Here is a 56,973-nt window from a genome sequence, read left to right as displayed (position 1 = left end):
ATATCCGGGGCATTATCACCGTGAACGCCCGAGTGCTGGGGGCGTCAATGAAGATGCTGCGGATCCGGCTACGCCGACGACCGCGGCTGCTCTCGTGACGGTCAAGGACGAGTTGTACCAAGGGCACCGGGACTACGTCGAGAACCAGCGCGGAGTCTCCTACGAGACCCTTCTCATGCCGTACCTGCGTGGTGCGACGGAGATCGAGTTGCACGACCCGTATATCCGGATGAGTCACCAGGGCCGGAACCTGGTCGAGTTGCTGGCGTTGATCGCGTCGGCGAAGGACCCTGCTGACGAGGTGTTGTTCAAGCTGTTCACCCTGCTCGACGATGATCCTGAGTATCAGAAGAAGCAGTTGCAGATGCTCCACCAGATCGTTCAGGGATCCGCCCAGCAGGGGATCAAGGTGGAAGTGGCCAAGGACCCCGGCGGTCACGACCGTTGGATCCGCACAAACAATGGATGGCGCATCAACCTCGGTCGTGGTCTAGACATTTTCCAGAAGCAAGAAGGCGGCTGGTTGGACTTCGGTAGGACACGCCAGGAGTTCCGCCAGCTTCGCGCCTTCGGAGTCACGTACATCCGAGATGACGGCTGACATCATTCCTGGTTCGTAGTTTGCAGGGTTTCCGCAGATCAGCTAATGTCAACTAATTGAATGCCGATCGGAGTCAGCGTCGACTACTACGTGCGGCTCGAGCGGGGCCGCAACAGGCATGTCTCCACCGCGGTCCTGGACGCCGTGGCCCGAGCCCTGCAACTCGACGCAACCGAGCGGGACCACTTATTCGCCCTCGCGAAACCTGTTGCGCGGCAGTCGCAGCCGACAGTTCAGCAGGCCCGGCCCGGCCTTGTTCGGGTACTGGACAACATCACCACCATCCCGGCGCTGATCCTCGGCCACCGCCTCGACGTACTCGCCATGAACCGTCTGGCGCGCACCTTCTATCCCAGCTTCGGCGACGACTCGACCGGCGCCTGGAACATGGCTCGCTTCATGTTCCTCGACCCCGCGGCCCGCGACCTCTACGTGGAATGGTCCGAGACCGCGCGCGAGAACATCGGGATGCTGCACCTCTACGCCGGTCATCACCCGAACGATCCGAAACTTGCCGCCCTGATCACGGAGCTGTCCGCCGACCCGGATTTCCGCCGGTGGTGGCCGCAGCAGGACGTATTCCGGCCGACTTTCGGCGCCAAACGCTACCGCCACCCGGACCTGGGTGAGCTCACCCTGGGATTCGAGGCATTCACTCCCACGGGCGATCTCGACCAAACCCTCGGTCTGTACACCGTCGAACCCGGATCACCGTCCGACCGCACACTGCGAACGCTGTGATCCGACGGTGGTGACCGATCGGAAACGGTCTCAGTCGCGGCCGGGTTCCGTGGGCGTGTTCCATGCCTTGTGGACGAACTCCAGGCGGTTGCCGTCGACATCGCGGACGTTGGCGGCGTAGTAACCGGGTGCGAAGTAGGTTCGGTCGGATGGCTCGCCTTCGTCGATGCCGCCGGCGCTGATGGCGGCGGCATACGCTGCGTCGACCATGGCGTTGCTGTCACAGACGATGCCCAGGTACAGGCCCGTCTCACCGGATACACGCTGCCGCAACCAAATACTCGAGCCGATCCGCGCGCCCGAGATGTAGTCGGCGTCACCGATGCCGAACAGGTCCGGCACACCCGCCGGTCCGTCGGCGGCGCGGTAGTTCCCGAACGCCCTCCAGCCCACAGGGCCGAGGGCTTCGAGGTAGAAGGCCAGTGCCCGGTCGATATCGGTGACGGAGATGTAGACGTGATCGATCACTGCGCTCTCTTTTCTCGCGGAGGAGGTCGCCGGGGCGGTTCCTTCGTAGGGGGAGGGTGGGTCGTAGGTGCCCACGAATCTGTGTGGGGTTCAAGCGGTCCGGCATGGGTGGGCGATCGATCGGGTGGCGCCCACGGTGGTGCCGGGTCGAGGGAGGACACGGTCCATCCGGTGGGGTTCAGGCTGCTGCGCTCAGCGGGTCACTCGGGTGTGCCGACAGTGGCGTTGTGGCGACGACCATCCAGTCGTACAGCGGGAGTGAACGGAACGTCGAGGTCAGGACCGGCTCGTCCGGCGCAGCCCACAGGCCCAGGGTCCGCTGTTCGCCGGTTTCGGCGGGGAGTTTCCAGAGCCGGCGCAGAATGCCGCGCGCCGCGAGTTCGCCGGCGCGAACGGCCTCACCGGCCTCCCGATCCTCGATCACGGCGCTGGTGACACCTTGCGGCACGGTGATGGTCATCGTCACGAGGAATTCGGTCGAGGGCGACGCCGAGGTCCGGTTGCCTGGGTCGTTGGAATGTGCCGCCAGCGGTATCACCGCATCGGTGCGCCAGACGCGCAGCGGCATCGACGCGAGTTCGGTCTCGAGCTGGTCCGCGGTCGCGGCGGAGAACAGCCCGAGTGTCCGCCACTGTCCCGGCGTGAAGGGCGGCCGCCACAGCCGCAGGAGGTGGCCCGTAACCGCCAGTTCGTGCGCGCGGAGTGCCTCACGGGCCCGCATGTCGTCGACGGCGGCCGGGGATGTTCGGGGCGGAACGTGTGTCGTCATGTCGACGAGGAATTCCACAGCAACCCTCTCTCTCGATCGGGACACGATCAGCGGCAGCGACCCGGGCCGTGATGTCGCTCGAATATGCTCGTGCGATGTCTCTCGGCAGGTCGCCGGGATCGTCCGGCCTCGCTGTTCCCCGAATGTTCTGGAGGACGCAATGCCTTTTGTGACCGTATCGGACGGAACCGAGATCTACTACACCGACAACGGGTCGGGCCAGCCCGTCGTCATGAGCCACGGCTGGCCGCTGTGTTCCGACGCCTGGCAGCTCGAATTGAAACTGTTCGCCGACGCGGGGTATCGCACGATAGCCCACGATCGGCGTGGCCACGGCAGGTCGTCGAAGACCTACACCGGCAACGATCTGACGACGTACGCACGGGATCTGTCCGAAGTGATCGAGCACCTCGACCTGCGGGACGTCATCCTGGTCGGTCACTCCACCGGTGGCGGTGAAGTCGTCCGGTACGCGGCTCAGTTCGGGCAGGGCCGGGTCGCGAAGGTGATCACGTGCGGCGCCATCCCACCGATCATGGTCCGCTCCGACACCAACCCGGACGGCACCCCGATCGAGGTCTTCGACGGTATCCGGGCCGGTTTGCTCGCCGACCGATCCCAGTACTACAAGGACCTCGCGCTCGCGTTCTACGGTTTCAATCGCGACGGCGCCACCGTGTCCCAGGGCGCGATCGACGACTTCTGGCGGCAGAGCATGCTGGTCAACCTCGCTGCCGCGTACGACTGCGTCAAGGCATTCAGTGAAACCGATCAAACAGAGGACCTACGCGCACTCGAGGTACCGATCCTCATCGCCCACGGCGACGACGACCAGATCGTGCCCATCGCGGATGCGGCCCGCAAGTCCATCGACCTGGTCCGCAATGGCACCCTGAAGGTGTATCCGGGTGCGCCACACGGGATCTTCGGCGAATACCAGCGGCAGCTGGACGCGGACATCCTGAACTTCATCCGGCAATAACCCGCGGCAGTCGCGCGCAGATCGGCGGCCACAGTTCGCGAGCAGTCGCACCGAACTCGACGACCACACGGAATCGAAGAGGAGTATTGCTGTGGCGAAGGTCCTGTTCATTGTCAGTGGTGCCAGTTACTGGGTGGTGAAGGACGGTTCGCGGTATGCGACCGGTTACTGGGCGGAGGAGTTCGCGAACCCGTACCGGATCCTGACCGATGCTGGTCACGAGGTGGTCGTGGCGACACCAGGCGGGGTGATCCCGACGCCGGACATGATGAGTCTGCGCCCGGCGATGAACGGCGGTATCGACGGGGCGCTGCGGATGGAGTCGATCATCCGGGAGGCGGAGGCGCTGCGGCGGCCGCTGCAACTGTCGGACATACGGCTCGAGGACTACGACGCGGTGTACCTGCCGGGTGGGCACGGGCCGATGGCGGACCTGGCCTTCGATGCCGACTGCGGGCGTCTGCTGCGCCGGCAGCTGGCGTCGGGGAATCCGCTGTTCATCGTGTGCCACGCCCCAGCGTCGATCCTGTCGACCCGGATCCACGGTGAATCTCCGTTCACCGGCTACCGCATGACCTGTTTCACCGACGAGGAGGAAGAGGCCGTCGGCGTCGCGGCGATCGCGCCGTGGCTGCTGGAGACCGATCTGAAGGCGAAGATCGGGGTGCAGTTCAGCCGTGGCCCGATCTGGGAGCCGTACATGGTCGAGGACCGCAATCTGGTCACCGGCCAGAACCCGGCCTCGGCCGCCGTGCTGGGCGGCCGGATGGTCGAACTCCTCAAAGGTGCTTGACGTGAACGCGATTCGGCGGCCGGATATGTGGCTTTGGGTGCGACCGGACCGGCGCGGGACCGAGATGTCAGCCTGAGACGACACGGAGGAGCACAGCATGCCCGAGCGCGAGACTCGACGAATGACGGTCGGCGACTTTCTGATTCGCCGTCTGGCCGAGGCGGGGATCGGTCATCTGTTCGGCGTGCCCGGTGACTACAACCTCGAGTTGCTCCACCAGCTCGAGGACCACGGCACCGTGGAGTGGGTGGGCAATTGCAGCGAGTTGAACGCCTCCTATGCGGCCGACGGCTACGCGCGGTTGAACGGTATGGGCGCGCTCCTGGTCACGAACGCGGTCGGTGCGATGAGTGCGATCAACGGCATCGCCGGCTGCTATGCCGAGCATGTTCCGGTGATCTGTATCTGCGGGTCGATTCCGCTGCGGTCCATCGATCGTGGTCTGGGGATGCACCATTCGATGGCCGACGGGACCTGGGATCGCTTCCTCGGCGCTTTCGCGCAGGTCACCGCCGCACACGCCAGGCTGACGCCACGGAATGCGGCTGCCGAGATCGACCGGCTGATCGCCACGGCGTGGCGGGAGAAGCTGCCGGTCTATCTGGAGTTGCCTTCCGACATCGCCTACCTCGAGATCGAAGTTCCGGACGGCCCGTTGATTCTCGCGCAACCGTCCAGCGACCCTGAACGGTTGGCGTCGTGCGTCACCGCGATCGCGGGCCGCTTGTCCGCTGCGAAGTCGCCGGCGATTCTGGTGGATCTGGACGCGGACCGGTTCGGGGTCGCCGACCAGATCACCGCGCTCGCCACGAAGATGCGCACTCCGGTCGCGGTTCTCAATACCGCCAAGGCGGTGATCGACGAGACCTTGCCCTGCTACGTCGGTGTCTACAACGGAAAGGCAAGCGCCCAGCACACCCTCGACGCGGTGGAGAACAGCGACTGCCTGCTCTGCATCGGGTACCGGCCGATCGAGGTGACCACGGGCGATTTCACGGCCGCGTTGCCCGCCGGGGCGATCCACCTGCGGAGCTACTCGGTCGACGTCGGCGACGACAACTATCAGGCGGTGACGCTCGCGGAGGTTCTCCGCGACGTCTGCGCGGCGGTGCCGCAGGTCACCGACCGGGTCGTGACCCGGCCGGCGGCAGCGGCGCCACCTGTCGACACCGACGGCGCGGCTGACCTGACCCAGACCGCCTACTGGCGGGCCGTGCAGGACTATCTCCGGCCCGGAGATGTGTTGCTCGTCGACAACGGCACGTCGTACGCCCTGTTCGGCCTGCAACTCCCGTCCGGCTGCACGTTCGTGGGATCGGTCAATTGGGGCTCGATCGGCTATTCGGTCGCCGCCCTGCTCGGCACGCTGACCGCGGCACCGGACCGGCGCCACCTGCTGTTCGTCGGTGACGGTTCGTTCCAGCAGACGGCGCAGGAGTTGTCGACGGTCCTGCGGCACGACCACAAGCCGGTGATCTTCCTGATCAACAACGGGGGATACACCATCGAGCGTGGGTACCTCGGAAAGACCGAGTCCTACAACGATATTGCGACCTGGGCGTACGCGGAGCTGCCGAAGATGCTCCGACCCGACACCGCGGCCCGGTCGTTCGTCGTCCGGACGGTGGCGGACCTGCGCGACGCCATGTCGGTGTCCAACGACACGTTGATCTTCGTGGAATCGATCATGGATCGCTTCGATTCCCCCGCCGCGATTGCGGCCAGCAGCAACCGGGGAGCCGAACTCGACTACGGCCCGCGTGGTCCCCAACACGAAGAAGGCGCCCAACTCAGGCCCGCCTGATCCGGGCCGGCCGGTGCCCAGGGGTCGACCGGAACATGGTCGAGGGCATGGCCGTCGGCGTTCAGCAGCCGTCCCCACGATTTGAACGCCCGCAGGACGAGCCGCTGATCGGCCACGACGACCTCCGGCGGCAATCGTTCCAGAATCCCCGCGACGTCGCGGATCCGGTGCACCTGCCCCATCACCATGAGATTCGCGGTGCCGGTCGTAGACAGGCAGATCCGGGTCTGCGGCCACGATCCGATCTCCGCGCCCAGATCGTCGAGCCGATCAAGGGGGACTGACAGCCAGAGCACATATTCGACCGGCCAGCCACCTTCGCTGCGCGCGAAATCGGTTCGGAAGGACAGCATTCCGCGATCGACGAGGGTTTCCACGCGGCGCCGGACCAGCGTCTCGGACGTACCGACCGTCCGGGCCAGATCTCGGTAGCGGGCTCGGCCGTCGCGTTGCAGTGCCACGAACAACATCCGGTCCGCCTGATCGAAGACGCGGTTGCGCTCGGAGCGGATCTGCTTCCGGCCTGCCCGGCCGGACACCGATCGTTTCTGGTCGGCGTCCATGGCGCCCAGCTGCCACTGCACTGCGCTGTACCAGACCGAGCCGACAAGGGATCGGGCCGAGGCGATTCCGGGTATCCGGGGTAGTGCGTCGAGCAGCAGCGTGGTCAGAGCAGGCATGTCTCCGGCGAACACGAGGGTGTGCAGGTCGAAGGCGCCGTCGGTGGCATACACGCTGACGACCTGCGGGACCGCGCTCAGGGCATGCGCGACCTCGGTGACGCGGCCGGGCTGGGCCCGCACCTGATACACGGCGCCGACCAACGCCAGCTGCGGGCCCGGCACGGACGACACCCAGGCCCGGCCGGAATCGCTGAGCCGCTGCCACCGACGTGCCGCGGTAACCGCCGAGATACCCAGCGCCGGGCCGAGCCGTTCGAAACTGGCCCGGGGATTCGCGTGCAGCGCATCCAGCAGCATCACATCGACCTCGTCGACGCTGTCGCCGCGCCCCTGGGCCATGCGCACTCCGTCCCGATCCCGGCCGCGTACGGCTGGTGATTACCTACATTGAACCGGCAGATTCGCCTGTATCTGACTATATACGGCAGAAAGTAGTCTCTTTCCTTCAATATCGGGCTCTCGATCGGGCGTGGCGTTCACTGAGCTCATGAGCGAACAGACAACCGCCCCGGGCGTCACTTTCCCGCTGGCGCGCTGGATCGAGCAGCTGACGCTCGACGCCGTCCCCGACCGGGTCCGGACGCGGGCCAAGCATCTGCTGCTCGACGGTGTGGCCTGTGGCCTTGTGGGTGCCCAGCTGCCGTGGTCGCGGGTCGCGACCGCTGCCGTTCTGGGTCTCGAGGGCAGCGGGGATGCGGTGGTGATCGGCACCGGCACCACCACCAGCGGCCCGGCCGCCGTGCTGCTCAACAGCACGTTCATCCAGGGATTCGAGCTCGACGACTTCCATCCGTTGGCGCCACTGCACAGCAATTCGCTGATCGTGCCGACGATCCTGGCGACCGCCCAGTCCCTCGGCGGCGTCACCGGTGCCGCGGCGCTGACCGCCGCGATCGCGGGCTTCGAGGTCGGGCCCCGGGTGGGGCTGGCGCTGCACGGGGCGCAGATGCTCGACCGCGGCTGGCACAGCGGTCCGGTCTTCGGAACCCACACGGCGGCAACGGTGGCCGGGAAGCTGCGCGGACTCGACGTTCCGCGACTCGAGGATGCGCTGGGCATGGCAGGCACGCAGTCGGCCGGACTGATGGCAGCCCAGTACGAGGCGATGTCCAAGCGCATGCAGCACGGATTCGCCGCGCGCAACGGCTATTACGCGGCCGGACTGGCCGCCGCCGGCTACACCGGCATCAAGGAGGTGTTCGACCGGCCCTACGGCGGCTACCTCGCGGTGTTCGGCGAGGGCCACGATCCCGACCCCGCGCAGGTGATCGCCGGACTCGGCCAGGGCTGGCACACCGAGCTCATCATGGTGAAATCCTATGCCGCGCAAGGAGGTTTGCACGGAACCGTGCAGGCTGCCCTCGAATTGCGCGCCGAGCACGCCATCGATCCGGCCACCGTCTCCCGCATCGAGATCCGGGTCGGCAACACGGTCTACCACCACGGCTGGTGGGAGCCGCAGCGTCCGCTGACCTCGGTCGGCGCGCAGATGAACCTCGGCTACGCGGCAGCGGTCGCGCTGCTGGACGGACAGGTGCTGCCGCCGCAGTTCACGCAGTCCCGGCTCGATGCCGACGACGTCTGGAAGCTGCTCGGCACGGTCGACGTCGAGCTGGACGAATCCATCGAGACCGGCCCGGTACAGGACAGGTTCGCCACCGATCTCACCATCCGCCTCGGCGACGGCACGGTGCTGCACAAGCGGATCACGCAGCCGCACGGCGGGCCTTCGGACCCGGTCATAGACGACGAGATCGTCGCCAAATACCGCTCGCTGGTCGGCCCGTTGCTGCCGGCGGCCCGCCTCGACGCGATTGCGGACGCCGTCCTGCGGCTCGACGAACTCACCGATGTCCGCGAGCTCGCGGACCTGCTCGCCGCGCCGGTGGCCGGCGCCCTGGACGGAAAGGACGCGCAGTGAGTGTTACGCACGCGGCTCGGCGAAAGTTGCGGCGCAGCTTGGCATCCGGCGAGCTGGTGGTCGCACCGGGTGTATTCGACGGATTATCGGCGTCGCTGGTCCGCCGGGTCGGATTCGACGCCGCGTATATGACCGGTGCCGGAGTGGCGGCGTCCGGATTCGGGCTGCCCGACATCGGACTGGTCACCCAGACCGAGATGACCGAACGCGCCCGCGTGCTCACCGGAGTCCTCGGCGACCTCCCGTTGATCGCCGACGCCGACACCGGATACGGCGCGCCACTCAACGTGATTCGCACCGTGCGCGAGTACGAGGCCGCGGGTGTGGCGGCGATCCAGTTGGAGGATCAGGCATTTCCGAAGAAGTGCGGCCACCTACCGGACAAGGAACTGGTCAGCACAGCCGAATTCGTAGTGAAGCTCCGCGCCGCGCTCGGGGCGCGCACCGATCCGGACCTGGTCGTGATCGCGCGCACCGACGCCCGAGCACCGCTGGGACTCGACGCCGCGATCGAACGGGCGAACACCTACGCCGACGCCGGTGCCGACGTCCTGTTCATCGAGGCGCCCCAGTCGATCGACGAGATCGAACGGATCGCCACGGAGGTACCGGGCCCCAAGCTGATCAATCTCGTCACCGGCGGTCTCACCCCGATCGAATCCACCCGCCGGATCGCCGATCTCGGCTACGCGATCGCCATCCAGCCGTCCCTGCCCCTCGGGGCCGCCGCCTACGCGATGCTGACCGGTCTCGCCGAGCTCGCCGGCCGCGACCCCGCACCCCTGCTGCCGACGAAACCGGCCGAATTCTTCGACCTCGTCGGCCTGGCCGAGTGGTCCGAGCTCGGCGACCGCCACCGCATCGAAGGAGTCTGACCCGCCATGGGAATGACCATGATCGAGAACCTGCTCGCCCGCAAGGCCGGGCTCGCCCGAGTCCGGCCGGGTGACCTCGTCACCGTCGAGGTCGACATGTGCGTCATGATCGACCTCCAATTCGCGACCCTGTGGATCCCGCCGGCCCGGATCCACGACCCCGACAAGGTCGCGGTCGTCCTGGACCACGCCGTCCCCGCGCCGACGCTCAAGGACGCGGAGGGCGGGCCCAAGGCGCGAAAGTTCGTCGCCGACTTCGGGATCGAGAAGTTCTTCGATGTCGGGCGGCACGGGATCTGCCACCAGGTCATCGCCGAGAACGGGCTGGCTCGCCCCGGAGAAGTCCTGGCCTGCACCGACTCGCACACCTGCGCCGGCGGCGCCTACAACACCGCCGCCCGGGGGCTGGGCCCGGCGGAGGTGTACTCCATCCTGTGCACCGGCTCGACCTGGTTCCAGGTCGCACCGACCCTGCGGTACGAGCTGGTCGGTTCGCTGCCGCCGGACGTCAGCGGCAAAGACATATTCCTCTATCTCGCTGACACTTACGGTGACGCGACGAACCGGAATCTCGAATTCGGCGGACCGGGCTTGGCCAGTGTGCCGCTCAACGACCGCCGGACCACCGCGACCCAGGCCGCTGAGATCTCCGCCGATTTCGCCACCTTCGGTGTCGACGACCGGCTGCGAGAGTTCTTCGCGGAGCAGGGCATCACCGATTTCGTGCCCGCCGACGCGGATCCCGATGCCGAGTACGCCGCCGTGCGCACCGTCGACCTGTCCGCCCTCGAACCGTATGTGGCGCGGCCGGGCACCGTGGCGCACAACGGAATCCCGGTGTCCCGCATCGAACATCGCAGCATCGACCAGGCGTTCATCGGCTCCTGCGCCAACGGGCAGCTCGAGGACCTGCGCATCGCCGCGCGGATCCTGCGCGGCCGGACCGTCGCTCCCGGCGTGCGCCTGCTGGTCACTCCCGCCTCGCAGCAGATCTACCGCGATGCGATGCGGCTGGGCTACCTGCAGGACCTCGCCGACGCGGGAGCGGTCGTCACCAACTCCACCTGCGGTGCGTGTTTCGGCTACCACATGGGCGTGGTGGGCGCCGGCGAAGTCTGCCTCACCTCGAGCACCCGCAACTTCACCGGCCGGATGGGCAGCACGGAGGCCGAGATCTACATGGCATCCCCGGCCACCGTCGCGGCCTCGGCCGTGACGGGCTACATCACCGACCCTCGGAGTGTCACCCCATGAGCACCACCACGACTATCGGCGGCAAGGTCTGGGTCTTCGGCGACTCGATCGACACCGACGCCATGTATCCGGCGTTCGCCATGAAACTCGACCTTCCCGAGGCCGCCCGGCACATCTTCTATCAGCTCCGGCCAGGCTGGACCGACCAGGTCGGCCCCGGCGATATCGTGGTGGCCGGCAAGAACTTCGGCGTCGGCTCCTCCCGCCCGGTCGCCGCGCTGTTCCGGCACCTGGGCATCGCCGCACTGATCGCCGAGGAATTCAATTCGCTGTTCTTCCGCAACGCGATCAACGCGGGGCTGCCCGCGCTCACGGTGCCCGACGCGACCCGATTCTTTCGCGACGGGGACCGGGCTGTCGTCGACATCACCACCGGCGCCTACCGCAACGAAACCACCGGCGCTGCAGCGCGAACCACTCCGCTGCCGCCACTGATCCGCGAAATCCTCGCCAGCGGAGGCGTACTCGCCCGGCTGGCCGAAAACGGTTACCTCCCTGCGGAACTTCTCGACGCGCTGCGTTCGGGTGCCGTCGGCGCCGGCGGATCAGCGGCGTGACGAGTTCCGCGACCCGAGACCAACGGAGACCCTGTGGCTGTACATCTACTCGCGCGGCTGCTGCGCCCGGTCCGAGCCGGAATCGGGCGGACAGCCTGGCACCACTCGGCGGCCGCCGCCCCCGAGACGATCACAGTGACCAGCAGTGCCTTCCGCGACGGCGGGCCGATTCCCCAACGGCACGCGGGAGCCGGTGTGGGAGAAGACATCTCACCGCAGATTGCGTGGTCCGGAGTCCCGGCGGCCGCGGTGGAACTGGTGCTGATCGTCGAAGACCCCGACGTGCCCTTGCCACGCCCCATCGTGCACGCCCTCGTCACCGGAATCGACCCTGCGGTAGGCGAACTCGGTGAGAACGCGATCAATCGCCCCGGAGCCGAGCTCGCTTCCGGGCAGATCGGCATCGGATCGTTCCACCGCCGTGGATACGCCGGGCCACGCCCGATCCCCGGCCACGGCCCGCACCGGTACGTGTTCCAGATCTTTGCCCTGGACGCAGCCAGCGGCCTGGACACCGACGCCACCCTCGCTCGAACCCTGACTGCGATCGACGGCCACGTCCTCGCTCGCGGAAGGCTGACCGGTACCTATCGGCGGGATTGAGATCTTCGGTACCACTGTTCCCCGCGGGTCACGGCAGAGGAGAAATCCGGCCCGTGAAGGCCGCATCTAACTTTAGATGGATATAGTAAGGTGCCTCGTGACAGCGACATACCGACAGAAAGGCCGATGCAGTGACGCACAGTGCGACACAGTCGAATCCGATCCTCGTCACCGGCGCGACCGGCCGTCATGGCAACACCGGCGAGCATGTGGTCAGACGCCTTCGGGATGAAGGGCACCGGGTGCGGGTGCTGGCCCGGGAAATCAGTGACCGCACCGAGCTGCTCGAGTCCCTCGGTGCGGAAGTGGTGGTGGGCGACCTGCATCAGCGCAGAACCCTCGCCGCAGCCCTCACCGACGTCGATCTGGCGTACTTCACCTACCCGGTGGCTCCGGGAGTCGTACCGGCCGCAGCCAACTTCGCCGCCGCGGTACGCGAGGCCGACAGGCAACCCCGGGTCGTGGTGATGTCCATGGGCCCAGCACATCCCGACCATCCCAGTGAACTGGGGCGAAACCAGTGGCTGGCCGAGCAGGTGCTGCAGTGGGCCGGGCTGGACGTGCTCATCTTGCGGGTGGTCGCCCTGTTCCACGAGAACCTGGAGGTGCTGCACGCTCGGTCGGTCCACGACGAGGGCGTGATACGGAATTCGTTCGGTGACAGTGCGATCGGCTGGATCAGTGGTCGAGATGCTGCCGAACTCGCCGTTGCGGCGATGCTGCACCCGCAACGATTCGACGGCCCTGTGGTGTTTCCGCCCGGCCCGGAGTCGTTCACCCATGCGCAGATCGCCGAACTGCTCGGCGACGTGCTGGGGCGGCCGGTGCGTTTCGAAGCGGTCTCGGCCGATCGATGGCGCCGCGAACTCGAGGGCCTCGGCGACGGTGTGATCAACCACGGTATGGCCCAGCACATCTCGTCGGTCGGAGAGGTCATCGCCCGCAGTGGGCAATCCATCCCGGCGGACCCGCAGAAGATCCGCGATTTGATCAAGCGTGAGCCCATTTCGTTGCGGGAGTTCCTGACCGCGCGCACTGCGGCATTCCGGGCCGTCTCCCCGTAGTCACGGGATACCCGTGACCGACCCGGCACCCGGATCGGCGGGCTTTCGTAGCAGATGACGAACAGGCAACAGGAGATTCGTGTGAACCACAGTGCAGCACTGAGCGCTGAAACCGGTGTCCGACTGCGTAGTTATGCGTGGGACGATCCGACGATCGCCGCGAACGCCGCGGCAACCATGTCCGGCCTGGAGTTTCTTAGGTCCGTCGCGGAAGGCGCCGTTCCGCCGCCGCCGCTGATGAAGACACTCGACGTGCGCCTGGAGTCGGTCGAGGCGGGCACAGTGGTATTCGGCTTCACACCCGCCGAATACCACTACAACCCGATCGGTTCGGTCCACGGAGGCGTGTCGTCGTCCCTGTTGGACTCGGCCGCCGGATGCGCAGTGCACAGCCGGCTCCCGCTGGGCACGGCCTACACCAGCATCGACCTGTCGGTCCGGTTTCTCGCCCCGATCCGCGTCGACACTGGCCCCGTGCAGTGCACGGGCACCGTTCGGCACCTGGGAAGCCGGGTCGCGTTGGCCGAAGCGGCTCTCACCAGTCGAAGCGGCAAGCTCCTCGCGACCGCGACCAGCAGCTGCCTGCTGTTCGCCGTACCCGGGAACCGCGAGCGAGCCGAGCGCGGCTGAGGCGATCCGGGCGGATCGCCGCTCTCGACAGCCGGTACAGCACCGCGGCGTTCGTTTGCGTCGCGGTTCGTGGCGTCGGTAATTAAGCTCATGAACTCGGCGTTTGCATTGCGTGTGATGAATAGCTGAAATCAGCCGATGGTGCTGGTGGTCCGATGTGGGGTGTTCAGTGCTGTTCGGTCGCAGTACCGAGATCGAGATGATCCGCTCGTTCATGACCGGCGCCCGGGGTGCCGATCGAGTGCTGGTTTTCGGTGGCGACCCGGGCGTGGGGAAGTCCGCGCTGCTCGACGTCGGCGCCGACCTCGCAACCCACGCGGGTCGGCGAGTGCTGCGGGCGGCGGGCGTGCAATTCGAGGCCGATCTGCAATTCGGCACCCTGAATCAATTGCTGCACAACGTGATCGAGCTGATCGGTGAACTGGGTGGCGAGCACCGCCGGGCGCTGGATGTCGTCCTGGGCGCGGAGTCCGGGCCGGCGCCGGCGCCGCTGATCGTCGGTGGCGCCACAGTGGCACTACTGCGGAGGGCAGCCCTGGACGCCGGTGCGGGTCTGGCACTGGTGGTCGACGACGCGCAGTGGATCGACCAGGCCAGCCGAATGGCGTTGCGGTACACGATGCGGCGGCTGGGCGATGCCGATATCCGGGGGCTGACGGCAGCGCGACTGGTGTCCGGCAACGGATTCGCCGATGACGGCTATCGGATACACGACCTGGCGCCGCTCGACGAAGACAGTTCCGACGAGCTGCTCGCCGCGGTCTACCCCGCGTTGCCGGTCACCGCCCGCCGGCGCCTGTGCGCGGACGCACGAGGTAATCCACTGGCCCTGCTCGAGCTTCCCGCCGCGCTCGACATCCACCGGGCCCCGGCCCGCGTACCGGAGTTCCCGCCGTTGACGCGAAGGTTGCAGTCGTTGTTCGGCAGCCGCGTGCAGACACTGCCCGAACGCACCAGACACGCTCTGCTGCTCGTGGTTCTGGCCGGCGATGCGAGCGGGCGGATCGCGCTCGAGGACTATCTGCCGACCCCGGAGGGACGGGCCGACCTGGCAGCGGCCGAACGGGCCCGAGTCCTGGTCCGGAACCCACGCACCCAGCGGCTCGAATTCCGGCACCCGTTGATCCGGTCGGCGGTGGTGGAGCTCTCGACCGGCGAGGAACGGCTGGCCGCGCATCGCCGGCTCGCCGACACCTTCACGCAGTGGCCGCAACGTCGCGCATGGCATCTCGGCCAAGCAGCGGACACTCCGGACGAGGAAGTGGCGAGCCTGCTGGAAGCGGTGTCGCTGCAAATGTTCCGGGACGGCTCCGACCACAGTCGGGTCGTCGCGTCGATGTTGCGCGCGGCCGAACTCAGCCCAGCGGCCACCGACCGGGCTCGGCGCTCCGTCCGCGCCGCTCATCTCGGCCAGGCGATTACCGGCGAACTCGAACAGACGATGCGCCTGCTGCGCAACAATTCCGGGATCGCCACGCAGGGCAAGTCATTGATGGCGGCACTGACCGCGTGCTATCACCTGCTGAGCAACGCCGGCGACGGCGTGGTGGGCGTACGGTTGCTGCTGGCCGCGTTCGGCCAACTCGGCGAAACCGTCGGTGCGGACCTGGAACTGGATGTGTCCGAAGCGATGTACCAGCTCCTGTTCACCGCCCACTACTGCCGCCGCGACGATCTGTGGTCCGAGGCCGAAGCCGTGCTGGGCCGACTGGCGGAACATCAGTCCGGCTTGTTCGCGCTGAATCGGACCTGTCTGGCGTCGGTGCTGCCTTTCGATCAGCAGGTGTTCGACGAGCTCGACCGGGCAGAGGGCGAGTTGCGCTGGACCAGCGATCCCAATCGCATCACCCGTGTCGCGATCGCTGGGGTGTGTCTGGACCGGGTCGACGGCGTCGGCGAACCGCTGCGGCGGGTGATCGCGGACTGCCAGGCGGACGGCGCGATCACTCGTGTCATCGACGCCCAGTGTCTGTTGGCGTTGCATACCTTCGTCGGCAGCCAGTGGGACGAGGCGAGCGAGGTCGCCGACGAAGCCCTGCGGCTGTGTGCCGAATACGGGTATGTGCTCAACGGTTTGCTGGCGGGATTCGTTCGTGGCCTGGTCGCGGCGGGCCGCGGTGAGTACGAGCTGGTCGACCGGTTCGCTGAGCAGCTGCAGTTCTCGGCGAGCCGGAATCTGGGAACGCATGCCGTCTACGCCGCACATCTGCGCTGCCTGGCCGCGCTCGGCGCGAGCGCTTTCGACGACGCCTACCGCCACGCTGCCACGGTGGCACCGCCCGGCGAGTTCCGGCCGTACAACCCGCACGCGGTGTGGCTGGTCCTCGATCTCACTGAGGCCGCAGCACGCGGTGGTCGGCTCGCTGACGCGGCGGCGCACGCGACGGCTGCCTATACATCCGGACTGCCGAATATCTCGAGCCGGCAGCGCATGCTGTGCGCGGCAGCCCTGGCGGTGGCCACTCCGCCCGAGGCGCGCGCCCTGTTCGAGGAGGCCCTCGCGGTGCCCGACACCGAGCGCTGGGTTTTCGATCGGGCCCGTGTCGAACTGCTCTACGGCGAATACCTGCGCCGGGAACGGGCCACCACCGCGGCCCGAACTCACCTGTCTGCCGCGCTGGCAGGGTTCACGGCACTGCGCGCCGCACCGTGGATCGCCCGCGTCGAGACCGAGTTGCGCGCGACCGGAGACGGCCGAAAGGCGCCGCGGACAACACCGTTGACTCCCCGCGAACAGACGATCGCCGAGCTCGCCGCCACCGGTCTGACCAACAGCCAGATCGGCGCGCAACTGTTCCTGTCCGAGCGAACGGTGTCGACACACCTGCATCACGTGTTCGGCAAGCTCGGTGTCGGCCGCCGCAGCGCCCTGCGAGATGCCCTGCGGCAGCGAACCGACCCCACCACGCGATGAGGCGGTGAAATACGTAGGTCACCTACGTCGAATGACGGGTTCGACCTGCTCGGCGCGACTCTAGATTCGGTGACATCCACACCGGATCGCCACCGAGGAGCCAGCCGATGCCCCACACCGGCACGACCGTAGTACTCGTCCACGGCGCCTTCGTGGACGGCTCGAGCTGGCGCGCGGTCTACGACGAACTCACCGCGACCGGCCACACCGTACGGATCGTGCAGCACTCCACCCGATCCCTGCACGGCGACGCCGACGCCACCTGCGCGGTCCTCGACGACCTCGACCGGCCGGCGGTGCTGGTCGGTCAGGGCTACGGCGGTGCCGTCATCACCGAGGCGGGTTTGCACGAGGCGGTGACCTCACTGGTGTATCTGGCGGCGTTCGCACCGGACACGGGCGAGTCGGTGGAAACGCTGCTGGCCGGACTCGGAGCGACAGTGCCTCGCCCGCCGATACTTCCACCGGTCGACGGTGGGCTCGTGCTGGATCGCAACGAGTTCCGCGCGGTGTTCGCCGCCGACCTTGCCGCCGCCGACGCCGCGTTCCTCGCCGACGCCCAGGTGCCGTGGGGCGTGGCTGCGTGCGGCGCGATCATCGGTGCCGCGGCGTGGCGGACGAAGCCGAGCTGGTACCTGCAGGTCACCGGCGACCGGATGATCCCGCCGTCGGCGCAGCTGGCAATGGCCCAGCGGATCGGCGCGACCGTCGCGGTGACCTCGGGCAGCCACGCCGTCCACCTGTCCCGGCCGGCGGTGGTAGCCGACCTCATCCGCGCGGCCGCCCGATGAACGGTCACGACGTGGAGCGGAAAAACATTCTCCGACAACGGAATACACACAGATCAAGGAACCGGCTGCAATGAAACTCCCTGCTCGGTCGAAGCGCGTCGCGGCTGCGGCGGCCGTCCTGGCCGTGGCCTCGGCGCTGACCCTCACCTCGTGCTCGTCGTCGCACACCCCCGCCGCGTCGAGCTCCACCTCGGTCCCGGGGATCGCGGACTGGCACGGGCCGAAACCGACAATCGTGCTGGTACACGGAGCGTGGGCGGACGCGGCCGGCTGGACACCGGTCGTGACCGAACTGCAGCAGGCGGGATTCCGGGTCGAGGCGCCGCCGAATCCATTGCGCGGCTTGACCTCCGATGCCGCCTACCTCTCGAGCGTGCTGCACCGGATCAACGGACCGGTCGTACTGGTCGGCCACTCCTACGGCGGCGCGGTGATCAGCAACGCCGCGACCGGTGACTCACAGGTCAAGGCCCTGGTCTATATCGCGGCCTTCGTACCCGATCAGGGCGAGTCGCTGGCGTCCCTCAACTCCAGCGATCAGGGCAAGAAGATCCCCGCGGTGCCGGCGAACCCGTCGCCGTACCCGCAAGACGGGACCCCACCGGGCACCGAGCTGACCATCGACCCCGCGCAGTACCCGAGCGTCTTCCTCGACGGCAAACTGCCGGCTGAGCAGCAACAGGCGCTCGCCGTCGAGCAACGGCCGCTGAGTATCGCCGCGGCGACCGAACCGTCCGGCGCACCGGCCTGGAAGACGATCCCGTCGTGGTATCTGGTCGCCCGGCAGGACCGTGCGATCGCCCCGGACCTGGAGCGGTTCATGGCTACTCGGGCCGGTGCCCACACTGTCGAGGCCGACGGTCCGCACCTGATCATGGCGACCGACCCGGACGCGGTTACAACACTCATCGAACAGGCCGCCGTGGCGACCGGCCGATAGCCGCCGGCCTTCCATGCTCATCCGCAGGCGGATCCGGAACGGCCCGGCAACTCGCACACCGATATCCACATCGATCCAGGAGTAACGATGACCGATTCGACGACACCGACGATAGTCCTGGTCCACGGGGCATTCGCCGACGCTTCCGGCTTCGCCGGCGTTATCGCTGAACTCACCGGCACCGGACACCAGGTCGTGGCGCCACCGAACCCGCTTCGTGGACTGGCCGGAGACGCGGCCGCCGTGCGCGCGGTCGCCGCCGCGATCGAGGGACCGGTGGTGCTCGTCGGGCACTCCTACGGCGGTGCCGTGATCACGCAGGCATCGGACGGTCTCGACAATGTCGTGGGTTTGGTCTATCTGGCGGCGTTCAGCCCGGACATGGGCGAGAGTTGCGCATCGGTGCAGGCCCCGTTCCCGCCCTCCATGCTCGCCGACACCGTGCGACCCACGTCCTACGACGCGCCCGGCGCGGTCGGTGGTCCTGATCTGTACATCGACCGCGCCGGATTTCACCAGACATTCTGCGCCGACCTGCCGGATGACCTCGCCCGGCTCATGAACCTCACACACCGGCCGCTGGCGGCCGCCGCCTTCACTGAGGAAGCCACCGCGGCCGGCTGGAGGGCGCGACCGTGCTGGTATCAGATCGCACGGCAGGACAACGCCATTGCGCCGCAAGCCCAGCGCTTCATGGCTGAACGGATGGGCGCCACGACCGAAGAGATCGATGGCTCCCACACCGCGTTCATCGCTCAGCCCGCTCGCGCCGCTCAGTTCATCCGGGATGCGCTCGAAAAGCTCTGACACACAACAGCTCCCGGCCCAAAAGAAGGCTCTGGGACACCGCTGGGGCTGCGCAATCGCGTGGCCCCAGCCCATGTCGTGACATCACCGGCCGAACGACCGGGACGTCATGGCCGCTGGTCATCGGTGACCGGCGGAGTCGGCAAGGCACCACACACGCAGGAGAGCACCATGAAATACCCCAAGCTGGTCGCCACAGCGGTCGGCGCGGCGATGGCAGCGGCCACGCTGGCCACGGCCACGCTGACCGGCACCGCGCAGGCCACCTCCCCGCACGCCGGGGTGGCCCAGCAGCAGGCGCCGGCGAGCGCCAAGCCCACCGTGGTGCTGGTGCACGGCGCCTGGGCCGACGCGGCCGGCTGGACACCGGTGGTCGAGAAGTTGCAGGCCGCCGGATACCCGGTGGTCGCCCCGCCGAATCCGTTGCGCGGGTTGACCTCCGATGCCGCCTACATCCATTCGGTGGTGCAGCAGATCAAGGGCCCGGTCATCCTGGTCGGCCACTCCTACGGTGGCGCGGTCATCACCGACGCCGCCGTGGACGCACCGAACGTCAAGGCCCTGGTCTATATTGCGGCGTTCGCCCCCGACCAGGGCGATTCGCTGGCGACGCTCAACGGCCGGCCCGAGGCGTCGCAGATCCCGCCGGTCCCCGCGAACCCGTCCAGCTATCCGCTGCCGGACGGCACCACCGGCACCGAATTGACCATCGATCCGGTTCAGTACCCCACGGTGTTCCTGAACAACCTCCTGAAGCCGGCACAGGCACAGGCCCTGGCCGTGGAGCAGCGTCCGCTGAGCGTGGCCTCGGCCACCCAGCCCTCCGGCACACCGGCCTGGAAGACCGTCAAATCGTGGTACATGGTGGCAAAGCAGGACGACGCCATCGCACCGAATTTGGAGCGATTCATGGCATCTCGCGCCGGAGCGCAGACCGTCGAGGTGGACGGCCCGCACCTCATCATGCTCATCAAGCCCGAAGCTGTCACCGACCTCATCGAGAAGGCCGACGCCGGCACCGCCAACTGAGTCGTCGCCGGGGTTCTCCGGAACCCCGGCGTCCTCCCCGCACTCGGCGTGATCGCAGGTCGCGCGGACCGGCGGCCGAGACCTCCCAGTGGCATCGGCCGAGGATGTCCTCGCGGTGGGCGGCGGTTTCGCCATCGCCGCCCTGGCCATGAATCTGTAGGGGCCACATATGTCGAGCGACACAATGACCTTCGACGGGGGCAGCTACATCGGGCTGGAGTTCGCCCAGATGTACCGCCGGTTCGGCGCCGAGGTCACTGTGATCGAACGCGGACCATGGCCGAGAGTACCCGGGTCCACAGTTCGGTCATTCGGTGACGAATTTCCTGATCGCTTCGGCGATCTCGCCCGCATGTGTCTCGAGCGCGAAATGCCCGGTGTCGAAGAAGCGGACCTGTGCGTCGGGGATGTCGCGTCGGAAGGCTTCGGCTCCGGCCGGCAGGAAGAAGGGATCGTTCTTGCCCCATACGGCAAGGAGCCGGGGAGTGCGGCGGCGGAAATACTCCTGGAATTCCGGATAGCGGGCGACATTGGTGCGGTAGTCCAGGAACAGGTCGAGCTGGACCTCGTGCGCGCCCGCACGGGCCAGGTAGTGATTGTCGAGGGCGATGCCGTCGGGTGAGACCGCGGACTCGTCTGGGACGCCGTGGGTGTATTGCCAGTGGGTGGTTTCCGGGGTCAGGAGCGTCCGCAGCGCGTCGCGGTTGGCCGATGTCGGGGATTCCCAGTACGCCCGGATGGGGTTCCAGCTGTCGCTGAGGCCTTCGGTGTAGGCGTTGCCGTTTTGCGACACGATGGCGGTGATTCGTTCGGGGTGTGCGACGGCGAGCCGGAATCCGGTGGGGGCGCCGTAGTCGAAGACGTAGATCGCGTAGCGGTCGAATTCGGCGATCTCGGTGAAGCGGTCGATGATCGCTGCGATGTGGTCGAAGGTGTAGTCGAACCGGTCGCGCTCGGGCATGTCGGAGCGGCCGAACCCGGGCAGATCGGGTGCCACGATGTGGAAGTCGTCGGCCAGGTGCGGAATCAGGTCCCGGAACATGTGGCTGGAGGTCGGAAAGCCGTGCAGCAGAAGCAGTTTGGGCTTTCCGGGCGTTCCGGCCTCACGGTAGAAGATGCGGAAGCCGTCGACGTCGGCGGTCGAGTAACGGATAGTGCTCATGGCTTGTTCTCCTCGGGGTGTGAAGCGGGGATCGGCCCGGCCGCTCAGGCGACAGGGTGGGCGTCGCAGATCAGGTCGGCGACCGTGTGCGGGGCCGTGACCCTGGGGATGTGGTCGACCGGGTGTCTGCTGATTCGCGCGTTCATCAGCTCGGCCATGAAGAGCTGGGTTTTTCCGGGATCATGCGGTCGTCTCGGCGACCAGATACCAGGCGGGCACGTCGTGCCACAGCGGCCGACCGACCGGGACCGCGATGCACGCCGGTGCGATGGGCCGCTGGGCCGCGGCCAGTGCCCGCTGCTGGGTGGGCGTCGAATGCTGGGCGAAGGCGGTGCGGAATACGTTCTCGGGCAGCCAGATCCAGCCCTCGGCGTCGGGCGCTGGTTGCGGGGTGGCCGCGTCGTGGGCCGTAGGGGTCGAACTGAGTCCTGGCCCGGAAGACGCGAGTTCTGTTGCCGCATGAGCCTGTGCCGGTGCTCGCATTATGACGGCCCGCGGGTGCGCTCCACGAGGAAGTGATCTCGCTCCGCTCGGCAGGCAGCCGCGGGCTTCATTCGAAGACGATCACTTGGCGTCCGAACATGCGTGCTGCTCGCATCTGCATCACGTGTGCCTCGCTTTCGCTGCGGTGAGACGAGACCGTAACGGTGATTGCGTGTCATATTAGGCCGCCGTACCGTTAACCAATGGCTATCGCAACGACGAGCCCTGTCACTGGTGAAGTCCTCAGGAAGTTCGACGAACTGACTCCCGAGGAACTGGAGGACAAGCTCGCCCGGGCGGCGGCCGCGGCTGCCTCGTACCGGCTCACGAGCGTCGAGCAGCGGGCGGGATGGCTGCGGCACGCGGCCGAACGTCTGGAGCAGGAGGCCCAGAGCGTCAGCCGGATGATCACCACGGAAATGGGCAAGACCCTGCGGGCGGCGGAGCAGGAAGTAGCCAAGTGTGTGCACGGGCTGCGCTTCTACGCCGACCAGGGTCCCGCGTTCTTGCGGGATGTGAACGGTGACGCCGGGCGCGTGGGTGCGAAGCAGACGTTCGTGACGTACCAGCCGATCGGTGTGGTGCTCGCGGTGATGCCGTGGAATCTGCCGTTGTGGCAGGTCATGCGGTTCGCCGCGCCTGCCCTGACGGCGGGGAACGTGGGACTGTTGAAGCACGCCTCGAACGTGCCGCAGTGCGCCCTGTATCTGGAAGAACTCTTCCGTGGCGCAGGATTCCCGGACGACGTGTTCCAGACTCTGCTGATCTCCTCGAGGAGGGTGGAGCAGGTGCTGCGCGACCCGCGGGTGGCGGCCGCGACGCTGACGGGCAGTGAACCGGCGGGGCGGTCGGTGGGTGCCATCGCCGGCGACGTGACCAAGAAGGTGGTCCTCGAGCTCGGAGGCTCCGACCCCTTCATCGTCATGCCCTCCGCGAACCTGGAGCGGGCCACCGACAACGCGGTCAAGGCGCGATGTCTGAACAACGGGCAGTCCTGCATCAACGGCAAGCGGTTCTTCGTACACCAGGACATCGGGGACGCGTTCCTCGAGATGTTCGTGGCGAAGATGGGCGCGCTGGTTGTGGGCGACCCGACGGCTGAGGGCACCGATGTCGGTCCGCTGGCCACCGAATCCGGCCGGCGAGATGTGGAGTCCTATGTCGAGGACGCCGTCGGCAAGGGCGCGACGGTACTGGTGGGCGGCGAACGTCCGGACGGGCCCGGCTGGTACTACCCACCCACCGTGGTGACCGGCGTGACCCCGGCGATGCGGATGTACCACGAGGAAGTCTTCGGTCCCGTCGCGCAGGTGTGGACGGTGTCTTCCCTGGAGGCGGCCTTGCGGGAGGCCAACGGGCACCCCTACGGCCTGGGATCGAACCTGTGGAGCGAGGACGAGGCCGAACGCGAACTGTTCGTCCGCGACGTGCAGTCGGGCATGGCCTTCATCAACGGCAACACCACCAGCTACCCCGAGATCCCCTTCGGTGGCATCAAAGGCAGCGGCTACGGACGCGAGCTGTCCGACCTCGGCATGCGAGAGTTCATGAATGCCAAGACCGTCTGGATCGGCGCGGACGGATAGGGCTTACCCACTCGACCGCCCGGGCCAGATCGCGGTGACTGCACGCGACCGACCGGACCATCCGCGTCGGCGGGACCATCGCGAACGCTGAGGCCCAGCTCATCGGCACCGAGGACGGCAAGCTCTACGCCGACGCCACCACCTGCGTGGTCTTCGACGCATGTAAACGCCATGAAAACAGTCCACAGATCATTTGCTGAAGGATTGCTGATTGACATAGTGTCGTGGCACGTCGATCGCGGTACCGGCACTGAGACTGCAGGACCGCCGCCATTGAGCTCCGTGACACTGCGGATTCGACGGTCGGGGACCTGCCTGCGAAGGATCTATCATGAGCCAATTGCCGCGCTCTGCAACAAAATTCACGCTCCAGCGGACCGCTGCGGTTCGGTCCCGCAAGGTTCTCGTTGTCGAGAGCAACCCGGCGATGGCGGAGATCGAGGTACTCGTGCTGGCCACCGCCGGCCACGAGGTGATTTCTGCCCCCACCGCGGAGCATGCTTTGACCCTGGCTCGGCGATGGAACCCGGACTTGGTGCTGCTGGAGCTGGACCTGCCGGACCTGCCGGGCGTGCATCTGTGCCGGCAGCTGAGGCAGCGTTCACCGATTCCGATCATCGCGGTCTCCCTCGACGGCAATCCCGATACCATCGGTGACGCTTACGCGGCCGGTGCGTGTGACTACATACCTAAACCGCTCAGATCCGGTGAACTGCTCGACCATATCCGTGTCCATCTCACGGCACCGCAGGCGGCCTGAAACCACAACCAATTCGGCCGTATCGTCAGCCGGCCTGGTCTGAATCCCGTCTCATCGCTGGAAACCGTCGGGATGTCTGCTCCAGTCCGGGGAATCGCAGACGGAGGTTGTGGACCTGCGCGAGTTCGGCCTCGACGGCCTGGTTGGGTTTGTCGTCTCGCCACTGGCTGCGCCGGAGAACGAGGCGTTCGGCGTGGTGCCCGAGTTCCGCGAGGAACATGAGCGCCTGGGCGGTTTCGGGATCCTCACTCACCGACGGCTCGGATCGGCCGGTTGTCGAAAGCGTCCGCGGTGCGCATCAAGTAGTTCACGGTGGTGGCGGGGGACGTGCTTCGGTGCGCGGCCTGGTATCGGAGCCACAGCGCGAGCATCGTCGCGCTGACCGGCATGTTGAAGCCGTAGAGCGCCCATGCGGGTCCGTCGGGCAGGCTGAGCACGTAGACGGCGTATGCCGAACGGCAGTGAGACGAACCCCGCAGGCTCGCCGCCTCGGCACCCGTGTCGGTCCATCCCGCGTCGCGCGCCGTCAGACCCGCATCGTCCGAAGGTTGCCCGGCGCCTCCCACCACCGATCGCCGGTGTTGTCAGGCTCGTATCTCACGTGGGCGGACCGGCTGGCGTCTTCCTCCCGAACTTCGATTTCGGGAAGGAGCGATCCGATGACGACACCGAGGGCGTGTCGAGCACGGTGCTGCGCGATCGGCTGCGCCGGCACATAGCCGGCTGCGCCTCGAACACAGTGCAAACCGACCGATGCCACCGCCGACCGTCAAAGGCCAGGAAGCGCAGATGAACCCCACCGAGAACAATTCACGATCCACGCCCGCCACGAGTACCGCGCCGCTGGCGCTGTTCGTTCCGGAGTCCGGCGAACGGAGCCGGCGTGATCTTGCCTCCGGCGCCACTTGGATTCCCGACTGGCTGACTCTGCAGCAGCAAGCATGGATCGTCACACAGTTCAGGGAATGGATCGCAGGACCTGTCCCGATCCGGGCCGCGAAGGTCCGCGGCCATGAAATGAGTGTGCGCACAGTCTGTTTGGGCTGGCACTGGCAGCCCTACACGTACACGCGCGAGGCCGGTGACGTGAACGGTGCCCGCGTCCTGGACTTCCCGGAGTGGATGGTCCGCCTCGGGCGCTGCGCACTCCGCGAGACCGGCTACGCCCCGGCCGTGGTCGCCGCGTACACCCCGGACACCGCGCTGGTGAACTACTACGACGCGACTGCCCGGCTCGGAATGCATCAGGACAAAGACGAATCCAGCCTCGCGCCGGTGGTGTCGCTGTCGGTCGGCGACAGCTGCACCTTCCGGTTCGGCAACACCGAGACCCGCTCCAAGCCCTACACCGACCTGCTGCTCGCCTCGGGTGACCTGTTCGTGTTCGGCGGCCCCAGCAGGCTGGCCTACCACGGCGTCACCAAGATTCACGAGTACACCGCACCCGAAGGATGCGGTCTCGACCACGGCCGCATCAACATCACGATGCGCGTGACCGGACTCGAGGGATGACCGAATGACCAACGACCACAACGATATCGGTGTCGTCGTCGGGGACGACGGGCTCGCCCGGCCCGCGTGGGCCGCCGGCGACCCGCTACTGCGTGACTACTACGACACCGAATGGGGTATGCCGGTCACCGACGAACACGGCGTGTACGAACGCATCTGCCTGGAAGGGTTCCAGGCCGGGTTGTCGTGGGCGACGATCCTGCGCAAACGCGCCGCCTTCCGAGCCGCGTTCGCTGGCTTCGACCCCGATACCGTCGCCGGCTACGCCGACGCCGACGTCGAACGCCTCGTGGCCGACACGGGGATCGTACGGAACCGGCGCAAGATCCTCGCGACCATCACCAACGCCCGCGCCACTGTCGCGCTGCGCGCCGATATCGGTGTGGCCGAACTGGTCTGGTCGTTCCGGCCCGACCGCACACCCCGGCCCCGGACCTTCACCGAGATCCCGACCACCTCGGCCGAGTCGATCGCGCTGTCGAAAGAGCTGCGGCGCCGCGGATTTGCGTTCGTCGGTCCGACCACGATGTATGCGCTCATGGAGGCGATCGGCATCGTCGACACTCACCTTCTGGGCTCCCACCGGCGGGGCAGCTCCGGCATCTGGCCGGCGTGAACCCGACGAGCCACACAGAGCCCGTCCCGGTCGCGCACCGTAAGCAATCCACGGCGGGTGACCGGCCGGAGAGCGTGCGGAATCAGGTCGGGAAGGTGAACTGTAGCAAGGGAACACCTTCGGCGTGCCGGCCGCGACGTCGTGGCGGCTGGGGGCGTCGACGGGCGTAACCACATCCGTTCTCACGTTCGGCGCCCGGTGTGCGTCTACCTGGTGAGAACGAGAGAAAAGGGGACGCAGATGAATACTCGGCACACGGTGATCGACACCGCGACGCTCGGCCCGGTCACGATCGTGGCGACCGGCGAGGCTGTGACCGGGGTGTATTTCCGGCATCACATCCGGCGCCCGACCCAAGAGTTGTTCGGGCTGTCGGTGTCCTTCGTCGACGACACGATCCTGGGCGAAGCCGCCGGCCGGGCGGTGGGCGCGAACCCGCTGTGTATCTTCGTCCCGTGCCATCGGGTGATCGGGGCGAACTGGTCGCTGACCGGGTACGCGAGCGGGCTGAAGCGCAAGCGGGCACTGCTCGAGCTCGAGGAGCCGGCCGCGGTCGCCGCCGGAAGGTCGTTCTGACCGTGAAGCCACCCTTCGAGTCGATCGTGACTGAGCACGGGCCCACCGTGCTGCGGGTCTGCCGGGCCGTTGTCGGCGTCCACGATGCCGAAGACGCCTGGTCGGAAACGTTCCTGGCCGCGATGCGCGCCTACCCGGACCTGCCGCAGACCGCGAATGTGGAGGCGTGGCTGGTGACCATCGCCCACCGCAAAGCGATCGACGTCGTCCGCGCGGCCAAACGCAACCCGCTGCCGGTCGAGCGGATGCCCGAGGAACCGTCCGGCAACGGTGTCATCGGCTCCGACGACGCCGGAGTCTGGGCGGCTGTCGCGGCCTTGCCCGACAAGCAACGCCGATCCATCGCCTACCACTATGTGGCGGGCCTGTCCTACGCCGAGATCGCGCAGATCTTCGGCGGCACCACCGACGCGGCGCGCCGCGCCGCCGCCGATGGTGTGAAGAATCTGCGCAGAACCTACCCGGGCGCGCCACTGAAAGGAGACACACGATGAACGAGATGCACCGCGACGACGAACTGGTCGCCGCTCTGTCGGCGCCCGTGGACGAGACCACCATGGCTCGGCTGCACCAACTGCTGGAACGAAAAGCCGAGCAGGCCGACTTGCTCGACGTCGCCTACACCACTATGGACACCCCGGTAGGTCGGCTGCTGCTGGCCGCCACACCGAAGGGCCTGGTCCGGGTGGCGTATGCCCGTGAGGACCACGCCCAGGTCCTCGAAATCCTCGCCGTCAAGGTCAGTCCCAGGATTCTGCGGGCGCCGGCGCGCCTCGACGAGGTGCGTCGTGAGCTCGACGAGTACTTCGCGCACCGGCGTACGTCCTTCGACGTGCCGCTGGACCTGTCGTTGTCCCGCGGATTCCGGCAGATCGTGCAGAAGCGCCTGCCCGAGATCGGGTACGGGCAGACCCGCAGTTACGCCGAGGTCGCGGCGCTGGTCGGGAATCCGAAGGCGGTGCGGGCGGTCGGCACCGCGTGTGCGACCAACCCGCTGCCGGTGATCGTGCCGTGCCACCGGGTGCTCCGTACGGACGGCAGCCTCGGTGGCTACGTCGGCGGCGCGGACGCCAAGCACCTGCTGCTGGATCTGGAGGCCGCCGCATGACTGCCGTCACGGCCACGCGCTCGCAACGATGGTCCGAGCGCGTCGGCCGGGTGGACTGGTCAGCCGTCGCCAGCGGCCTCGACGAGTGCGGGGGCGCGCCGTTGCCCGGCCTGCTCACCGGCGAGGAAGCCGCCACGATCGCGGACCTCTACGACCAGCGGGCCTTGTTCCGCAGCACTGTCGACATGAACCGGCACCGGTTCGGCTCCGGCGAATACCGGTATTTCGCCGCGCCCTATCCCGAGCCGGTCGAACGGCTCAAACAAGCCCTGTACCCGCGGCTGCTCCCGATCGCCCGCGACTGGTGGGCCCGGCTGGGCCGGCCTGCGCCGTGGCCGGACACCCTCGACGAATGGCTTGCCCTGTGCCACAAGGCCGGACAAGCCAAGTCCACGGCCATCCTGCTGCGCTACGCCCCCGGCGACTGGAACGCGCTGCACCGAGACCTATACGGGGAGTTGGTGTTTCCGCTGCAGGTCGTGATCGGCCTCGACCGGCCGGGCATCGACCACACCGGTGGCGAGTTCCTGCTCGTCGAGCAGCGTGCCCGCGCCCAATCACGCGGCACCGCAACTCAACTCGAGCAGGGCGACGGGTTCGTGTTCACCACCCGGGACCGGCCGGTACGGACCGCTCGGGGCTGGTCGGCAGCTCCGGTTCGCCACGGTGTCTCCGCAGTCCGCTCGGGCCACCGCCGCACTCTGGCGCTGGTGTTCCACGATGCCGCCTGAGCCTTCGGGCCGCACCTACCTGCTGCTCGACGCGACGGGGCGCCCCTACCGATCCGGGACACCGGGCTGGTGGGGCGGGCACCGTCGCAGCAAGATCTATGGCCGCCTGGACTGCCGCTCGGCGCTGCGCGCGATCGCGGCCGGCCACTACGTGACATACCGGGTGTTCTTCGCCGACGAAGCCACCGCCGTCGCCGCCGGTTACCGGCCCTGCGCGGTGTGCTGCCCCGACCGCTATCGCACCTGGAAGGAAACCACCCGGTGACCGCCCTGCCCGAAACCCCGCTCCTGCACAGCGCGATCAGCCCCGACGACGACCTTCCCGTCGCTACCGATGCCGAGATCGCCGCGATCGTCGCGGCGGCCCACGCTCGCGGCGCCCGCACCCTCACTTTGGGTTCGGGCCGCGTCCCGGCCGCGATCGCGACCATGAACGCGGTCGCGGCCGAGTGGGAGCGCGGCGGTGGGCGGATCGCCGACCGTGTCACCTGGCCCGAGACCGCGGCGTCGTGGCTGCGGCAGGCCCGCCGGTTCACCACCGCCGCAACCGATCTGTGGGTCATGACCGGACCGCCGCTGGGCTGGGCTCAGATGACCCGGCGGCTGTTGTGGTCGACCCCGTGGACGGCGGCCGACACCCTCCTCACCGCCGCGATCACCGACCCGGCCGCCCTCGCGCTGGTCGGAACGGTCTACCTGGAGGGATCGACCGGCATCGACGCCGACGGATCGGTCTGGACCGTCGGCGCCGACGGCCTGCTCCGGCCCGGGGCGGCGCGCTGAACCGGTCGCCGTTGCGCCGACGGAACGGGCCACGAGCCCCCTTCGACGTCGAAATACCCTGGCCGATATCACGTTTCGACGGCGGTCCACGTCTACAGGGTGTCGGGGCCCACCACCTCGATGCGCGCCCGCGGACACGAGCGCCCGGTTGTCCGCGGGCACACCCCGACATCGTCAGGCCGTAGTTCAGTGTGCGGGGTCGGTGGCGTGCTCGATTCGAGCGGCCAGTTGCCCCGTTGCGTGCGGCGTAGTCGTCGGCGTGGACCGACGACGTCGCGGCTGGCAACGGGTGCGGTTTCGGCGCACGGACCCTTCCGGACGATAGCCCGGCTGCACAGGCCGGCCGAGGCAGCTCCCCGGTCGACGACGCCCAGTAGTGCGGCATCGCCCGCACTGGTCAGGCGCTCGCCGGGGCCCGAACCGGCCGACGCCGATACGACCGAGCCCGCCCCGACCACACCTAGAATTTGCTGATCAGTAGCGGGCGCGAGAGGGAGCGGAGGTGTCGTCTGATGATCGGACAGGAGACCACAGGTTGGCAGACGGTGACAGCCTGGTGGCGCGACCGCCTGGACTACCGGTGGCTGACCCGGACACTCGACGCTCGCGGCGCGCTGGCCGTGATGAAAGGGGGTGTCGCGGTCGGCGGAGCTGCACTCTTGGTGTTCAGCGCCTTGAACCTGGAGTCCGCCGACGGGCCGGTCGGCGCCTGGCGCCTGGTGACCATGTTCAATATTGCCGCCACGCTCACATGGGTATTCTACTGGTCGCTCGCACCCTGGCCGGGCGAGCGAACCTCACTGATTCTGATGGCGTTCGCGGACGTGATGATCACCGGCGTCTGCCTGGTCGAGAGCAATCGGCTGTTCGGCGCTTTCGGGTTGCTGCAGCTGGTTATCCCGGGTAGCTACCTCGCGATCTTCCATGGCCCCCGCGTCCTGGCGGTGCACGGCATGTGGTCGGTGCTATCGATCCTGATACTGACCTGGCTGATGATGCGCGACGCCGACAGCGCAACAACCGTATCGATCGTGCTGACCATGGCGTCGGTGGCCGTCCTCGTGCTGCCCGCTCTGCACTTCTGCTACTGGGTACTTCGGATGGACGCGCTGACCGATCCGCTGACCGGCCTGCTCAACCGCCGCGGCCTGGACTACTACGTCTCGTCCTGGTTCGAACCCGGCACCCACGACTCGATCGCCTTGATGACGATCGATCTCGACCGGTTCAAACAAGTGAACGACATGTACGGCCACCGCGCAGGCGACCGGGTCCTCGCCCGCACCGCGGCCTGCCTGCTGGAGGCACGTCCGCAAGCTGCTGTGGTAACCCGTAGCGGCGGAGAGGAATTCGTCGTACTCGCGCCGCTCACCGCCCGCGTCGCCGTGAGCGAAGCGGAGCGGCTGTGCCAAGCGATCGAGTCGGCCGTGGAACCGGTCACCGCGAGCATCGGGGTAGCCGTCGCCTCGGACAGCACCAGCCGCGACGCCGAACAGTTGCTGCGCAGTTCGGATTCGGCCATGTACCAGGCAAAGCAATTGGGCGGCAACACCGTTGTGCTTGCTACGTGACCGAGAGCCACCGCTGCTGAACTGGCCCCCGATTGTTGGACTGGCCAAATAAGAGGCTAGGCGCTGAGGGCCCGGGTCCGGTACTCCACCGGGCTCAGGCCCTCGAGCGTTATGGAGACGCGTTCGGTGTTGTACCGGTGGATGTAGTCGTGCGGCGGGATGGGCCAGTCCGAGCGCCAGCACGTCCAGCAGCGGACAAGATCGGCGATCGACGCGCAGGTACTCAACGAGGGCCGAGAACTGCTTGGCCGAATTCGGTGTGCCAGCTGCTCGCGGAAGATGCAGGCCACCGTTGTACACGAGGTCGTCCACCGCCGGTGCCGAACTCACATGTGCGCCTTGACCGCCACGTTCAGCTGGGCGTTGCTGATCTGCCGCCCGGCGTTGGACACGGATGTGACCATGGCGCTGCCGAACGAACCGCGGCGGTCGAACAACGTGGTAACGCCGACGGCAGTGCCGCGGTCGCTGAAGTGGCTGTCGGCCTCCACTCCGAGCTCGGGGCCTTCGGGCATTCGGGAAAGAGCCAGGGTCAGATCGGTGTTGATGAACCCGATGCCCGCGTCACCCCAGTTGGTCATCATGCTGGCGTGTTCGCCGACGATCGCGGCCCGCGCGAACGGCGTCAGCTCCTCGCCGGCCACGACGTCGATCGGGTGCTGCCAGGTACGTTTGCGCCCGCGGTTCTCGTGCTCGGTAGGCTTGTCCGACCATCGATCCTCGTCGGCCCCGCTGCTGAACAACGGCACCCTCGGCGCGGCATGCGGCGCGGCCTGAGGTGCGGGCGGCCTGGGCTCGCGTTCCCGCTGCCACAGCCCGCCGGGTGGCTGCGCGGAAGGCTGGAGGAGGACCACCGAGGCTCGAGCCGCGATCGTGCCGTTCTGCAGCATCGACACGTCGGCGACCCGAATGCGTTTTCCGTCGCGCACCCGCGCCGTCGGTGTGGTCGTGAACGCTCGGCCGGGGCCGGGCAATGGCACATCGCGCGCCGGTCGTCACTGGCGACCGGATGCGACGTCAGGCGATCCGGCGTTGTTCCCGATCCGGCAGAATCCCGGCGTGGACGAGGTGGTCGTAGATGCGCTGCTGCTCAGCGTCGAGGCCGGAGTACAGCATGTCGTACGCCAACTCCTCCTGCTCCAGCGCCCGAACCGGATCGAAGTCGTCACCGAGCGCCGCGACCACGGCGAGTCGCCGCCGTGCCTCGTCCATCGTGAGGTCGTAAGCAAAATGATGGTCGGTCATAGGGAATCTCCACGCGATCTTCGGAAAATGAACCGACAACGATGCCCACCCGGACCATTTCGGGCAATGACCTGCGCCACGGTCCGTGGTTGAACCTCGTCACAGACGCGCTCCGGACGATGCCGTCGCGGTGGGCAAGTAGCCGCGTGCATGTCGAGGGATGCCGACGGCGTGCGAGGATGACCACCTCGCACGCCGTCGCGCGGTCACCGCTCGTGTGACTCCTCGAGGATGGTGCGGCCCAGCAGGTTGTAGCGCTCGGTGTCGGTGCGCCGCAGGTACAGTGCGCAGCCCAGTCCGGTGACGGCGATGGCGGCCACGATCCACGGGGTGGCGCCGAGGATCAGTGAGCCGGATTCGGTGCCGGCGGCGGTGCTCATGTTCATCACCAGCAGGCCGACCACCGCCAGCATGGCCACGCCACCGGACAGTGGGGCGACGACGGTCCGGAACCAGTGCCGGGTTTCGGGGTGATGGGAGCGGAAGTAGTTGAACACCGCGAACGAGCAGACCGCCTGCACGATCAGGATGGCCATGGTGCCCATGATCGCCAGCAGGGTGTACGTGCCCGAGTAGGGGTCCTTACCGGCGATGCCGAAGGCGGCGACCAGCACCGCCGCGAATACGGTCTGGACAAGACCGGCCATCCGCGGCGAACCGTATCCGGGGTGGGTGCTGCCGATGGTGCGCTGCAGTGCGGGCACCACACCCTCGCGGCCGAGCGCGTAAAGATAGCGGGATGCGCAGTTGTGGAAGGCCATTCCGCAGGCCAGCGAGCCGGTCACCATCAGCCACTGCATCGCGATCACCGCCCAGTGCCCGACATAGGCGGTGGTGGGGTCGAAGAACAGATCCATCGGGCTGTCGCCGCCGGAGATCTTGGCGGAGGCGTCGATACCGTTGCCGCTCATGGCCATCCAGGACACCAGCACGTAGAAGACGCCAACGCCGAGGACCGCGATCATGGTGGCCTTGGGGATCACCCGCTTGGGGTCCTTGGACTCCTCACCGTAGGAGGCGGTGGACTCGAAGCCGACCCACGACCAGAAGGCGAAGAACAGGCCCAGGCCCGCCGAGGGCCCGGTGAAGGCGTTGACCGGGTTGAGCGGAGCGAAGGAGAACCCGTCCGGGCCGCCGCCGTGCACGGCCACCGCGACGGCCATGACGGTGAGCACGGTGATCTCGGTGAGCAGCAGCACCACCAGCAGTTTCTCGGCGACCTTGACGCCGAACCAGGTGCCGACCGCGTTGATCGCCAAGATGATCACCGCGAATACCCACCACGGCACGTGCACACCGAACTGGGAGCCGATGGTGTTGGTGCCGAAGCTGGCGAAGATGCCGACCAGCGACGGCTCGAACACCATGTAGGCGAAGGTGGCCAGCAGACCGGACGCCAGCCCGACGGTACGGCCCAGGCCGTAGGAGATGAAGCCGTAGAAGGCGCCGGTGGCGGTGATGTGCTTGCTCATGGTGGTGTAGCCGACCGAGAAGACCGCCAGCACCGCCATGGCGATGAGGAACGCGGCCGGGGTGCCGGTGCCGGACCCGGAGGCGATCATGAACGGCACGTTGCCGGTCATCGCGGTGATCGGGGCGGCGGTCGCGATGGCCATGAACACCACGCCGAACAATCCGAGGGCGTTGGGCTTGAGGCGAGCGACCGTCGAGTCGGGCGGCGCGGTCGTGTGTGTCGTCGATGCCATCGCAAGTACTCCTCATCAGCTTCATCCGGTCGTGCGACCTGGGGCGATTGTGCGGAGGAGTTTGTTGCGACAGCGTGAATCCGGGTTACCGCCAACGTGCCCAAAATATGAGCTAGCCCACATTTCTGACGGTGTGACGTTCTCGCGCCGGTTGGTCTTACGTTTTGTCGGCTCCGCTGAGCTCGCGAATGAGTAGCGCCGTGTGCAGTGAGGTCCGCGACTCGCCGTCGTCGAGGTCGACGGCGAGGATACGTTCGATGCGGGCGAGCCGGTCGTAGAGAGTGGGGCGGCTGATGGCGAGGGTCTTGGCCAGTTCGGTCTTGTTGCCGGCCAGGTCCAGGAAGCGACGCAGGGTGCCAGTGAGGTCGGCGGCGTGCCGGATGTCGTATCGCAGCAGCGCGCTGAGTTCGGTCTCTGCGAAGCTCTGCACACCCGGCTCGTCCCGGATCAGCGAGACCAGGCCGCGCAGGTGGATATCGGCGCTGCGGAAGAACTTTCGTTCGTGATCGGCGCGCAACGAACGCGCGACGGCGGCGATGTCGGCCGCCGCGCCGAGCTGGCGGGCGGTATCGAGTAGGGACTCGGAGTCGATACCGACGCCGACCACCGCGCGCCGCACACCGTCCACTCGGCGCACCTCGGTCAGTACCGCCGCGCATACCGAGTCCAGTTGGTCGTCGACGTCGCGGTCGCGAGTCAGGGCGAGCACAATCGCCACCCGCTCCCCGGACCCGAGCGCGGCACCGCGCTGATCGATGCGCGCGGTATCGGCCCGATGCTCGGCCGAGCTCAACGCGGAGGCGTTGACGAGCCCGAGTCCGTGCGTGACCGCCTCCACCACTGCGGTCGAGTGACGTTGGGCGGCAACGGGATCAGGGTCGACATCGGCTTCGATAGCGACGGCGAGGGGCACGTAGCGGGCGCGGCGGGTGAGACCGAGGGCGGCGGCGCGGGCTTGGGCGTCGCGTTCGTCGGCGACGCGACCGTCGACCAGGTCTGCGATCAGCCCGGTCTGGGCTCGCCGGTGCAGGCCGAAGCGGTCCTTGTCGATCATCCGGTGCAGGGTGAGCGTCTGGGCGGCACGTTCGAGCACCATGCGGGCGCGGGGAATGTGCACTCGTTCGGAGCGCAGGATCAGCCGTCCCCAGCGCTGGGTGTGCGGGCCGACCGCGACGACGTCGTCTCCTTCCGGCAAGAGCCGCGAGACCGATTCCCAATTGTCGAGCAGCGCCGAGGAACTGATGTGGCGCGCGGTGGCCGCGAGCACGCGGTGCGCCAGATCCTCCAGCACGACCGAGGCGTCGAGCATGCTCGCCGCGGTGCGGACGATCTCGGTGAGCGCGGCACGGCGCACGCTGAGCTCGGTGAAGGTCTCGTGCACGGTGCGAGCGAATTCGAGTTCGGCGTACTGGTCGGCGACGATCTCCCGGTGCACCGCCTCGGTGATCTCCACGAACCGGGTCACCCGATGGAGTGCGATCACCGGCAGCCCGAGTGCGCGGGCGGTGTCGGCGACGGCCGGGCCGAGTTCGCGCACATAGCTGCCGAGTTCGACGATCAGGCCCGCGACCCCCGCGTCGGCGAGCGAGCGCAGATACCGGATCCGGTCCGGTGCGGGTGCGGCGAGCGCCTGTCCGGTGGTGAGGATCAGTTCCGCCCCGACCAGCACGTCGGCGATCTCGGCCAGGTCGCTGACATGCACCCAGCGCACCGCCCGATCGAGATTGGCCGCGCTGATCACCTCCGGGTGGCCGGCTTGGACCACCGGTGTCGCGAGCACGTCGGCTACCGTCAACAGCACCGACGGATCGTAATATAAATTCGCATGTTTCGTACGCTTCGTCGGTCGCGGTACGGTCGGTTGTGCCGCAGGGTTGAGGCAACCAATTCCCTGCGAGCGAAACGAGCGCCCCCTATGCGGACCATCGGCCATTGGATCGACGGCAAGCCGATCTCCGGGACGAGCGAGGCGACGGCCCCGGTCACCGACCCAGCGACCGGAGAGGTCACCGCACAGGTCGCATTGGCCGATGTGGCGGACACCCGCGCAGCCGTCGACGCCGCGACACTCGCCTTCGCGCAGTGGCGAGACACCTCACTGACCCGCCGCACCCAGGTCCTGTTCCGCTTCCGCGAACTGCTCAACGAGCGCAAGGTGGACCTGGCCGCGGTGATCACCGCCGAGCACGGCAAGGTCGCCGCCGACGCGCTCGGCGAGGTTACACGCGGGCTCGAAGTGGTCGAATTCGCGTGCGGCATACCGCATCTGCTCAAGGGCAGCGCCACCGAGAACGCGTCGACCGACGTCGACATCCACAGTATCCGCCAGCCGCTGGGCCCGGTCGCGATCATCGCGCCGTTCAACTTCCCGGCGATGGTGCCGATGTGGTTCTTCCCCTTGGCCATCGGCGCGGGCAACACCGTGGTGTTGAAGCCGAGCGAGAAGGATCCGTCGGCGGCGTTGTGGCTGGCGCAGCTGTGGCAGGAAGCCGGCCTGCCGGACGGGGTGTTCAATGTCGTCCAGGGCGACAAGGTCGCCGTCGACGAGCTGCTGGACAATCCCGGTATCAAGGCGGTGTCGTTCGTGGGGTCGACCGCGATCGCCGAGTACGTCTATCGGCGCGGCACCGCGGCCGGAAAGCGGGTGCAGGCACTCGGCGGGGCGAAGAATCACATGGTCGTGTTGCCCGACGCCGATCTGGACTCGGCCGCCGACGCAGCGGTGAACGCCGGCTTCGGGTCGGCCGGTGAGCGGTGCATGGCGATCAGCGTGGTGGTCGCGGTCGGCGGCGTCGCGGACGACCTGGTCGGCAGGATCGCCCAGCGGGCCACGACCATCGTGACCGGCGACGGCCGCTCCGGCGCGGACATGGGCCCGCTCGTCACCAAGGCACACCGGGACCGCGTCGTCGAGTACATCGACGCCGGCGAGGCCGCCGGTGCCAAGGTCGTGCTCGACGGCCGCGGCTTGGCCGTCGACGGCGCGCCGGACGGATTCTGGCTCGGACCGACCATTCTCGACGACGTCACACCGGACATGAGCGTCTACACCGACGAGATCTTCGGGCCGGTCCTGTCGGTCGTGCGGGTCGAGACCTATGAGGAGGCCGTCTCGTTGATCAACGCCAACCGCTACGGCAACGGCACCGCCATCTTCACCAACGACGGCGGCGCGGCACGCCGATTCCATCACGAGGTCGAGGTCGGCATGGTCGGCATCAACGTCCCGATCCCGGTTCCGATGGCCTACTTCAGCTTCGGCGGCTGGAAGAACTCGCTGTTCGGCGACTCGCACGCGCACGGCACCGACGGCGTGCACTTCTTCACCAGGACCAAGGCCGTCACCACCCGCTGGCTCGACCCGAGCCACGGCGGTCTGGAACTCGGCTTCCCGCAGAACACGTAGGAGCAGCGGCGATGACCATGACCCCCGAGACGATCCTGACCCCCGAGGCGGCTCGTGCCTACGAGCTGGACCGCCGCCACGTCTTCCACTCCTGGTCCGCGCAGGCCGCGCTGACCCCGACCGTCATCACCGCCGCCGAGGGCTGCTACGTCTGGGACGGCGCCGGCAACCGGCTGCTCGACTTCTCCTCCATGCTGGTCAACACCAATATCGGCCACCAGCATCCGAAGGTGATCGCCGCGATCGCCGAACAGGCGGCGAAACTCTGCACGGTCGCACCCCAATTCGCCAATGACGCACGCTCGGAGGCGGCCCGGCTGATCGCCGAACGCACCCCCGGCGACCTGGACACCATCTTCTTCACCAACGGCGGGGCCGACGCGGTCGAGCACGCCATCCGGATGGCACGGCTGCACACCGGCCGCTACAAAGTGCTCTCGCGATACCGCTCCTACCACGGCGGCACCGAGACGGCGGTGAACGTCACCGGCGACCCGCGCCGCTGGCCCAACGACCACGGCAACACCGGGACGGTCCACTTCTTCGGCCCGTTCCTCTACCGCTCGGAGTTCGACGCCGAGACCGAGGCACAGGAAACCGACAGGGCGCTCGCGCATTTGGCGCGCACCATCGAGATGGAGGGGCCCTCGACCATCGCGGCGATCGTGCTCGAATCGGTGCCCGGCACCGCGGGGATCATGGTGCCGACCACCGAGTACCTGGCCGGAGTGCGAGAACTGTGCGACACGCACGGCATCGTCTTCATCGCCGATGAGGTGATGGCCGGGTTCGGGCGGACCGGAAAGTGGTTCGCCATCGAGAATTTCGGCGTCATCCCGGACCTGATCACCTTCGCCAAGGGCGTCAACTCCGGTTATGTGCCGCTCGGCGGGGTCGCGATCAGCGCTGCGATCGCGGCCACCTTCGCCGACCGGGTCTACCCCGGCGGCCTGACCTACTCCGGACATCCCCTGGCGGCCGCGGCGGCGGTCGCCACGATCAATGCCATGACCGAGGAACGGATCGTCGAGAACGCCGCCGAGATCGGCGAACGGGTACTCGGGCCCGGGCTACGCGAGCTGGCCCAGCGGCATCCGAGCATCGGTGAGGTCCGCGGACTCGGCGTGTTCTGGGCGGTCGAACTCGTCCGGGACCGGGCCACCCGGGAACCGTTGGCACCCTACGGCGGCACGAGCCCGGCCATGAACGAACTGGTCGCGGCCTGCCGGGCCCGCGGCTTGCTACCGTTCGTCAACTTCAACCGCCTGCACGTCGTCCCCCCGTGCGTGATCACCGAGGCGGAAGCGAAGGAGGGTCTGGCCATCCTCGACCGGGCACTCATCGTCGCCGACGCCCACACCACCAGCTAGGAATCCGCATGCACGTGCCACTGCAATACATCGACGGAGTCCGGCGCGCGGGCGCCGGGGAGGTGCTGGCGATCGCCGAGCCGGCCACCGGCGCGGTGATCGCCACCGGAACCGCCGCGACCGCCACCGATGTCGACGCGGCGGTCGTAGCCGCGGTCGCCGCCTTCCCTGGCTGGTCGACCAGAACACCCGGCGAGCGATCGGTCGCAATGTACAGATGGGCCGACCTGCTCGCCGAGCGGGCCGGGGAGCTGGCCGCGGTAGAGAGCAGGGGCGCGGGCAAGCCGATCAAGCTGGCCACCGAGTTCGATGTGCCGGGCACCATCGACAATGTGCGGTTCTTCGCTTGCGCGGCAAGGAATTTGGATGGCAGAGCGAGCGCGGAGTACAGCGGTGAACACACCTCGTCGATTCGCCGCGAACCCGTCGGAGTGGTCGGGTCGATCGCGCCGTGGAACTACCCGCTGCAGATGGCGGGGTGGAAGGTCCTACCCGCCGTGGCGGCCGGGAACACGATCGTGCTCAAACCCTCCGAGCTGACCCCGTTCACCTCGCTGATCTTCGCCGAGACGGCAACTGCCGCAGGCATTCCCGCCGGGGTGATCAATATCGTCACCGGCACCGGACCCGAGGCGGGGGCCGCGCTCGTCGCCCACCCCGATGTGGCAATGGTGTCGTTCACCGGATCGACCGGGGTCGGCAAGCAGGTCGCGGCGACCGCGGCCGGCAGCGTGAAGCGGGTGCACCTCGAACTCGGCGGGAAGGCCCCGTTCGTCGTGTTCGACGACGCCGATATCGAGGCGGCCGCGCGCGGCGCGGTCGCGGGCGCGCTGATCAACGGCGGACAGGACTGCACCGCGGCGACCCGCGCCTACGTGCAGCGATCCCGCTTCGGCCAGTTCGTGGCGCGGGTGGCCGAACTGATGGACGGCGTGACGATCGGCCCGGTCGACGACCCGCACACCGACCTCGGCTCCCTCATCTCGCGGGCCCACCGCGACCGGGTCGCCGCGATGGTCGACCGCGCGGTGGCCGATGGCGCGAAAGTCGTTCGCGGCGGCCGCATCCCACCCGCTTTCCCACAGGGCGCCTACTACGAGCCGACCCTCATCGTCGACGCCGCCCAGGATTCGGCGATCGTCCAACAGGAGGTCTTCGGGCCCGTGCTGGTCTGCCTCCCCTTCGACACCGATGACGAGGCCATCGCCCTCGCCAACGACACCCCCTACGGCCTGGCCGCCTCCGCCTGGTCGACCAGCGTCTTCCGCACCGCCCGCGCCGCACGCGAGATCAAGGCCGGCTGCGTCTGGCTCAACGATCACATCCCCATCGTCAGCGAAATGCCCCACGGCGGCTACAAAGCCTCCGGCTTCGGCAAGGACATGTCCGCATACTCCTTCGACGAATACACCAACATCAAACACGTCATGCACGAACTCACCGGCGCCCCGGCCAAGAGTTGGCACGCAATCGTCATGGGCGATCGGTGAGCCCGCCGTTCCATGTGATACACCGCACCGATCGCTCTGCGCAGCAACATATCTCCACTGCGCTGCTCGTGGTCGCTGCGCAGCGGACGAATCCGAGATCTCTCAACCGCTCGGCATCGTCGGCCCTCGACCCGCTGAACTGGTCGGGCCGGCGGCAGTAGTCGCCGCGGTGATCGGCGCAGTCTCGCGCGAAGTGCTCGCAGGCCCTGCGAGCCGCGACGATCGTGACCACCGTCGGCCGGGCTGTGGCGAGCACCGGGGCGGTGGCCGCCGCCGCGTCCGGCCGGCGGCGGCCCGCTCGGTTACTTGCCGATCGCGGCCAGCACCTCCGATGCGGCGCGGGCTCCTTCCTGGGCCCCGCCCTCCATGTAGCCCTGGAAGTTGTACGAGGTGTGCTCGCCACTGAAATGCAGGTTCCCCTGGGCGGTTCCCTCATAGCCGGCGCAGGTGGTGAGGTAGCCGATCGGCCAGTAGGAGTAGGCGCCGTAGGAGTAAGGGTTGAGGTGCCAGGCGGACAGTTTCGCCTGACCTGTCCAGATCGCGGCGGTTCCGGGGAACACCTGGTCGATCTGACCCAGATACGTCGTCGCGAGATTGTGGGTGTAGGCGGTCGAACTGTCGGTAAAGGCGCTGGGCGGGGTGAGGTTGCGAGCCAGGGTGCCGCCGCCGTACTGCACGAGGATGCCGTCGCTGCCGGACTGACCCCGGGTGACATCCCACACCTGCTGGAACTGCTGATCGGAGAACATCTCGCCGTTGGAGACGCCGGGCCACGGTCCGGTGCCGGCCCACGGGCGCCCGGTGAACTGCATGTTCAGTTTGGTGCAGGCGCCCATCTTCATGTTCTTCAGCACCCCCTGCATCCCGCTGTCCAGACCCGCTTTCGAGAAGTCGATGTGCTGCTGCAGGATCGGCAGGGGCACCGCCAGGATGGTGTGGTCGGCGACGACGGTCTTGGTGCCGCCGCCGTCGATGCCGAAGGTGAGTGTCTGGGTACCGTCGGCGTTGCGAGCCACCGCGTTCAGTGTCCAGCCCAGCTGTACCGTCCCGGCCGGCAGTGTGGCCGCGATGGCGTGCGGAACCTGGTCGTTGCCACCGGTGATGTGATACCGCTCGTCGGAACCGCCCCACAGATTGAAGCTGCCCGGATTGGCTTGCGACGACAGCATTTCGAGCAGGTCGTAAGAGGACTGCACGGTGGTGTCGGCGCCGTACTCGACCGCGTACCCGACGTCGAGGAACTGCCCGAGCTTGCTGCCGTAGCCGCCCGGGACCCGAGTATTGATCCAGTCCCGGATCGACATGTTGTCCAGTGCCACCGCCGCGGCGTTGTGGCTGTTCCAGGTCGGCGCGGATCCACCGGCTTGAATGTCGGCCTGGATCGCCTTCCAGACCGGCTGGAAGTCCGAGTCCGCTTGGCTGCGCGGATAATAGGCGCCGTCGAACCAGAGGATCTGCTCGGCCTGCGAGCCATAGACATGGCGCACCGGCGTCGTCGACAATCCGAAACGCTGACAGAGTTGGAGCATGGTGTGGTGGCCGGTGTCGAGCAGTTCGCCGCCGTACTCCGATACCTGTCCCTGGGTCCAGTAGCCGGGATTGACCGCGCCACCCTGGGAATACATCCGGCCGCCGATGCGCGACGGGTTGGCCTCGTACACCGTGCTCGCGAGGCCCTTGTCGGCGAGGGTCAGCGCCGCGTTGAGTCCGGCGATGCCGGCACCGATGATCGCGATCCGGGGTGACGGGCGGGCCGTCTGCGCATCAGCGTAAGCCTGCCGGTTGCCCACGGCGCCGACGCTTACCGCGGCGGTCGCGACACCGACCGCGGCGGCCCGGGTGAGCAATTGGCGCCGGCTGATGCCACCGGGTTGGGCCACGGCCTCGGCCCGCATCTCGCGAAACTCCTGCGGGCTCATGCCGAGCCGCTCGGCAACGGCGTGGTCGGCGGCGAGCCGGCGCAGCGACTCGATGACGGTCGAACGTGCCATGGTTTGTATCCTCACGAAAGTAGTTGTGACAGAGCGGTTCTCAGGAGTCAGCTGGGATTCGTTCAGACCCGACCAGGAAACAAACCGATAGGTTTATTTCAGGTCGGATATCGACTACCTTCATGCGGCAAATCGCTAGCTTCTACTGATTGCGAAAAGTATTCCGCCGGTTCGAGTTTCGGAACAAGCGGCGAACCGTCGCCGTTTTTCCGAAACAGGCGACATAGTGTCGTGAATTTACTGCGGCGTAACTCACACAACTCTCGGTGACCCGTAGGTTTCGGGCCATGAACGACAGCGCGGAACCGCTCGAAGCACCGGAGCCCTCGGTCGAGATCTCGGTGCGGGACGCGCTGGACCTGCCGGCCCTGCGCCGCGGCCTACCCGAAGTACTCGCCGCGGCACAACATCTCGATCGTCCGATCCGATGGGTCCACACGGGCGAGGTGCCGAACATCGCGACCCTGCTGCGCGGTGGTGAACTGCTGCTCACCACCGGTATGGGCATCGGCGATCGCCCCGCCGACCAGCGGCGGTTCATCGCGAACCTGGCGGAGCGGGGCATCGCCGGGCTCGTGGTCGAGCTCGGAGTCCGTTTCACGGTGCTGCCCGAACCACTCATCGAAGCGGCGACCGCGCACCGGATGCCGCTGATCCAGCTCCACCGTGAGGTGCCCTTCGTCGCGGTGACCGAAGCCATCCACACCGAGATCGTCAACGGTCACCTGCGGCTGCTACGTAGCGCCGAGGACGCGTACCGCCGGTTCACCGACGCCGTGCTCGCCGACGAAGGCATCCCCGAACTGCTTCGGATGCTCGCCGACCACATCGACAATCCGGTCGTCCTGTGGAACCCCGACGGCCGCGTCCTGTCGTACGCCCGACAGTCTGAGCTGGGCCGGTCCGAACCCGCGAGCTCGCCGCTGGCAATGGTGGAGCAGGCCGCGGCGGGACCGGCCCTGCGCACCCCGATCCCCATGGGTTCGCCCGGGCGCCTGGGACATCTCGTCGTGTTTCCGGTCGATTCCGCGCTGACGCCGCTGGACAGGATGGTGACCGACCGCGCGGCGTCGCTGATCGCGTTGGCGATGTTGCGGTCGCGGCAGGAGGAGGACCTGATCGCGCGCACGCGCAGCGACTTCCTCGCCGATCTGGCGGGCGGGCGCGTTCCGGTCGAGGACGCCGCACGCCAGGCCGGTGCGCTCGGACTCGCCGCGCGGGCGATGGTGATACCCGTGGTGGCCCGGATACCGTCGTCGCAACGGCCGTTGATCGGCGACCCCAGCGGCGCGGGCGCGCGGTGGCGGGCCATCGACAAGGCGATCACCGCGGAGTTCACCCGGCTGGGTATGTCCGTACTGGTCGGCAGCCGCCCCTCGACCGGCCAGATCCTCGTCCTGACCGGCGTGTACGACGGTGATCAGCGCACCAGTGCGGTCGAGCGGATCGCCGGTGCGCTCCAGACCGGCGCGAGGAAAGCCGGCATCACCGACCAGCTGCTCATCGTCGCCGGCCAGATCGAGACGTGGGCGACCGCGGCGGCGGGACTACGGCACGCCACCGAGGTGGCCGTGGCCGCCCGGCCCACGGACCGGCCGTGGTCGGACGCGCGAAGCCTGGACGCCGACCTACTACTGTGGCTGCTGCGAGACCATGACGGCCTCGCCGAGTTCGTCGCGCGCCACCTCACCCCGCTGCTCGACCCGCGCCACCGGACCCTGCTGCTCACACTGGAGGCGTACTGTCACTACGCCGGACACAAAACCGAAGCGGCGCACCATCTTCGAATCAACCGACAGACACTCTATGCCCGCATCGCCCGGATCCAGACGCTGCTCGACACCGATCTGTCCGACCACGAGACGGTCATGAACCTGCGCCTCGCCCTGCGTGCCCGTCGGCATGTGCGGCATTGATCCGGCCGAGCCAGTGTCATGACGATTCTCCTACGGCAGCGAGGAGCAGGGCGGTGAAGGTGTCGACATCCTGGTCGCTTTGCGCGGTGATCAGCGTGCCGTCGATGTGGGTGCGGTCGGCGGTCCAGGTGGCCCCCGCATTGGTGAGATCGGTTGCGAGACTGGGCCATGCGGCCAGAGTGCGACCAGCCACCAAGCCGGCGTCGATGAGGGTCCATGGGCCGTGGCAGATGGCCGCGATCGTCGTGCCGGCCGCATCGGCGTTCCGCAGCAACCGGTGTGCGGCCGGCACGCGGCGCAGGATATCGGGATTGGCGACACCGCCGGGCAGGACGACCGCAGCGTAGTCTGCCGCATCGGCGGCATCGAGTGTCACGTCCACCGGATAGCGGTCCATCCGGTCGAGGTGACGATAGGTCTGGACGTGTCCCCGGTCCGGCGCGAGCAGGACGGCGCGCCCACCGGAGGCGCACACCGCACGCCACGGGTGGGTGAGTTCGCTCTGCTCGACGCCGTCGTTGGCGACCAGGAATGCGATCGTACGATCGGTGAGAGTGCCTGACATGGTGGCTCTTTCGATGAGGGTGCCGGTGGCCGCGGCCGGTAGCCGCGGCCACCGCGATGGAACGGGTCAGCGCGCAGCCGTGGGCTCGGCTGCTGCGGCGACCGCCGCGATGAGCGCGTCACCGGTGTAGGCCACGCCACCGATACCCCACCCGCCGTCGAGCGCGTTGAGGACATTGACCCAGGTGTTCGCGCGTTCGTGGCCCGCGACGGTGAGATCGTCGACGATGTCGGTGGCCGCGGCGACGAACGCGGCCCGGCTTGCGGGATCGGGCAGGCCGATGTTCGGCAGTTTCAGCTCGACCATCACCACCGGCCGGTTTCCATCGCCCGTGTAGATGTGCTCAGGTGCCAGCACGTGCACAGTACCGCCGACGATCGAAGTGAAGAACGTATTTCCGGTCGCCCCACTGATGTCGATAAGCGCTGCAATCAGCCGCGGCAGGATTTCCTTCTCGCCCGCGGTGGTGAGCACGCCGCGGGGAGCGGTAACGGTGATGGGCATGATTTCTCCTGTCGTCATCTAGCTAGTACGTACGTACTAGCTAGATGAGTGTGCAGTAGGATGGACGTACTAGTCAACCTCTGGAGATGCGATGCCGAACGACACCAGGGCCCGGATGATCGACGCCGCCGTCTGCGCGCTGCAGCGCCGGGGCCTCGCCGGGATGTCCTTCACCGAGATCCTCCAGGCCAGCGGGGCCGCCCGCGGAGCGATCTACCACCACTTTCCCGGCGGCAAAGCCGAACTGGTCGCCGAGGCCGCAACCCGCAACGGCCAGGCTGTGCGAGACCACTTGGCCGCGCTGCCGGGGGCCACGCCCGCCGCGATCGTCGACAACTTCCTCGCTGCGGTGCGCCCGGTGGTCGCCGCTTCCGCCACCGGTGGCGGCTGCGCTGTCGCCGCCATCACCGTCGAACCGGACGGCGACACGTTGCGCCGCATCGCCGACACCGCCTTCACCTCCTGGACAGCTGCGCTGGCCGAGCGGCTCGCCGCCACCGGTGTCGAACCCGACGAGGCCCAGGACCTCGCCACCGCCCTCATCGGCCTGCTCGAAGGCGCCCACATCCTGTGCCGCGCGGCGGGCACCCTCGAACCCTTCGAGCACGCCGCGCGGGCGGTGGCGGGACTGGTCCGGTCCCGCACCTGAGCTCGGCTGCTCCGTGTTCGCGCGACGAGGGAGCCTCCCACCGGGCACCCGGACTCGATCCTGGCCGGGACCAAGCCAAGACACCAGTCTCGAGTAGCCGATGAGCGAGTGGGTGTGCCTCACCATCCGCCGTCGAAAAGGGCCGAGAGGCCGGGTGCCGGGTCCGCTGCGTTGGTCGTGTTCGCCACCACGACGGCGATTGCGATCAGCGACAACAACGCTGACAGAACACCGAATGACGCCAACACGCACCTCGTTCGCCTGTCGGACTTCACAGTGTCGGCAAACCCCTTCCAGAACACCACGCTCACAACGACGAGAACGATCGCCACCATCGCAGCAACCACAGCCATCGCCACGTGATATCGAGAGAAGTCGGTGATCATCACGTCGAGGGCAGGCGGGGTTCGGCCACCCGCACTCGGGGAGTCGGCCAGCCGATGCTCGACTTGGTCGAGCGTATCGGCGAGCTCTCCGTCGTTTGCGCCGCCAGTCAGCATCGGCAACAGCGAGGCGAAGGGCGCCACCGCGCCCTGGATGTTGGCCATCGCCGTCATCAAGGAAAGTAGCGCGAATGTCGTGGCAAGAATGCCGGCCGACGCGAGGCCGAACCTCATGCCGACGCCGAGACCGCTGGCCTTCAGGAATGCTTTCCAGAGAAGAACATTGAGTGCGACGAGCACGATCAGCAAGACTGCCGCGATCACGGCCTTGGCGGCGTGGTAGCGGAACCAGTAATCGACAATCCTCTGCAAGCTCGGAGAGAATCCGGATTCGCCGGACCTCCAATACTCGACGAACGCCGTACGGAATGCTTCACGGAGGTCGCTCTCATCGCCGAAGGTATCGCCCGGCCCACTCGCGGCCAGTATGCGCGGGGCGATGACGAAGGCGACGCCGAGGGCCGCAGCAAGGGCGACGAGCGTTGCGAGTACGCGATCGGCGATACCTGTGGACAGCGACGGGGCTGGGGAACTGGACAAGGAGATATCCTCCGGTTCTATCGAGTGCGCGGACAGCGCGCGAATCTGCCGAGGCGTCTTGCTGACAGCGCGGTGTCCGGCCAGTGCCGGCTCAGCCCGGAATTTGCCCGGACCTCTGCACGACTCCCGATGAACTCCTCACCGCCGCTGCGGGCGGCCACCGTGCCCGATGGAACGCTTGCCCGAAGCTAGGTCGCGACCCGAACCAGCGCCTGGTCACCGGCGGAGTGGCCGAGAGAATCGTTCAAGTTCTCGAACCGGTCCAGGTCGACGGTTCTCGAACCGAGCGGCCCCAAGGCGCGGGGCCCGCTGTCATGCCGAGCAGCGCTACCGCGGTACCGGCGCAGAGTCCGGCGAGGATCCTTCGTGATCGCATGCGCCGAAGCTATCGACTTCCAACCGAACCCGGCATCCGGGAAACCCCCGACCTCAGCCCTGAACCTGGCACCATGCCGTTCCGGGCGATGCAGACTCCACGATACGCGAATCACGTACACCAGCAACTGATTTCGGCCGACCACAACCTCCGTCATGGGACTGTCGCGTTCGCCGTCCGGCGTCGGCCACCTGCCGGTCGGAGTTCCCCTACGACATGGCCCACGCAACTTTGCCGGATCGTCGGATGCATTGCGGCAGCTGCCGGGTCGTTGTCGTTCAACTGCCGGTCTCACATTCCCGCGCTGCCGATGAATCGGTGTACCGAGCGAATACAGCTGGCGCCGTCACCGACCGCGGCGGCCACCCGCTTCATGGAGCCGGCCCGGACGTCGCCGATGGCGAAGATGCCCGGTTCGCTGGTCTCGAACGGCAGTGGGCCACGGCCGATCTCGGTCCAGATGTCGTCCGGCAGGGCCGGACCCAGAGCCGAGTCTGTGCGGATGAAGCCGTCGGCATCGGTCAGGATTCCCGACAGCCATTCGGTTTTCGGGTCGGCGCCGATGAAGCAGAACAGTCCGACGCAGGGCAGTTGCTGCGCTTCGCCACTGGCTCGGTTTGTCACCGTGATCTGTTCGAGGCGTTCGTCGCCCGCCAGCGCGGTCACTTCGCTGCCGAGTAGCACCGTGATCGCGGGGTCGGCGATGATCCGGCGGGCAAGGTACGCGGACATGCCGGTGAACAGGTCCGCGGCCCGTACGACCAGGCTGACCGGACTTCCCTGGCCGGCCAGGAACAGTGCCGCCTGCCCGGCCGAGTTCGCACCGCCGACGACGGCCACCGGTGCGGTGGCACAGGCGCGGGCCTCGATTCCGGTTGCGGCATAGTAGATTCCACGCCTTTCGAAGTCGCCCCGCCGGGGGAGGTTCAGTGTGCGGTACCGGGCGCCGGTTGCCAGCACGACGGCCCGGGTGGCGGCCACCGCGCCGTCGTTCAGCGTGACCTCGAAGTAGCTGCCGACGCGCTTCACCGAGCAGATCGTGCACGGGCTGTTCACTCGCGCACCGAATTTCAGTGCCTGCACGGTGGCCCGGCCGGTCAGCTCGGTGCCACTGATCCCGTGTTCGAAGCCGAGATAGTTCTCGATCCGGGAGCTGGCGGCGGCCTGGCCGCCGACCCCGACTGCCTCGAAGACCACAGTGGTCAACCCTTCGGAAGCGCCGTACACCGCGGCCGCCAGCCCTGCCGGTCCGGCGCCCACCACGACCACGTCCACCACCTCGTCGCTGGGTGCCGTGGGGGAGTAGGTCAGGCCGAGTTCGTGGGCGACCGTCGCAGGCGTCGCCTCGGTGATCACAACCGTCGGCAGCACAACGGTCGGGAGCTGGTCCGCGGCGATGTGGGCGGCGTCGGCGAGGGCCCGGCCGGCGTCGGTGTCGATGTCGAACCAGGTGTGCGCGATGCGGTTCCGCGCCGCCCAGGTCCGCAGCGCCAGTGATTCGCGGGACAGCGCGCTACCGAGAATGCGGACGCTGAGAGCGCCCTCGCCCGATTGCAGGTCGGCGCGACGGGCCAGGAACGCGGTGAGGATCAGGTCGGAGAGTTCGGTGTCCTCGTCCATCAGCCGGCGGAAGTCGCGGGGCGGGATCCGGATGATGCCGCCGCCGTGGACGATTCGCGTCGACAGGTACACCGATTGGCCGGTGAGCAGGTTCAGCTCGCCGAGGAACTGCCCCGGGGTGCACGTGGCGATGATCGCCTCGGGCTGGCCGGTGGTGGCTTCGCGGTAGATCTGTGCGGAAGCGGTTGTGAGCGCGATGAAGTCGTAGGTCGGCTGGCCGGTCCGGAAGAGCACCTCGCCGGACCGGACGGTGTCGTCCGACCCGTAGCGGCGGAGTCGATCGAGCTGTTCGCCGGTCAGGACCGGGAATCGTTGCGTCGCTGGGTCCTCCGGAGCATTCGGTGTCGTCATGGTCCCTCTCTGCCGTCGCGTGTCGCTGATGATTCTTCGGCACGCCGCCGGTCTCGGCCATCACTTGCGGGTTGGTTCGGGAATCTCCGGTCCAGGCGTGCGAGCATCGCTGTGATCGTCCGGATGGGGCGGAGTGTGGACCGCCGCTGCGGCAGCCGCGGCGATAAGGGCAGCGGCAGCCGCGACGAGCAGCGCGGCGCGGGGACCGGTGGTGTCGCAGATCCAGCCGGTGAGGATGCTGCCGATCGGCGTGGTGCCGAGGAACACGAACACCCACAGGGCCATGATCCGGCCACGGTAGCGGGGGTCGGCGTGCAATTGGATCGCGGTGGAAGCCAGTGTGACGAAACAGAAGCCACTCACGCCGGTCGCGACCAGCGCCAGGCACGCCGTCGTCGCGTTCGGCGCGACCGCGGTGGCGGCGAGGCAGAACCCGAACGCCGTCGCGGCGGCGACCAGATAGATGCGCCGTGGATGCCGGATCAGCCCGACACCCAGGGAACCCACCACCGACCCGACGCTCAGGACGGTCGACAGCAAGCCGTAGCCACCGCCCCCGGCGTGAAATGTGCGTTCCGCCAGGACCGGCAGCACGACCGGGAAGTTGAACGACAGCAGTCCGACCAGGCCCATCATAGCCAGCGGCAGCCACAGCTGCTGTCGGCTGCGGGCGTACCGCAGCGCCTCCGCCAATCCGCCCGGCGAGTGTCCGCCCGCGATGTCGTCGATCGGCCGGACCAGGAACAGCACGGCAATGACCGCGACGTAGGAGACCGCGTTGATGGCGAAACATGGTGTGGTTCCCACGGTGGCGATCAGCACGCCGGCGATCGCGGGGCCGACGACCCGGGCGCCGTTCATGACCACGCCGTTCAGGCTCACCGCGCTGGACAGGTCACCCGGGGGCACGAGCCGGCCGACGATCGCCTGCCGGGCTGGTGCGTCGACGATCTGCACAACCCCTCCGAGCAACATCACCGCGACGACCAACGGCACACTCACCGTACCCAGCACCGCCGGTATCCACAGCGCGAGAGCGAGTGCCGCGGAGATCGCTTGCGTGCCGATCAGTAACCGGCGCAGGTCGAAACGGTCGACAAGCACTCCACCCCACGGGCCGAGCAGCAGCGGGGGGATGCCACCGGTTGCCAACACCAGTCCCAGCGCGGACGGTGATCCGGTCAGCTGCAACACCATCCAGCCGATCGCGGTTGCCTGCACGAATGTGCCGCTGGCCGAAGCGATCTGTCCAGCGAAGTACCAGCGGAACGGCTGTGCCCGCAATGCCCGGAAAGCGGCTGCCCGGGGCTTCCGAACCGGCGGTCCCGCGGCCTCGGGCACCACCTGAAGTCCCTCGCGATCCATTCCGACATTCCCTTCACCCAGCGACGATCGGCGTGCCGATGATCCACTGGTTTGTCGGCTACGCCGAGCGGCTCCGCGGCAGTTTCCGCCGAGCGTACGTCCCCTGAGGTGGGGAGCACGACGGCGACGGTACGGCAGGCAACCGAGGTCCGGTGCCGGTCCGGCCCGAGGACGCGATCCGGCGCTCGGGCCGATCACGGGCGTGGGATGTTGCGCAAGTTCAGCCGGGCGATGTCGGCGACTTCGCCGACGCCGCCGATCCTGTGCCTGGGCACCGCCCTCGGGCTGCAGAACGCCACCGCCCGCGCCTTGGCGATCCCGGACCTGACCACGGCGGTGCTTACCCTCACCCTCACCGGAATCGCCGCGGCCGGTGGCGAGGTCGCGCGTCGGCCGTGGCGCCGGCTGGTGTGCCGCCCGGCAGCCGGGCGAGCGAACTGGTCAACTTGCCCCATGTGGTCCCGTTGCGTGCGGTCGAGCTGGACAAGCTGGTCGACTCGTTCGGTGACATCGCAGCGGTTCTGAACTCGGGCAGACCCTCGGAGCGTGCCCGCATCTACGATGCGCTCGACCTGCAGATCCGTAAGTCGCACACAGGAATGGCGGCCGATGTGGCCGCCATTGCTCGTGTGGTTGACACTGGTGTCCGGAGGGGGACACATCCGCTATACACACGGATCGACCTGCGGAAATGATGGCCACACAGGCCCCAACCAGCCTGTAGGCCCCGCCGCTGGGCCAATGAGTCGGTTCAGGACCTCGCTGCGATACCCGGTCGAGAGCTGACCGGGTATCGCAGCGACGGGGATGACTCAGGTCGAAGCGGCGTTCGGTCGAATCAAGGAGCCTGGACCGCTGCGGTGACGATGAGCAGGGCCCGCCGGTATGCCTGGGGCGGCTGGAGCTTCAGCGGTAGGAGCCGTCTTGAATGTCGGAGACCGCGGTGGGGCCTTGGGGCTGCCAGGGCAGGAGGTCGCGGGTGGACCGGGCGCTGACGGATTGATCGAGGGCCAAGGCGTCGGCGAAGGGTGCGCCCAGTTCGGCCTCGGCCTGGTCGAGGTCCCACAGCCGCGGGGCGGCCGTCACTCCCGCTGCCCGGCCCACGGCGATCGCAAGGTCACGGACCGGGACGGCGGATTCGGTGACGCCGTGCCAGATCGTTCCGGCGGGCGCCTTCTCGATGACCGTGGCGAACAGGTCGGTGAGATCGTCGATGTGAACCATCGGCCAGCGCACCGACTCGTCGGCGATGATCACCGGGGCGCCGTGTTTGCGGGCCAGATCGACCAGCAGCGAAGGGATTCCGCCGTTGCGGCCGTGAATGATTCCGGGGCGGATGACGGTCGCGCGAACGCCGGATCGGGCGAGGGCAAGCACCTGGTCTTCGATCATGGGCCGATAGCTCACGATCGGGATGGGATTGGTCGGTGAGTGCTCATCGGCTGTCTCACCTGCGGTGGCGCCCAGTACCCAGACCCCGCTGGTGTAGACGAAGGCTCGGCCGGTGCCTCGCAGCGGGCGGGTCAGCGCGTCGATGGCCGCGGCGTCGGTGTCGGCGTCGCCGCTGGGTGTGGCCACGTCGATGACCACGTCGATGTCCGGTGTCACCGCGGCCAGGAGTGAGTGCGGATCGGTCAGGTCTCCGATCCGCAGCTCGTAACGGTCGTTCGGCTCGGTCCCTCCGGGTCGGACCAGTGCTACGACCTCGTGGCCGAGTTTCGATAGTCGTTCCGCGACAGCCGAACCCAGGTAACCGGTGGCGCCGACGACGAGAATGCGCATGATATTTCATTCCTCCAGAACAGATTTCGACAGGATGATCAGTAGTCGTGAAGTTCGCGCAGGGCCGTGCCGGTGACCGCGCCGGGGACCACCGCGGCCCGGTCGGCGCCGATGCATGCCTCGATCGTGTTCATCGTGAACGGCCTCCGAGCATGACGGCGGCGACGGCGGCGGCGGCGAAGGCCGCGCCGGCGATCAGCACACCGCTGACGGATGTCGCATCGACGACAATGCCTCCGATCAACGCGCCGAGCGCAACGGCGAGGTTGTAGAGGGAGGTGTTCAGGGCTGTGGCGGCCTCGGCATTGCCGGGCGCGGCCCGCAGGATCCAGGACTGCACGCCGACGGGGATCGCGCCGAACGCCACGCCCCAGACGAGCAGGATCGCGATGCCACCGACCGGCGTGGTGCCGACGATCCGGAACAGTGCCAATGCGGCCGTCAGGAGCGTCGCCGCCCAGACGAGTGCACGACGGGGGTCACGCGCCGCGGCCGAGCCGCCCACGAAGGTGCCCAGAACTCCGGCGACGCCGAATCCCAGCTGGGCCGGTCCGATGGCCGCGCCGCTGAGGCCCGAAAGATCCTGCAGCGCTGGGCGGATGAAGGTGAAGGCCGCCCAATGGGCGCCGACGAGCAGGAAGGTCGCGATCACGCCCGCTCGGACGGCCGGGATGCGCAACTGCCGCAGCAGCTCTCGAAGGGACACCGCGGTTTCGGCGGGTAGTCGCGGCAGTAGCGCACCCAGGGCTACGGTCACCACGGCGCCGAATCCGGCCACGACGAGGAACGCCACCCGCCAGCTGCTCGAGTTGCCGATGAGTGTCGCGGCCGGAACGCCCAATACGTTCGCCACCGTCGCCCCGCCGAAGGCCAACGACGTCGCCCGCGGAATATGGTGCGGTGGAACCAATCTGATCGCACAGGAGGCTGCCAGCGCCCAGAATCCGCCGATGGCGACACCGACGACCGCACGCGCCGCGAGCAGGATGCCGAAGTCGGGTGCCGAGGCCGAGACCACGGTCGCGGCCAGCATGAGTCCCAGCAGACCGAGCAGCACCAGCCGCCGGTCGAGCTGCCCGATCGCGATGGGCAGCACCGGCGCGGCGACCGAGGCCACCAGCCCGGGCAAGGTGACAGTCAGGGCGACCGCGCCCGCCGACACGCCGAAGGTGTGGCCGAGGGGCGTCAGCAGGCCCACCGGCATCGCCTCGACGGTGACCATCGCGAAGGTAGCGGTGGCCACCGCGGCCACCGCGAGCCAGTTCCGGACCGAGGCGGGGGAATCGTGCCGAACCTGGGCCGACACTGTGGAGTCGAAAGTCATAGCCGCAGGTCCTGTTCCTGGACAGGCGATTCGGCGCCGAGATACCGGTCCAGCCAGCGCAGTGCGTGGCCGGCGGCCGCGCTCACATACGGGTCCTGGTCGTAGAGCTCGATGTGATTGTGAGTGTCGAGCCAGACGAGTTCCTTCGCGCCCTGGGCGGCGTCGTATACCCGCTGGGCGTGTTCGGGCAGCAGCGCAGTGTCGGTGGTGCCGTGGATGATCTGCAGCGGGGTCGGCGCCACGAGCGGGGCATGGATTACCGAGTTGTAGCCGAAGTACGACTCGAGCGAGTCGGCGGTCAGCGTGCGCGACCAATTCGGTGCCTCGTCGCGGCCGGTGCGGTCGTAGTAGCTGAAGGCCTCCGGATTCGGCATGACCGCCACCGGAACCCGGTCCGTGAGTGCCTCCGCGATCGTGGGGATGTAGGCGATCTCACCGGTTTCGTACTGCCGCTGTACCAGATCGTTGACCTGCCGGAGATAGGCGGCGAACCCCTCGACGCCCAGGAACTGCTGGAAAGTGCCGCCGATGTCGTAGCCGCCGGCAATGGAAACCACAGCCTTGAGCCGTTTGTCGCGCGCGCCCAGCGACACCGCGTACCCGCCACCCATGCACACGCCCACGGCCGCGACGTTCTCCGGATCGATGTCGGAGCGGGTGATCAGATAGCTTACGGCGCAGGAGTAGTCGGCGATGACCTGGTTCGGGTCGTAGCGAAAGCGCGGTGCCCCTTCGCTCTCACCGAAATTGCGTGGATCGAAGGTCAGCACCGTGTAGCCCGCGGCGCTGAATCGCTCGGCGTAGTGCGGTAGCGTTTGTTCCTTGACACTGCTGATCGGCCCGCACATCACCACACCTGGCGTGGGCTCGCCGACGGCGACGGTGGGCGGGCGGTACAGATGGCCCGCGAGCGTGACCCCGTCGCCGCGGAATGACACCGCTGCACGCCGCGCTGGATCGGCGCGCAGCAGATTCGCCGGGTTCGCCGGCAGGGAGTACTGGCTCGGGTCGGCTATCTCGCCCATGCCGACGGTCGTCGGCCGGATGCGGATCGACGAGGTCGCGGACGCCGGCTGCTGCTCGAGTCTCATGGTTTCCTTTCAGACGGACGCAGCCAAGGATGGCCGCGCCCGCTGATACCGCCCTGTCAGCGATTACCAGTCCGCTGTCCGGAGTCGTCGAGCCATCATGGCATCGACCCAGGATCGGCTGGACATCATCGAGACCTGCACTCGCATGGCCTGGTACGCCGATCACCGGGAATGTGAGCGGCTGGGCGAGATCTTCGCCGACGCGACCGTCCTGGACTACACCAGCCTCAACGGCGGCGAACCGGTGACCGTGTCACCTGAACAGATCGGCAGCGCCTGGGCGCAGGCGCTGGGCCGATTCGAGGCTACCCAGCACCTGATCACCAACCATCTGGTGACCGTCGCCGGCGACGCTGCCGTCTGCACTGCGGCCTTTCAGGCCACGCATCGCAAGGGCACGCCGCTCGGGGCATCGCTGTGGACCCTGGGCGGGATCTACCGTTTCGAGCTGACCCGCACCGGCGAGACATGGAAGATCGCGGCGGTCGTCATGACCGCGACCTGGGGTGACGGCAACCAGGGGCTCGTCGGGTAGCCGCTCATGCACCTACAGCTCCTCAGGCACGGTCTCGATCATCGGCGATGACGGGAACATGGTGGCCGGCGGCACTTCTCACCCCGGCCCGCGACGCCCCGAACCGGGCCGGCGCTGGTGCGCCAAGACCGTCGCCGAGCGATGCATCCGATCGCTGACCGCGGAGATGAAAAGGCGCAGTAGACGATCGAGCGCGACTGCGGCGACGAGCGGATTGTCCACGGCGGCAGCCTGAACCGGCCTAGCGCGGATCGCGGCGCTCACCCGGTAGGTGATCAACCCGCGGCGGTCGCGCGGATCCTCGATCTCGAGGACGTCAGCTGCGCGTTGGGCGCGGACAATGCCGCGCTGACTGCCGAGCGCGGACTGCTCTGCGAGAAACAGCCCGGGGGATCGTCAAAGCCGCTGTGCTGCCCCGGGACTCGGGTCTTCCTACCGGGGGAGAAACCGTCGGGGTCAGGTGCTCTGGCACGAACCGGCTTCGGATGCGTTGGACACGGGCGGGACATGCGGTTGACTGGTGCGGTGATCGACTACGACGTTGTGCGTGTTTTCTGCGGACCCGATGGGAAGTTCGGGAATGAGCTCGGTGTGGTTCGCGATGGTGCGGCGGTCGCGGACGATGCCGAGCGGCTCCACCTGGCGCGCACGCTGGGGTTCGCTGAGACGGTGTTCGTGGATGACGAGACCAGCGGTGTCATCGACATTTGGACTCCGTCGATGCGGTTGCCGTTTGCGGGCCATCCCTGCGTGGGTGCCGCCTGGCTGCTCGACACCGCAGAGCTCACCACCCGCGCCGGCCGCGTCCGTGCTCGCCGCGATGGTGAATTCACCTGGATTGCAGCGCAATCCGGCTGGGCACCGCCGCGCACACTGAAGAAGTTCGGCTCGGCCGGCGAGGTGGATGCACTAGAGGTTCCACCGCCGGGTGAATGGGTTTACGCGTGGGCCTGGCAGAACGAGGTCGCCGGTGAGGTGAGGGCCCGTGCATTCCCTGGCCGCGGCGACGGCATCGACGAGGACGAAGCAACCGGTGCTGCCGCCATTCTCTTGACCGCCGCACTGGACCGCGCACTGGTTATCCGACAGGGTCGCGGCTCGCAGATCGCAACGAGTCCGCGCCCGGGCGGATGGATCGAGATCGGCGGGCGTGTTCGGCCCGCATAGTCGGCATGAGCGATGGACCTCCATAGCCGCTGTCCTGCGCTTCGCGGCCAAAGCACAATCTCGGCACCGACCTCGAGCACGACCGCTGGACGGCGACCGAACCCGAGCGGGATATATCCACGCTCGATTGCGGCTTCTGACTGCCGAGCAAGGTGGCCCTTATCGGAACCGATCTCGATCGCTGTCGTGACGAGCTCTCCGCTGCGGGGCCGGTGCCACAAGGGCCACATCGCGGGGATGACGTCCACCGACATCGTGGCCGGGCTCGTCCTGACCGGCTGCGACATCGCTTGCGGCTAGGCAGTGTTTCGAAGTGAATGATGGGTTGGCACCGCTGTGCGGTGCCAACCCATCAGCATGTTCAGCGAAAGTTGCTGTCCACGTTGGCATGTAGGCGAGGTCTCCGGTAGTTGGTTCAGCTGT

The 56,973-nt window shown here is 67.7% G+C and carries 56 protein-coding genes and 2 pseudogenes (1 of these 58 only partly in view); 37 read left to right on the top strand and 21 right to left on the bottom strand.

Annotated features, from left to right (window positions below; translation table 11 throughout):
- Positions 1 to 601, top strand: partial view of a BREX system Lon protease-like protein BrxL gene (gene brxL / locus EBN03_RS27805; protein WP_233608689.1) — the final stretch only. It extends 1,526 nt beyond the left edge of the window; 601 of the gene's 2,127 nt are visible here — the last part of the coding sequence; its start codon lies beyond the left edge, outside the window; the stop codon is at positions 599 to 601.
- Positions 602 to 661: 60 nt separating this feature from the next.
- On the top strand, positions 662 to 1,342 hold the full coding sequence (locus tag EBN03_RS27800; protein WP_122191113.1) for a helix-turn-helix transcriptional regulator: 681 nt from the start codon (positions 662 to 664) through the stop codon (positions 1,340 to 1,342).
- Positions 1,343 to 1,372: 30 nt separating this feature from the next.
- Here EBN03_RS27800 and EBN03_RS27795 read toward each other — a convergent pair whose 3' ends face one another.
- Complete coding sequence (locus EBN03_RS27795; RefSeq protein ID WP_122191112.1) at positions 1,373 to 1,810, bottom strand: VOC family protein; 438 nt, start codon at positions 1,808 to 1,810, stop codon at positions 1,373 to 1,375.
- Positions 1,811 to 1,988: 178 nt separating this feature from the next.
- Entirely contained in the window at positions 1,989 to 2,597 is a 609-nt protein-coding gene (locus EBN03_RS27790) for a muconolactone Delta-isomerase family protein (RefSeq protein WP_122191111.1), read from the bottom strand.
- Positions 2,598 to 2,739: 142 nt separating this feature from the next.
- Between EBN03_RS27790 and EBN03_RS27785 the strand changes: the two genes are divergently transcribed.
- The 3 genes from EBN03_RS27785 (at position 2,740) to EBN03_RS27775 (ending at position 6,158) form a co-directional block, all read left to right on the top strand.
- Positions 2,740 to 3,561 (top strand): alpha/beta fold hydrolase, encoded by an 822-nt coding sequence (locus tag EBN03_RS27785; protein ID WP_122191110.1) that lies wholly within the window; start codon positions 2,740 to 2,742, stop codon positions 3,559 to 3,561.
- A gap of 91 nt (positions 3,562 to 3,652) precedes the next feature.
- Positions 3,653 to 4,354, top strand: coding sequence for a type 1 glutamine amidotransferase domain-containing protein (locus EBN03_RS27780; RefSeq protein WP_122191109.1), 702 nt, complete (start codon positions 3,653 to 3,655; stop codon positions 4,352 to 4,354).
- 97 nt (positions 4,355 to 4,451) lie between these two features.
- Positions 4,452 to 6,158 (top strand): alpha-keto acid decarboxylase family protein, encoded by a 1,707-nt coding sequence (locus tag EBN03_RS27775; RefSeq protein WP_122191108.1) that lies wholly within the window; start codon positions 4,452 to 4,454, stop codon positions 6,156 to 6,158.
- Here EBN03_RS27775 and EBN03_RS27770 read toward each other — a convergent pair.
- On the bottom strand, positions 6,104 to 7,180 hold the full coding sequence (locus EBN03_RS27770; RefSeq protein ID WP_122191107.1) for an Lrp/AsnC family transcriptional regulator: 1,077 nt from the start codon (positions 7,178 to 7,180) through the stop codon (positions 6,104 to 6,106). The genes EBN03_RS27775 and EBN03_RS27770 overlap by 55 nt on opposite strands.
- 148 nt (positions 7,181 to 7,328) lie before the next feature.
- On the opposite strand from EBN03_RS27770, the gene EBN03_RS27765 reads away from it, so the two are divergent.
- From EBN03_RS27765 to EBN03_RS27700, 13 genes and pseudogenes are all read left to right on the top strand, one after another.
- On the top strand, positions 7,329 to 8,762 hold the full coding sequence (locus EBN03_RS27765; RefSeq protein ID WP_122191106.1) for an MmgE/PrpD family protein: 1,434 nt from the start codon (positions 7,329 to 7,331) through the stop codon (positions 8,760 to 8,762).
- Complete coding sequence (locus EBN03_RS27760) at positions 8,759 to 9,637, top strand: isocitrate lyase/PEP mutase family protein (RefSeq protein WP_122191105.1); 879 nt, start codon at positions 8,759 to 8,761, stop codon at positions 9,635 to 9,637. Before EBN03_RS27765 ends, EBN03_RS27760 begins: the two co-directional genes overlap by 4 nt.
- A gap of 6 nt (positions 9,638 to 9,643) precedes the next feature.
- On the top strand, positions 9,644 to 10,891 hold the full coding sequence (locus tag EBN03_RS27755; RefSeq protein WP_122191104.1) for a 3-isopropylmalate dehydratase large subunit: 1,248 nt from the start codon (positions 9,644 to 9,646) through the stop codon (positions 10,889 to 10,891).
- Positions 10,888 to 11,448 carry a LeuD/DmdB family oxidoreductase small subunit gene (locus tag EBN03_RS27750; RefSeq protein ID WP_122191103.1) on the top strand — a complete coding sequence of 187 codons (561 nt, stop codon included), beginning with the start codon at positions 10,888 to 10,890 and terminating at the stop codon, positions 11,446 to 11,448. Before EBN03_RS27755 ends, EBN03_RS27750 begins: the two co-directional genes overlap by 4 nt.
- Before the next feature lie 33 nt (positions 11,449 to 11,481).
- Positions 11,482 to 12,051, top strand: a complete 570-nt coding sequence (locus tag EBN03_RS27745; protein ID WP_122191102.1) for a YbhB/YbcL family Raf kinase inhibitor-like protein — start codon at positions 11,482 to 11,484, stop codon at positions 12,049 to 12,051.
- 131 nt (positions 12,052 to 12,182) lie between these two features.
- Complete coding sequence (locus EBN03_RS27740) at positions 12,183 to 13,115, top strand: NmrA family NAD(P)-binding protein (protein WP_122191101.1); 933 nt, start codon at positions 12,183 to 12,185, stop codon at positions 13,113 to 13,115.
- A gap of 81 nt (positions 13,116 to 13,196) precedes the next feature.
- Positions 13,197 to 13,745: a PaaI family thioesterase gene (locus tag EBN03_RS27735; protein WP_199742989.1), complete on the top strand. Its 549-nt coding sequence runs from the start codon at positions 13,197 to 13,199 to the stop codon at positions 13,743 to 13,745.
- Positions 13,746 to 13,902: 157 nt separating this feature from the next.
- Positions 13,903 to 16,659 (top strand): LuxR C-terminal-related transcriptional regulator, encoded by a 2,757-nt coding sequence (locus EBN03_RS27730; RefSeq protein ID WP_158675753.1) that lies wholly within the window; start codon positions 13,903 to 13,905, stop codon positions 16,657 to 16,659.
- Between the two features lie 107 nt (positions 16,660 to 16,766).
- On the top strand, positions 16,767 to 17,450 hold the full coding sequence (locus EBN03_RS27725) for an alpha/beta fold hydrolase (protein WP_122191098.1): 684 nt from the start codon (positions 16,767 to 16,769) through the stop codon (positions 17,448 to 17,450).
- A 70-nt stretch (positions 17,451 to 17,520) separates the two neighbouring features.
- Positions 17,521 to 18,390 carry an alpha/beta fold hydrolase gene (locus EBN03_RS27720; RefSeq protein WP_122191097.1) on the top strand — a complete coding sequence of 290 codons (870 nt, stop codon included), beginning with the start codon at positions 17,521 to 17,523 and terminating at the stop codon, positions 18,388 to 18,390.
- An 87-nt stretch (positions 18,391 to 18,477) separates the two neighbouring features.
- Entirely contained in the window at positions 18,478 to 19,197 is a 720-nt protein-coding gene (locus EBN03_RS27715; RefSeq protein WP_122191096.1) for an alpha/beta fold hydrolase, read from the top strand.
- 171 nt (positions 19,198 to 19,368) lie between these two features.
- Complete coding sequence (locus EBN03_RS27710; protein WP_122191184.1) at positions 19,369 to 20,226, top strand: alpha/beta fold hydrolase; 858 nt, start codon at positions 19,369 to 19,371, stop codon at positions 20,224 to 20,226.
- Positions 20,227 to 20,422: 196 nt separating this feature from the next.
- Positions 20,423 to 20,506, top strand: a pseudogene (locus EBN03_RS27700) (NAD-binding protein); the annotation flags it as partial.
- A 27-nt stretch (positions 20,507 to 20,533) separates the two neighbouring features.
- Here the strand turns inward: EBN03_RS27700 and EBN03_RS27695 are convergent.
- Both EBN03_RS27695 and EBN03_RS27690 read right to left on the bottom strand, forming a co-directional pair.
- Positions 20,534 to 21,388, bottom strand: a complete 855-nt coding sequence (locus EBN03_RS27695) for an alpha/beta fold hydrolase (RefSeq protein WP_122191095.1) — start codon at positions 21,386 to 21,388, stop codon at positions 20,534 to 20,536.
- A gap of 180 nt (positions 21,389 to 21,568) precedes the next feature.
- Positions 21,569 to 21,871, bottom strand: a complete 303-nt coding sequence (locus EBN03_RS27690) for a hypothetical protein (RefSeq protein WP_122191094.1) — start codon at positions 21,869 to 21,871, stop codon at positions 21,569 to 21,571.
- Positions 21,872 to 22,074: 203 nt separating this feature from the next.
- On the opposite strand from EBN03_RS27690, the gene EBN03_RS27685 reads away from it, so the two are divergent.
- Positions 22,075 to 23,457, top strand: coding sequence for an NADP-dependent succinic semialdehyde dehydrogenase (locus EBN03_RS27685; protein WP_122191093.1), 1,383 nt, complete (start codon positions 22,075 to 22,077; stop codon positions 23,455 to 23,457).
- Positions 23,458 to 23,788: 331 nt separating this feature from the next.
- On the top strand, positions 23,789 to 24,217 hold the full coding sequence (locus tag EBN03_RS27680; protein WP_122191092.1) for a response regulator transcription factor: 429 nt from the start codon (positions 23,789 to 23,791) through the stop codon (positions 24,215 to 24,217).
- Positions 24,218 to 24,462: 245 nt separating this feature from the next.
- On the opposite strand, the gene EBN03_RS33850 is transcribed toward EBN03_RS27680, so the two are convergent.
- On the bottom strand, positions 24,463 to 24,654 hold the full coding sequence (locus EBN03_RS33850; RefSeq protein WP_147471722.1) for a hypothetical protein: 192 nt from the start codon (positions 24,652 to 24,654) through the stop codon (positions 24,463 to 24,465).
- A gap of 352 nt (positions 24,655 to 25,006) precedes the next feature.
- Here EBN03_RS33850 and EBN03_RS27665 point away from each other — a divergent pair, with 352 nt between their 5' ends.
- The 9 genes from EBN03_RS27665 (at position 25,007) to EBN03_RS27625 (ending at position 31,114) form a co-directional block, all read left to right on the top strand.
- Positions 25,007 to 25,729, top strand: coding sequence for an alpha-ketoglutarate-dependent dioxygenase AlkB (locus EBN03_RS27665; protein ID WP_122191183.1), 723 nt, complete (start codon positions 25,007 to 25,009; stop codon positions 25,727 to 25,729).
- A 4-nt stretch (positions 25,730 to 25,733) separates the two neighbouring features.
- On the top strand, positions 25,734 to 26,345 hold the full coding sequence (locus tag EBN03_RS27660; protein ID WP_122191089.1) for a DNA-3-methyladenine glycosylase I: 612 nt from the start codon (positions 25,734 to 25,736) through the stop codon (positions 26,343 to 26,345).
- Between the two features lie 240 nt (positions 26,346 to 26,585).
- Complete coding sequence (locus tag EBN03_RS35715; protein WP_122191088.1) at positions 26,586 to 26,921, top strand: methylated-DNA--[protein]-cysteine S-methyltransferase; 336 nt, start codon at positions 26,586 to 26,588, stop codon at positions 26,919 to 26,921.
- A complete protein-coding gene (locus EBN03_RS27650) occupies positions 26,918 to 27,415 on the top strand; it encodes an RNA polymerase sigma factor (protein ID WP_199742996.1) in 498 nt (165 codons plus the stop codon). Before EBN03_RS35715 ends, EBN03_RS27650 begins: the two co-directional genes overlap by 4 nt.
- A 5-nt stretch (positions 27,416 to 27,420) precedes the next feature.
- A complete protein-coding gene (locus tag EBN03_RS27645; RefSeq protein WP_407671252.1) occupies positions 27,421 to 28,029 on the top strand; it encodes a methylated-DNA--[protein]-cysteine S-methyltransferase in 609 nt (202 codons plus the stop codon).
- Complete coding sequence (locus EBN03_RS27640) at positions 28,026 to 28,760, top strand: 2OG-Fe(II) oxygenase (protein ID WP_122191085.1); 735 nt, start codon at positions 28,026 to 28,028, stop codon at positions 28,758 to 28,760. Before EBN03_RS27645 ends, EBN03_RS27640 begins: the two co-directional genes overlap by 4 nt.
- The gene (locus EBN03_RS27635) at positions 28,750 to 29,025 is read left to right on the top strand and encodes an Ada metal-binding domain-containing protein (RefSeq protein WP_122191084.1); all 276 of its coding nucleotides are present in this window, start codon (positions 28,750 to 28,752) and stop codon (positions 29,023 to 29,025) included. Before EBN03_RS27640 ends, EBN03_RS27635 begins: the two co-directional genes overlap by 11 nt.
- Positions 29,022 to 29,543, top strand: coding sequence for a hypothetical protein (locus EBN03_RS34670; RefSeq protein ID WP_199742988.1), 522 nt, complete (start codon positions 29,022 to 29,024; stop codon positions 29,541 to 29,543). Before EBN03_RS27635 ends, EBN03_RS34670 begins: the two co-directional genes overlap by 4 nt.
- Positions 29,544 to 30,010: 467 nt before the next feature.
- The gene (locus EBN03_RS27625; RefSeq protein ID WP_147471721.1) at positions 30,011 to 31,114 is read left to right on the top strand and encodes a GGDEF domain-containing protein; all 1,104 of its coding nucleotides are present in this window, start codon (positions 30,011 to 30,013) and stop codon (positions 31,112 to 31,114) included.
- 56 nt (positions 31,115 to 31,170) lie between these two features.
- Here the strand turns inward: EBN03_RS27625 and EBN03_RS27620 are convergent.
- The 5 genes and pseudogenes from EBN03_RS27620 to EBN03_RS27600 form a co-directional block, all read right to left on the bottom strand.
- Positions 31,171 to 31,263, bottom strand: a pseudogene (locus tag EBN03_RS27620) (IS3 family transposase); the annotation flags it as partial.
- Between the two features lie 177 nt (positions 31,264 to 31,440).
- The gene (locus tag EBN03_RS27615; RefSeq protein WP_325052102.1) at positions 31,441 to 32,010 is read right to left on the bottom strand and encodes a hypothetical protein; all 570 of its coding nucleotides are present in this window, start codon (positions 32,008 to 32,010) and stop codon (positions 31,441 to 31,443) included.
- Between the two features lie 121 nt (positions 32,011 to 32,131).
- Complete coding sequence (locus EBN03_RS27610) at positions 32,132 to 32,359, bottom strand: DUF6400 family protein (RefSeq protein ID WP_122191081.1); 228 nt, start codon at positions 32,357 to 32,359, stop codon at positions 32,132 to 32,134.
- 206 nt (positions 32,360 to 32,565) lie between these two features.
- A complete protein-coding gene (locus EBN03_RS27605; protein ID WP_122191080.1) occupies positions 32,566 to 34,065 on the bottom strand; it encodes an APC family permease in 1,500 nt (499 codons plus the stop codon).
- A gap of 157 nt (positions 34,066 to 34,222) precedes the next feature.
- Positions 34,223 to 35,866, bottom strand: coding sequence for a PucR family transcriptional regulator (locus EBN03_RS27600; protein WP_122191079.1), 1,644 nt, complete (start codon positions 35,864 to 35,866; stop codon positions 34,223 to 34,225).
- Between the two features lie 114 nt (positions 35,867 to 35,980).
- Here EBN03_RS27600 and EBN03_RS27595 point away from each other — a divergent pair, with 114 nt between their 5' ends.
- From EBN03_RS27595 to EBN03_RS27585, 3 genes are read left to right on the top strand one after another with little or no spacing between them, the layout of a single operon-like run.
- Positions 35,981 to 37,471 carry a CoA-acylating methylmalonate-semialdehyde dehydrogenase gene (locus EBN03_RS27595; RefSeq protein WP_122191078.1) on the top strand — a complete coding sequence of 497 codons (1,491 nt, stop codon included), beginning with the start codon at positions 35,981 to 35,983 and terminating at the stop codon, positions 37,469 to 37,471.
- Between the two features lie 11 nt (positions 37,472 to 37,482).
- Entirely contained in the window at positions 37,483 to 38,841 is a 1,359-nt protein-coding gene (locus tag EBN03_RS27590) for an aspartate aminotransferase family protein (RefSeq protein WP_122191077.1), read from the top strand.
- Between the two features lie 8 nt (positions 38,842 to 38,849).
- Complete coding sequence (locus EBN03_RS27585; protein WP_122191076.1) at positions 38,850 to 40,331, top strand: aminobutyraldehyde dehydrogenase; 1,482 nt, start codon at positions 38,850 to 38,852, stop codon at positions 40,329 to 40,331.
- A gap of 302 nt (positions 40,332 to 40,633) precedes the next feature.
- Here the strand turns inward: EBN03_RS27585 and EBN03_RS27580 are convergent, their stop codons facing one another.
- Entirely contained in the window at positions 40,634 to 42,322 is a 1,689-nt protein-coding gene (locus EBN03_RS27580; protein ID WP_122191075.1) for a flavin monoamine oxidase family protein, read from the bottom strand.
- Between the two features lie 287 nt (positions 42,323 to 42,609).
- Here EBN03_RS27580 and EBN03_RS27575 point away from each other — a divergent pair, with 287 nt between their 5' ends.
- Positions 42,610 to 44,238, top strand: a complete 1,629-nt coding sequence (locus EBN03_RS27575; protein WP_122191074.1) for a PucR family transcriptional regulator — start codon at positions 42,610 to 42,612, stop codon at positions 44,236 to 44,238.
- A 16-nt stretch (positions 44,239 to 44,254) separates the two neighbouring features.
- On the opposite strand, the gene EBN03_RS27570 is transcribed toward EBN03_RS27575, so the two are convergent.
- Together EBN03_RS27570 and EBN03_RS27565 are read right to left on the bottom strand one after the other, a co-directional pair.
- Entirely contained in the window at positions 44,255 to 44,803 is a 549-nt protein-coding gene (locus EBN03_RS27570; protein ID WP_122191073.1) for a DJ-1/PfpI family protein, read from the bottom strand.
- A gap of 66 nt (positions 44,804 to 44,869) precedes the next feature.
- The gene (locus EBN03_RS27565; RefSeq protein WP_233608687.1) at positions 44,870 to 45,277 is read right to left on the bottom strand and encodes a hypothetical protein; all 408 of its coding nucleotides are present in this window, start codon (positions 45,275 to 45,277) and stop codon (positions 44,870 to 44,872) included.
- 121 nt (positions 45,278 to 45,398) lie between these two features.
- On the opposite strand from EBN03_RS27565, the gene EBN03_RS27560 reads away from it, so the two are divergent.
- Positions 45,399 to 45,956, top strand: a complete 558-nt coding sequence (locus tag EBN03_RS27560; protein ID WP_122191071.1) for a TetR/AcrR family transcriptional regulator — start codon at positions 45,399 to 45,401, stop codon at positions 45,954 to 45,956.
- A 119-nt stretch (positions 45,957 to 46,075) separates the two neighbouring features.
- On the opposite strand, the gene EBN03_RS27555 is transcribed toward EBN03_RS27560, so the two are convergent.
- The 4 genes from EBN03_RS27555 to EBN03_RS27540 form a co-directional block, all read right to left on the bottom strand.
- Positions 46,076 to 46,939, bottom strand: coding sequence for a hypothetical protein (locus EBN03_RS27555; protein ID WP_199742987.1), 864 nt, complete (start codon positions 46,937 to 46,939; stop codon positions 46,076 to 46,078).
- Between the two features lie 188 nt (positions 46,940 to 47,127).
- Positions 47,128 to 47,472, bottom strand: coding sequence for a diguanylate cyclase domain-containing protein (locus tag EBN03_RS35895; protein WP_407671248.1), 345 nt, complete (start codon positions 47,470 to 47,472; stop codon positions 47,128 to 47,130).
- 134 nt (positions 47,473 to 47,606) lie between these two features.
- Entirely contained in the window at positions 47,607 to 49,286 is a 1,680-nt protein-coding gene (locus EBN03_RS27545; protein WP_122191070.1) for an FAD-dependent oxidoreductase, read from the bottom strand.
- Positions 49,287 to 49,346: 60 nt separating this feature from the next.
- Positions 49,347 to 50,651, bottom strand: coding sequence for an MFS transporter (locus EBN03_RS27540; RefSeq protein ID WP_122191069.1), 1,305 nt, complete (start codon positions 50,649 to 50,651; stop codon positions 49,347 to 49,349).
- 207 nt (positions 50,652 to 50,858) lie between these two features.
- Here EBN03_RS27540 and EBN03_RS27535 point away from each other — a divergent pair, with 207 nt between their 5' ends.
- Positions 50,859 to 51,176, top strand: a complete 318-nt coding sequence (locus tag EBN03_RS27535; protein ID WP_122191068.1) for a DUF1275 family protein — start codon at positions 50,859 to 50,861, stop codon at positions 51,174 to 51,176.
- Between the two features lie 381 nt (positions 51,177 to 51,557).
- Here EBN03_RS27535 and EBN03_RS27530 read toward each other — a convergent pair whose 3' ends face one another.
- The 3 genes from EBN03_RS27530 to EBN03_RS27520 form a co-directional block, all read right to left on the bottom strand.
- Positions 51,558 to 52,433, bottom strand: a complete 876-nt coding sequence (locus EBN03_RS27530) for an NAD-dependent epimerase/dehydratase family protein (RefSeq protein WP_122191067.1) — start codon at positions 52,431 to 52,433, stop codon at positions 51,558 to 51,560.
- 130 nt (positions 52,434 to 52,563) lie between these two features.
- A complete protein-coding gene (locus EBN03_RS27525) occupies positions 52,564 to 53,757 on the bottom strand; it encodes an MFS transporter (protein WP_122191066.1) in 1,194 nt (397 codons plus the stop codon).
- On the bottom strand, positions 53,754 to 54,848 hold the full coding sequence (locus EBN03_RS27520) for an alpha/beta hydrolase (protein WP_122191065.1): 1,095 nt from the start codon (positions 54,846 to 54,848) through the stop codon (positions 53,754 to 53,756). The genes EBN03_RS27525 and EBN03_RS27520 overlap by 4 nt, the downstream gene beginning before the upstream one ends.
- Before the next feature lie 97 nt (positions 54,849 to 54,945).
- On the opposite strand from EBN03_RS27520, the gene EBN03_RS27515 reads away from it, so the two are divergent.
- Positions 54,946 to 55,383 (top strand): nuclear transport factor 2 family protein, encoded by a 438-nt coding sequence (locus tag EBN03_RS27515; protein WP_122191064.1) that lies wholly within the window; start codon positions 54,946 to 54,948, stop codon positions 55,381 to 55,383.
- A gap of 525 nt (positions 55,384 to 55,908) precedes the next feature.
- The gene (locus tag EBN03_RS27505) at positions 55,909 to 56,550 is read left to right on the top strand and encodes a PhzF family phenazine biosynthesis protein (RefSeq protein ID WP_122191181.1); all 642 of its coding nucleotides are present in this window, start codon (positions 55,909 to 55,911) and stop codon (positions 56,548 to 56,550) included.
- The last annotated feature ends 423 nt before the right edge of the window (positions 56,551 to 56,973 follow it).

The organism is Nocardia stercoris (assembly GCF_003696265.1).
Classification (GTDB): Bacteria; Actinomycetota; Actinomycetes; order Mycobacteriales; family Mycobacteriaceae; genus Nocardia; species Nocardia stercoris.
The sequence above is the reverse complement of the archived record's forward strand: the minus strand, read 5'-3'. Positions and strand labels throughout refer to the sequence as shown.

Bases quoted from the DNA above. Each gene is read 5' to 3' on its own strand.
- EBN03_RS27800 (WP_122191113.1), top strand. From the start codon at position 662: ATGCCGATCGGAGTCAGCGTCGACTACTACGTGCGGCTCGAGCGGGGC.
- EBN03_RS27785 (WP_122191110.1), top strand. From the start codon at position 2,740: ATGCCTTTTGTGACCGTATCGGACGGAACCGAGATCTACTACACCGAC.
- EBN03_RS27775 (WP_122191108.1), top strand. From the start codon at position 4,452: ATGCCCGAGCGCGAGACTCGACGAATGACGGTCGGCGACTTTCTGATT.
- EBN03_RS27770 (WP_122191107.1), bottom strand. From the start codon at position 7,180: ATGGCCCAGGGGCGCGGCGACAGCGTCGACGAGGTCGATGTGATGCTG.
- EBN03_RS27765 (WP_122191106.1), top strand. From the start codon at position 7,329: ATGAGCGAACAGACAACCGCCCCGGGCGTCACTTTCCCGCTGGCGCGC.
- EBN03_RS27755 (WP_122191104.1), top strand. From the start codon at position 9,644: ATGGGAATGACCATGATCGAGAACCTGCTCGCCCGCAAGGCCGGGCTC.
- EBN03_RS27750 (WP_122191103.1), top strand. From the start codon at position 10,888: ATGAGCACCACCACGACTATCGGCGGCAAGGTCTGGGTCTTCGGCGAC.
- EBN03_RS27725 (WP_122191098.1), top strand. From the start codon at position 16,767: ATGCCCCACACCGGCACGACCGTAGTACTCGTCCACGGCGCCTTCGTG.
- EBN03_RS27720 (WP_122191097.1), top strand. From the start codon at position 17,521: ATGAAACTCCCTGCTCGGTCGAAGCGCGTCGCGGCTGCGGCGGCCGTC.
- EBN03_RS27715 (WP_122191096.1), top strand. From the start codon at position 18,478: ATGACCGATTCGACGACACCGACGATAGTCCTGGTCCACGGGGCATTC.
- EBN03_RS27710 (WP_122191184.1), top strand. From the start codon at position 19,369: ATGAAATACCCCAAGCTGGTCGCCACAGCGGTCGGCGCGGCGATGGCA.
- EBN03_RS27695 (WP_122191095.1), bottom strand. From the start codon at position 21,388: ATGAGCACTATCCGTTACTCGACCGCCGACGTCGACGGCTTCCGCATC.
- EBN03_RS27690 (WP_122191094.1), bottom strand. From the start codon at position 21,871: ATGCGAGCACCGGCACAGGCTCATGCGGCAACAGAACTCGCGTCTTCC.
- EBN03_RS27685 (WP_122191093.1), top strand. From the start codon at position 22,075: ATGGCTATCGCAACGACGAGCCCTGTCACTGGTGAAGTCCTCAGGAAG.
- EBN03_RS27680 (WP_122191092.1), top strand. From the start codon at position 23,789: ATGAGCCAATTGCCGCGCTCTGCAACAAAATTCACGCTCCAGCGGACC.
- EBN03_RS27665 (WP_122191183.1), top strand. From the start codon at position 25,007: ATGAACCCCACCGAGAACAATTCACGATCCACGCCCGCCACGAGTACC.
- EBN03_RS27660 (WP_122191089.1), top strand. From the start codon at position 25,734: ATGACCAACGACCACAACGATATCGGTGTCGTCGTCGGGGACGACGGG.
- EBN03_RS35715 (WP_122191088.1), top strand. From the start codon at position 26,586: ATGAATACTCGGCACACGGTGATCGACACCGCGACGCTCGGCCCGGTC.
- EBN03_RS27645 (WP_407671252.1), top strand. From the start codon at position 27,421: ATGCACCGCGACGACGAACTGGTCGCCGCTCTGTCGGCGCCCGTGGAC.
- EBN03_RS27640 (WP_122191085.1), top strand. From the start codon at position 28,026: ATGACTGCCGTCACGGCCACGCGCTCGCAACGATGGTCCGAGCGCGTC.
- EBN03_RS27635 (WP_122191084.1), top strand. From the start codon at position 28,750: ATGCCGCCTGAGCCTTCGGGCCGCACCTACCTGCTGCTCGACGCGACG.
- EBN03_RS27610 (WP_122191081.1), bottom strand. From the start codon at position 32,359: ATGACCGACCATCATTTTGCTTACGACCTCACGATGGACGAGGCACGG.
- EBN03_RS27605 (WP_122191080.1), bottom strand. From the start codon at position 34,065: ATGGCATCGACGACACACACGACCGCGCCGCCCGACTCGACGGTCGCT.
- EBN03_RS27595 (WP_122191078.1), top strand. From the start codon at position 35,981: ATGCGGACCATCGGCCATTGGATCGACGGCAAGCCGATCTCCGGGACG.
- EBN03_RS27590 (WP_122191077.1), top strand. From the start codon at position 37,483: ATGACCATGACCCCCGAGACGATCCTGACCCCCGAGGCGGCTCGTGCC.
- EBN03_RS27585 (WP_122191076.1), top strand. From the start codon at position 38,850: ATGCACGTGCCACTGCAATACATCGACGGAGTCCGGCGCGCGGGCGCC.
- EBN03_RS27580 (WP_122191075.1), bottom strand. From the start codon at position 42,322: ATGGCACGTTCGACCGTCATCGAGTCGCTGCGCCGGCTCGCCGCCGAC.
- EBN03_RS27575 (WP_122191074.1), top strand. From the start codon at position 42,610: ATGAACGACAGCGCGGAACCGCTCGAAGCACCGGAGCCCTCGGTCGAG.
- EBN03_RS27570 (WP_122191073.1), bottom strand. From the start codon at position 44,803: ATGTCAGGCACTCTCACCGATCGTACGATCGCATTCCTGGTCGCCAAC.
- EBN03_RS27560 (WP_122191071.1), top strand. From the start codon at position 45,399: ATGCCGAACGACACCAGGGCCCGGATGATCGACGCCGCCGTCTGCGCG.
- EBN03_RS35895 (WP_407671248.1), bottom strand. From the start codon at position 47,472: ATGACGGAGGTTGTGGTCGGCCGAAATCAGTTGCTGGTGTACGTGATT.
- EBN03_RS27545 (WP_122191070.1), bottom strand. From the start codon at position 49,286: ATGACGACACCGAATGCTCCGGAGGACCCAGCGACGCAACGATTCCCG.
- EBN03_RS27540 (WP_122191069.1), bottom strand. From the start codon at position 50,651: ATGGATCGCGAGGGACTTCAGGTGGTGCCCGAGGCCGCGGGACCGCCG.
- EBN03_RS27535 (WP_122191068.1), top strand. From the start codon at position 50,859: ATGTTGCGCAAGTTCAGCCGGGCGATGTCGGCGACTTCGCCGACGCCG.
- EBN03_RS27530 (WP_122191067.1), bottom strand. From the start codon at position 52,433: ATGCGCATTCTCGTCGTCGGCGCCACCGGTTACCTGGGTTCGGCTGTC.
- EBN03_RS27525 (WP_122191066.1), bottom strand. From the start codon at position 53,757: ATGACTTTCGACTCCACAGTGTCGGCCCAGGTTCGGCACGATTCCCCC.
- EBN03_RS27520 (WP_122191065.1), bottom strand. From the start codon at position 54,848: ATGAGACTCGAGCAGCAGCCGGCGTCCGCGACCTCGTCGATCCGCATC.
- EBN03_RS27515 (WP_122191064.1), top strand. From the start codon at position 54,946: ATGGCATCGACCCAGGATCGGCTGGACATCATCGAGACCTGCACTCGC.